This is a genomic window from Scandinavium sp., from assembly GCF_051650185.1.
Taxonomy (GTDB): Bacteria; Pseudomonadota; Gammaproteobacteria; order Enterobacterales; family Enterobacteriaceae; genus Scandinavium.
On the sequence record NZ_JBOFIN010000108.1, the window covers coordinates 51,538 to 104,393 of the forward strand.

Annotated in this window: 60 protein-coding genes, 4 tRNA genes and 1 riboswitch (1 of these 65 running past the window's edge); of the genes, 47 read left to right on the forward strand and 17 right to left on the reverse strand. The window is 54.0% G+C overall.

All coding sequences use genetic code 11. The annotated features are described in order from the left end of the window. The 14 genes from fliF to rcsA all read left to right on the forward strand — a co-directional run. Positions 1-816: the 3' end of a flagellar basal-body MS-ring/collar protein FliF gene (gene fliF / locus ACRCWW_RS14440; RefSeq protein WP_438683029.1), read on the forward strand. It extends 861 nt beyond the left edge of the window; only the last 816 of its 1,677 coding nucleotides appear in the window; the start codon falls outside the window, past its left edge; the stop codon is at positions 814-816. Further along, positions 809-1,810, forward strand: coding sequence for a flagellar motor switch protein FliG (gene fliG / locus ACRCWW_RS14445; protein WP_330984423.1), 1,002 nt, complete (start codon positions 809-811; stop codon positions 1,808-1,810). Before fliF ends, fliG begins: the two co-directional genes overlap by 8 nt. Then, a complete protein-coding gene (fliH, locus tag ACRCWW_RS14450; protein WP_438683030.1) occupies positions 1,803-2,504 on the forward strand; it encodes a flagellar assembly protein FliH in 702 nt (233 codons plus the stop codon). The genes fliG and fliH overlap by 8 nt, the downstream gene beginning before the upstream one ends. Beyond that, entirely contained in the window at positions 2,504-3,874 is a 1,371-nt protein-coding gene (gene fliI, locus ACRCWW_RS14455) for a flagellar protein export ATPase FliI (RefSeq protein ID WP_438683031.1), read from the forward strand. The genes fliH and fliI overlap by 1 nt, the downstream gene beginning before the upstream one ends. Before the next feature lie 18 nt (positions 3,875-3,892). Further along, on the forward strand, positions 3,893-4,336 hold the full coding sequence (fliJ, locus tag ACRCWW_RS14460; RefSeq protein ID WP_438683032.1) for a flagellar export protein FliJ: 444 nt from the start codon (positions 3,893-3,895) through the stop codon (positions 4,334-4,336). Next, positions 4,333-5,568, forward strand: coding sequence for a flagellar hook length control protein FliK (gene fliK / locus ACRCWW_RS14465; protein ID WP_438683033.1), 1,236 nt, complete (start codon positions 4,333-4,335; stop codon positions 5,566-5,568). Before fliJ ends, fliK begins: the two co-directional genes overlap by 4 nt. 103 nt (positions 5,569-5,671) lie before the next feature. Beyond that, positions 5,672-6,139, forward strand: coding sequence for a flagellar basal body-associated protein FliL (fliL, locus tag ACRCWW_RS14470; RefSeq protein ID WP_330984428.1), 468 nt, complete (start codon positions 5,672-5,674; stop codon positions 6,137-6,139). A gap of 4 nt (positions 6,140-6,143) precedes the next feature. After that, complete coding sequence (gene fliM, locus ACRCWW_RS14475; protein ID WP_330984429.1) at positions 6,144-7,148, forward strand: flagellar motor switch protein FliM; 1,005 nt, start codon at positions 6,144-6,146, stop codon at positions 7,146-7,148. Continuing rightward, on the forward strand, positions 7,145-7,558 hold the full coding sequence (gene fliN, locus ACRCWW_RS14480) for a flagellar motor switch protein FliN (RefSeq protein ID WP_330984430.1): 414 nt from the start codon (positions 7,145-7,147) through the stop codon (positions 7,556-7,558). The genes fliM and fliN overlap by 4 nt, the downstream gene beginning before the upstream one ends. A gap of 1 nt (position 7,559) precedes the next feature. After that, complete coding sequence (fliO, locus tag ACRCWW_RS14485) at positions 7,560-7,943, forward strand: flagellar biosynthetic protein FliO (protein WP_438683034.1); 384 nt, start codon at positions 7,560-7,562, stop codon at positions 7,941-7,943. Next, positions 7,943-8,680: a flagellar type III secretion system pore protein FliP gene (gene fliP, locus ACRCWW_RS14490; RefSeq protein WP_438683035.1), complete on the forward strand. Its 738-nt coding sequence runs from the start codon at positions 7,943-7,945 to the stop codon at positions 8,678-8,680. Before fliO ends, fliP begins: the two co-directional genes overlap by 1 nt. Before the next feature lie 9 nt (positions 8,681-8,689). Continuing rightward, a complete protein-coding gene (gene fliQ / locus ACRCWW_RS14495; protein ID WP_154160781.1) occupies positions 8,690-8,959 on the forward strand; it encodes a flagellar biosynthesis protein FliQ in 270 nt (89 codons plus the stop codon). A 5-nt stretch (positions 8,960-8,964) separates the two neighbouring features. Beyond that, a complete protein-coding gene (gene fliR / locus ACRCWW_RS14500) occupies positions 8,965-9,759 on the forward strand; it encodes a flagellar biosynthetic protein FliR (RefSeq protein ID WP_438683036.1) in 795 nt (264 codons plus the stop codon). 284 nt (positions 9,760-10,043) lie between these two features. Continuing rightward, the gene (gene rcsA, locus ACRCWW_RS14505) at positions 10,044-10,667 is read left to right on the forward strand and encodes a transcriptional regulator RcsA (RefSeq protein WP_438683037.1); all 624 of its coding nucleotides are present in this window, start codon (positions 10,044-10,046) and stop codon (positions 10,665-10,667) included. Between the two features lie 43 nt (positions 10,668-10,710). On the opposite strand, the gene dsrB is transcribed toward rcsA, so the two are convergent. After that, the gene (dsrB, locus tag ACRCWW_RS14510) at positions 10,711-10,899 is read right to left on the reverse strand and encodes a protein DsrB (protein ID WP_438683038.1); all 189 of its coding nucleotides are present in this window, start codon (positions 10,897-10,899) and stop codon (positions 10,711-10,713) included. A 130-nt stretch (positions 10,900-11,029) separates the two neighbouring features. Between dsrB and yodD the strand changes: the two genes are divergently transcribed. After that, complete coding sequence (gene yodD, locus ACRCWW_RS14515; RefSeq protein WP_329700695.1) at positions 11,030-11,257, forward strand: YodD family peroxide/acid resistance protein; 228 nt, start codon at positions 11,030-11,032, stop codon at positions 11,255-11,257. A 199-nt stretch (positions 11,258-11,456) separates the two neighbouring features. Continuing rightward, a complete protein-coding gene (locus ACRCWW_RS14520) occupies positions 11,457-12,284 on the forward strand; it encodes a mannosyl-3-phosphoglycerate phosphatase-related protein (RefSeq protein ID WP_438683039.1) in 828 nt (275 codons plus the stop codon). Here ACRCWW_RS14520 and dgcQ read toward each other — a convergent pair. The 3 genes from dgcQ to ACRCWW_RS14535 form a co-directional block, all read right to left on the reverse strand. Continuing rightward, positions 12,248-13,951: a cellulose biosynthesis regulator diguanylate cyclase DgcQ gene (dgcQ, locus tag ACRCWW_RS14525; protein ID WP_438683040.1), complete on the reverse strand. Its 1,704-nt coding sequence runs from the start codon at positions 13,949-13,951 to the stop codon at positions 12,248-12,250. The two genes, ACRCWW_RS14520 and dgcQ, sit on opposite strands and share 37 nt — an antisense overlap. Positions 13,952-14,027: 76 nt before the next feature. Then, on the reverse strand, positions 14,028-14,207 hold the full coding sequence (locus ACRCWW_RS14530; RefSeq protein ID WP_330984437.1) for a YodC family protein: 180 nt from the start codon (positions 14,205-14,207) through the stop codon (positions 14,028-14,030). Positions 14,208-14,284: 77 nt separating this feature from the next. Further along, on the reverse strand, positions 14,285-15,193 hold the full coding sequence (locus tag ACRCWW_RS14535; RefSeq protein WP_438683041.1) for a DUF808 domain-containing protein: 909 nt from the start codon (positions 15,191-15,193) through the stop codon (positions 14,285-14,287). 181 nt (positions 15,194-15,374) lie between these two features. Here ACRCWW_RS14535 and yedA point away from each other — a divergent pair, with 181 nt between their 5' ends. After that, the gene (gene yedA, locus ACRCWW_RS14540; protein ID WP_438683042.1) at positions 15,375-16,286 is read left to right on the forward strand and encodes a drug/metabolite exporter YedA; all 912 of its coding nucleotides are present in this window, start codon (positions 15,375-15,377) and stop codon (positions 16,284-16,286) included. Here the strand turns inward: yedA and ACRCWW_RS14545 are convergent. From ACRCWW_RS14545 to drpB, 4 genes are read right to left on the reverse strand one after another with little or no spacing between them, the layout of a single operon-like run. Next, positions 16,261-16,755: a very short patch repair endonuclease gene (locus tag ACRCWW_RS14545; protein ID WP_438683043.1), complete on the reverse strand. Its 495-nt coding sequence runs from the start codon at positions 16,753-16,755 to the stop codon at positions 16,261-16,263. The genes yedA and ACRCWW_RS14545 overlap by 26 nt on opposite strands. Further along, entirely contained in the window at positions 16,739-18,160 is a 1,422-nt protein-coding gene (locus tag ACRCWW_RS14550; protein WP_438683044.1) for a DNA cytosine methyltransferase, read from the reverse strand. Before ACRCWW_RS14550 ends, ACRCWW_RS14545 begins: the two co-directional genes overlap by 17 nt. A 57-nt stretch (positions 18,161-18,217) precedes the next feature. Further along, entirely contained in the window at positions 18,218-18,913 is a 696-nt protein-coding gene (locus ACRCWW_RS14555; RefSeq protein WP_438683045.1) for a phosphohydrolase, read from the reverse strand. 50 nt (positions 18,914-18,963) lie between these two features. Next, positions 18,964-19,242, reverse strand: coding sequence for a cell division protein DrpB (drpB, locus tag ACRCWW_RS14560; protein WP_438683046.1), 279 nt, complete (start codon positions 19,240-19,242; stop codon positions 18,964-18,966). A 695-nt stretch (positions 19,243-19,937) separates the two neighbouring features. On the opposite strand from drpB, the gene ompC reads away from it, so the two are divergent. After that, on the forward strand, positions 19,938-21,077 hold the full coding sequence (gene ompC / locus ACRCWW_RS14565) for a porin OmpC (RefSeq protein WP_438683047.1): 1,140 nt from the start codon (positions 19,938-19,940) through the stop codon (positions 21,075-21,077). A 218-nt stretch (positions 21,078-21,295) separates the two neighbouring features. Here the strand turns inward: ompC and ACRCWW_RS14570 are convergent. Continuing rightward, positions 21,296-21,383 (reverse strand) — tRNA-Ser (locus ACRCWW_RS14570). Positions 21,384-21,475: 92 nt separating this feature from the next. On the opposite strand from ACRCWW_RS14570, the gene mtfA reads away from it, so the two are divergent. Together mtfA and ACRCWW_RS14580 are read left to right on the forward strand one after the other, a co-directional pair. Next, entirely contained in the window at positions 21,476-22,273 is a 798-nt protein-coding gene (gene mtfA / locus ACRCWW_RS14575) for a DgsA anti-repressor MtfA (protein ID WP_438683048.1), read from the forward strand. Positions 22,274-22,373: 100 nt separating this feature from the next. Continuing rightward, positions 22,374-22,449, forward strand: a tRNA-Asn gene (locus ACRCWW_RS14580). Between the two features lie 40 nt (positions 22,450-22,489). Here ACRCWW_RS14580 and cbl read toward each other — a convergent pair. The 5 genes from cbl to pduF form a co-directional block, all read right to left on the reverse strand. Further along, positions 22,490-23,440 carry an HTH-type transcriptional regulator Cbl gene (gene cbl, locus ACRCWW_RS14585; protein WP_438683049.1) on the reverse strand — a complete coding sequence of 317 codons (951 nt, stop codon included), beginning with the start codon at positions 23,438-23,440 and terminating at the stop codon, positions 22,490-22,492. Between the two features lie 98 nt (positions 23,441-23,538). After that, positions 23,539-24,456 carry a nitrogen assimilation transcriptional regulator NAC gene (nac, locus tag ACRCWW_RS14590; protein WP_404658036.1) on the reverse strand — a complete coding sequence of 306 codons (918 nt, stop codon included), beginning with the start codon at positions 24,454-24,456 and terminating at the stop codon, positions 23,539-23,541. Positions 24,457-24,671: 215 nt separating this feature from the next. Beyond that, positions 24,672-25,373, reverse strand: a complete 702-nt coding sequence (locus ACRCWW_RS14595; RefSeq protein ID WP_438683050.1) for a hypothetical protein — start codon at positions 25,371-25,373, stop codon at positions 24,672-24,674. Continuing rightward, a riboswitch (cobalamin riboswitch) is annotated at positions 25,332-25,505 on the reverse strand. It overlaps the preceding gene by 42 nt. Positions 25,506-25,547: 42 nt before the next feature. After that, a complete protein-coding gene (pocR, locus tag ACRCWW_RS14600; protein WP_438683051.1) occupies positions 25,548-26,465 on the reverse strand; it encodes a transcriptional regulator PocR in 918 nt (305 codons plus the stop codon). 209 nt (positions 26,466-26,674) lie between these two features. Beyond that, positions 26,675-27,472, reverse strand: a complete 798-nt coding sequence (pduF, locus tag ACRCWW_RS14605; protein ID WP_438683052.1) for a propanediol diffusion facilitator PduF — start codon at positions 27,470-27,472, stop codon at positions 26,675-26,677. 574 nt (positions 27,473-28,046) lie between these two features. On the opposite strand from pduF, the gene pduA reads away from it, so the two are divergent. The 25 genes from pduA (at position 28,047) to ACRCWW_RS14730 (ending at position 48,135) form a co-directional block, all read left to right on the forward strand. Next, positions 28,047-28,340 (forward strand): propanediol utilization microcompartment protein PduA, encoded by a 294-nt coding sequence (gene pduA / locus ACRCWW_RS14610; protein ID WP_330985446.1) that lies wholly within the window; start codon positions 28,047-28,049, stop codon positions 28,338-28,340. Further along, entirely contained in the window at positions 28,327-29,121 is a 795-nt protein-coding gene (gene pduB / locus ACRCWW_RS14615) for a propanediol utilization microcompartment protein PduB (protein ID WP_438683053.1), read from the forward strand. The genes pduA and pduB overlap by 14 nt, the downstream gene beginning before the upstream one ends. Positions 29,122-29,138: 17 nt before the next feature. Beyond that, positions 29,139-30,803, forward strand: a complete 1,665-nt coding sequence (pduC, locus tag ACRCWW_RS14620) for a propanediol dehydratase large subunit PduC (RefSeq protein ID WP_438683054.1) — start codon at positions 29,139-29,141, stop codon at positions 30,801-30,803. A 10-nt stretch (positions 30,804-30,813) separates the two neighbouring features. Continuing rightward, entirely contained in the window at positions 30,814-31,485 is a 672-nt protein-coding gene (locus ACRCWW_RS14625; protein ID WP_438683055.1) for a propanediol/glycerol family dehydratase medium subunit, read from the forward strand. 12 nt (positions 31,486-31,497) lie between these two features. Next, positions 31,498-32,016 (forward strand): propanediol dehydratase small subunit PduE, encoded by a 519-nt coding sequence (pduE, locus tag ACRCWW_RS14630; protein ID WP_438683056.1) that lies wholly within the window; start codon positions 31,498-31,500, stop codon positions 32,014-32,016. Positions 32,017-32,031: 15 nt separating this feature from the next. Further along, on the forward strand, positions 32,032-33,861 hold the full coding sequence (locus ACRCWW_RS14635) for a diol dehydratase reactivase subunit alpha (protein ID WP_438683057.1): 1,830 nt from the start codon (positions 32,032-32,034) through the stop codon (positions 33,859-33,861). Beyond that, the gene (locus tag ACRCWW_RS14640; RefSeq protein ID WP_438683058.1) at positions 33,854-34,231 is read left to right on the forward strand and encodes a glycerol dehydratase reactivase beta/small subunit family protein; all 378 of its coding nucleotides are present in this window, start codon (positions 33,854-33,856) and stop codon (positions 34,229-34,231) included. The genes ACRCWW_RS14635 and ACRCWW_RS14640 overlap by 8 nt, the downstream gene beginning before the upstream one ends. Continuing rightward, complete coding sequence (gene pduJ, locus ACRCWW_RS14645; RefSeq protein WP_438683059.1) at positions 34,224-34,499, forward strand: propanediol utilization microcompartment protein PduJ; 276 nt, start codon at positions 34,224-34,226, stop codon at positions 34,497-34,499. The genes ACRCWW_RS14640 and pduJ overlap by 8 nt, the downstream gene beginning before the upstream one ends. 23 nt (positions 34,500-34,522) lie before the next feature. Then, positions 34,523-34,972: a BMC domain-containing protein gene (locus ACRCWW_RS14650; protein ID WP_438683060.1), complete on the forward strand. Its 450-nt coding sequence runs from the start codon at positions 34,523-34,525 to the stop codon at positions 34,970-34,972. 11 nt (positions 34,973-34,983) lie between these two features. Continuing rightward, positions 34,984-35,616: a phosphate propanoyltransferase gene (locus ACRCWW_RS14655; RefSeq protein ID WP_438683061.1), complete on the forward strand. Its 633-nt coding sequence runs from the start codon at positions 34,984-34,986 to the stop codon at positions 35,614-35,616. Next, entirely contained in the window at positions 35,613-36,104 is a 492-nt protein-coding gene (pduM, locus tag ACRCWW_RS14660) for a microcompartment protein PduM (RefSeq protein WP_438683062.1), read from the forward strand. Before ACRCWW_RS14655 ends, pduM begins: the two co-directional genes overlap by 4 nt. A 3-nt stretch (positions 36,105-36,107) precedes the next feature. After that, positions 36,108-36,383 (forward strand): EutN/CcmL family microcompartment protein, encoded by a 276-nt coding sequence (locus tag ACRCWW_RS14665; protein ID WP_438683063.1) that lies wholly within the window; start codon positions 36,108-36,110, stop codon positions 36,381-36,383. Positions 36,384-36,392: 9 nt separating this feature from the next. Then, positions 36,393-37,400 carry a two-domain cob(I)yrinic acid a,c-diamide adenosyltransferase PduO gene (gene pduO, locus ACRCWW_RS14670; RefSeq protein WP_438683064.1) on the forward strand — a complete coding sequence of 336 codons (1,008 nt, stop codon included), beginning with the start codon at positions 36,393-36,395 and terminating at the stop codon, positions 37,398-37,400. Then, the gene (gene pduP, locus ACRCWW_RS14675) at positions 37,397-38,785 is read left to right on the forward strand and encodes a CoA-acylating propionaldehyde dehydrogenase PduP (RefSeq protein WP_438683065.1); all 1,389 of its coding nucleotides are present in this window, start codon (positions 37,397-37,399) and stop codon (positions 38,783-38,785) included. Before pduO ends, pduP begins: the two co-directional genes overlap by 4 nt. A 10-nt stretch (positions 38,786-38,795) precedes the next feature. Further along, the gene (locus ACRCWW_RS14680) at positions 38,796-39,908 is read left to right on the forward strand and encodes a 1-propanol dehydrogenase PduQ (protein ID WP_438683066.1); all 1,113 of its coding nucleotides are present in this window, start codon (positions 38,796-38,798) and stop codon (positions 39,906-39,908) included. Next, entirely contained in the window at positions 39,905-41,245 is a 1,341-nt protein-coding gene (locus tag ACRCWW_RS14685) for a 4Fe-4S dicluster domain-containing protein (protein WP_438683067.1), read from the forward strand. The genes ACRCWW_RS14680 and ACRCWW_RS14685 overlap by 4 nt, the downstream gene beginning before the upstream one ends. A gap of 2 nt (positions 41,246-41,247) precedes the next feature. Next, the gene (locus tag ACRCWW_RS14690; protein ID WP_438683068.1) at positions 41,248-41,802 is read left to right on the forward strand and encodes a BMC domain-containing protein; all 555 of its coding nucleotides are present in this window, start codon (positions 41,248-41,250) and stop codon (positions 41,800-41,802) included. Next, complete coding sequence (pduU, locus tag ACRCWW_RS14695; RefSeq protein WP_438683069.1) at positions 41,802-42,152, forward strand: propanediol utilization microcompartment protein PduU; 351 nt, start codon at positions 41,802-41,804, stop codon at positions 42,150-42,152. The genes ACRCWW_RS14690 and pduU overlap by 1 nt, the downstream gene beginning before the upstream one ends. Before the next feature lie 4 nt (positions 42,153-42,156). Continuing rightward, the gene (gene pduV, locus ACRCWW_RS14700) at positions 42,157-42,603 is read left to right on the forward strand and encodes a propanediol utilization protein PduV (RefSeq protein WP_438683070.1); all 447 of its coding nucleotides are present in this window, start codon (positions 42,157-42,159) and stop codon (positions 42,601-42,603) included. Further along, positions 42,593-43,816 (forward strand): acetate/propionate family kinase, encoded by a 1,224-nt coding sequence (locus ACRCWW_RS14705; protein ID WP_438683071.1) that lies wholly within the window; start codon positions 42,593-42,595, stop codon positions 43,814-43,816. Before pduV ends, ACRCWW_RS14705 begins: the two co-directional genes overlap by 11 nt. Positions 43,817-43,938: 122 nt before the next feature. Then, a tRNA-Asn gene (locus ACRCWW_RS14710) sits at positions 43,939-44,014 on the forward strand. Between the two features lie 151 nt (positions 44,015-44,165). After that, complete coding sequence (locus ACRCWW_RS14715) at positions 44,166-45,620, forward strand: AMP nucleosidase (RefSeq protein ID WP_438683072.1); 1,455 nt, start codon at positions 44,166-44,168, stop codon at positions 45,618-45,620. A 17-nt stretch (positions 45,621-45,637) separates the two neighbouring features. Further along, positions 45,638-47,404, forward strand: coding sequence for an aminopeptidase P family protein (locus ACRCWW_RS14720; protein ID WP_438683073.1), 1,767 nt, complete (start codon positions 45,638-45,640; stop codon positions 47,402-47,404). Positions 47,405-47,602: 198 nt separating this feature from the next. Further along, entirely contained in the window at positions 47,603-47,920 is a 318-nt protein-coding gene (locus ACRCWW_RS14725) for a type II toxin-antitoxin system RelE/ParE family toxin (protein WP_438683074.1), read from the forward strand. Between the two features lie 38 nt (positions 47,921-47,958). Continuing rightward, positions 47,959-48,135 (forward strand): hypothetical protein, encoded by a 177-nt coding sequence (locus tag ACRCWW_RS14730; protein ID WP_438683075.1) that lies wholly within the window; start codon positions 47,959-47,961, stop codon positions 48,133-48,135. A 107-nt stretch (positions 48,136-48,242) separates the two neighbouring features. Here the strand turns inward: ACRCWW_RS14730 and ACRCWW_RS14735 are convergent. The 3 genes from ACRCWW_RS14735 to ACRCWW_RS14745 all read right to left on the reverse strand — a co-directional run bounded on the left by ACRCWW_RS14735 (position 48,243) and on the right by ACRCWW_RS14745 (position 51,648). Continuing rightward, positions 48,243-48,318 (reverse strand) — tRNA-Asn (locus ACRCWW_RS14735). A 104-nt stretch (positions 48,319-48,422) separates the two neighbouring features. Then, the gene (locus ACRCWW_RS14740) at positions 48,423-49,811 is read right to left on the reverse strand and encodes an APC family permease (protein ID WP_438683076.1); all 1,389 of its coding nucleotides are present in this window, start codon (positions 49,809-49,811) and stop codon (positions 48,423-48,425) included. Positions 49,812-50,229: 418 nt separating this feature from the next. Continuing rightward, entirely contained in the window at positions 50,230-51,648 is a 1,419-nt protein-coding gene (locus ACRCWW_RS14745; RefSeq protein ID WP_438683077.1) for a glutamine synthetase family protein, read from the reverse strand. Positions 51,649-51,861: 213 nt separating this feature from the next. On the opposite strand from ACRCWW_RS14745, the gene puuD reads away from it, so the two are divergent. Both puuD and ACRCWW_RS14755 read left to right on the forward strand, forming a co-directional pair. Further along, positions 51,862-52,626, forward strand: coding sequence for a gamma-glutamyl-gamma-aminobutyrate hydrolase (puuD, locus tag ACRCWW_RS14750; RefSeq protein ID WP_404658065.1), 765 nt, complete (start codon positions 51,862-51,864; stop codon positions 52,624-52,626). A gap of 25 nt (positions 52,627-52,651) precedes the next feature. Beyond that, on the forward strand, positions 52,652-52,856 hold a 205-nt coding region (locus tag ACRCWW_RS14755), incomplete at its 3' end, for a helix-turn-helix domain-containing protein (RefSeq protein ID WP_438683078.1).

Genomic DNA, 52,856 nt, shown 5'->3' on the forward strand with positions numbered 1-52,856 from the left:
GCCAGCCAGGCCGTGATGCGCTCCCGTCAGGTGAATGAGAGCGAACAGGTTGGCAGCCCTTATCCGGGCGGCGTACCAGGCGCGTTGTCCAACTCCCCTGCCCCTGCGCCAAATGCGCCAATCTCGACGCCGCCTGCAAACCAGAATGCGGCCCAGGGCCAGCAGCGGACCACCAGCAGCAACAACCAGAGTGGCCCGCGCAACTCCTCGCGTAACGAAACCACCAACTACGAAGTCGACCGCACCATCCTGCACACCAAAATGAACGTCGGTGACGTGCAGCGCCTGTCCGTTGCGGTGGTGGTGAATTACAAAAATCTGCCGGACGGCAAGCCGCTGCCGCTGACCACCGATCAGATGAAACAGATTGAAGACCTGACTCGCGAAGCGATGGGCTACTCCACCACCCGTGGCGACACCCTCAACGTGGTCAACTCGCCGTTTACCGCCGGGGATGAAACCGGAGGCGAACTGCCGTTCTGGCAACAGCAGTCGTTTATCGATCAGCTGATGTCTGCCGGTCGCTGGCTGCTGATTGCGCTCGTGGCCTGGATCCTGTGGCGTAAAGCCGTTCGTCCGCAGTTCACCCGCCGTCAGGAAGTGCTGAAGGCCGCGCAGGAAGAAGCGCGCATTGAACGTGAAATGGCGCAGGCGGTGGAAGTTCACCTCAGCAAAGATGAGCAACAGCAGAGTCGCCGTGCCAACCAGCGCCTGAGCGCCGAGGTGATGAGCCAGCGTATTCGTGAAATGTCAGACAACGATCCGCGCGTCGTCGCGCTGGTCATTCGCCAGTGGATGAGCAACGACCATGAGTAATACAGCCCTTTCCGGTACCGATAAAAGCGTCATCCTGCTGATGACCATTGGCGAAGATCGCGCGGCGGAGGTGTTCAAACACCTCAACACCCGCGAAGTGCAAACCCTGAGTGCGGCGATGGCGAGCGTGCGTCAGATTTCGAACAAACAGCTGACGGAAGTGCTGGCGGAGTTTGAGCATGAGGCTGAGCAGTACGCGGCGCTGAACGTCAACGCCAACGAATATCTGCGTTCCGTGCTGGTGAAAGCGCTGGGCGAAGAACGCGCCGCCAGCCTGCTGGAAGACATTCTCGAAACCCGCGAAACCACCAGCGGCATCGAAACGCTCAACTTTATGGAGCCGCAGAGCGCCGCCGACCTTATTCGCGACGAACACCCGCAGATCATCGCGACCATTTTGGTTCACCTCAAACGCGGTCAGGCGGCGGACATTCTGGCGCTGTTCGACGAACGTCTGCGTCACGACGTAATGCTGCGTATCGCCACCTTCGGCGGTGTTCAGCCTGCGGCGCTGGCCGAGCTGACCGAAGTGCTCAACAACCTGCTCGACGGCCAGAACCTCAAGCGCAGCAAAATGGGCGGCGTGAGAACCGCAGCCGAAATTATCAACCTGATGAAAACGCAGCAGGAAGAAGCGGTTATTACTGCGGTGCGCGAATTCGACGGCGAGCTGGCGCAGAAAATCATCGACGAGATGTTCCTGTTCGAAAACCTCGTCGAAGTGGACGACCGCAGCATCCAGCGCCTGTTGCAGGAAGTGGATTCCGAATCGCTGCTTATCGCCCTCAAAGGGGCCGAACAGCCGCTGCGCGAGAAGTTCCTGCGCAACATGTCGCAGCGTGCGGCGGATATCCTGCGCGACGACCTCGCCAACCGTGGTCCGGTTCGCCTGTCGCAGGTGGAGAACGAACAGAAAGCCATTCTGCTTATTGTGCGTCGTCTGGCCGAAACCGGCGAGATGGTGATTGGCAGCGGAGACGACACCTATGTCTGATTCCACGCCATGGAAAGTCTGGCAGCCTGACGATCTGGCCCCCCCCATGCCCGAATTCGTGGCCGAGTTCAGCGCAGCAGGCGAACAAGCCGAAGCGGAGCCGGAGATCTCTGAAGAGCAGAAGCTGCAACAGCAGCTGGCGCACATTCAGATGCAGGCCCACGAACAGGGCTATAACGCAGGTCTGAATGAAGGCCGCACCGCCGGGCATGCGCAGGGTTATCAGGAAGGATTAGCGCAGGGTCAGGAACAAGGCCTGACTCAGGCGCAACAGCAGCAAGCGCCGCTACATGCGCGGATGCAGCAGCTGGTGAGCGAGTTTCAGCACACGCTGGATGCGCTCGACAGCGTGATTGCCTCGCGCCTGATGCAGATGGCGCTGGAAGCGGCACGCCAGGTGATTGGTCAGGCACCGATTGTTGATAACTCCGCGCTGATCAAACAGATTCAGGCGTTGCTGCAACAGGAGCCGCTGTTCAGCGGCAAACCACAGCTACGTGTGCATCCGGATGATTTGCAACGTGTGGAAGAGATGGTCGGCGCGACCTTAAGCCTCCACGGCTGGCGGCTGCGCGGTGACCCGACGCTGCATCACGGCGGCTGTAAAATCTCCGCTGAGGAAGGCGATCTCGACGCCAGCGTCGCCACACGCTGGCAGGAGCTGTGCCGTCTGGCCGCTCCGGGAGTCATCTGATGACCGCCCGTCTGACTCGCTGGCTGACCACGCTCGATAATTTCGAAGCCAAAATGACGCAGCTTCAGTCCGTGCGTCGCTATGGTCGTTTAACTCGCGCCACGGGCCTGGTGCTGGAAGCCACCGGGCTGCAATTGCCGCTCGGCGCAACCTGCGTGATTGAACGTCAGGAAAATGGTGAAGTACGTGAAGTCGAAAGTGAAGTCGTCGGCTTTAACGGCCAACGCCTGTTCCTGATGCCGCTGGAAGAAGTTGAAGGCATTTTGCCGGGCGCTCGCGTGTATGCGCGTAATGCTTCCGGCGACGGTCTGCAAAGCGGGAAACAGTTGCCGTTGGGCCCTGCCCTGCTTGGGCGCGTGCTCGATGGTGCTGGAAAGCCGCTGGACGGCCTGCCCGCCCCGGACACCACCGAAACCGGCGCGCTGATCACTCAGCCGTTTAACCCGTTGCAGCGAACGCCAATTGAACACGTGCTCGACACCGGCGTTCGCCCGATTAACGCCCTGCTCACCGTCGGACGCGGCCAGCGTATGGGCCTGTTCGCGGGCTCCGGCGTTGGCAAAAGCGTGCTGCTCGGCATGATGGCGCGTTACACCCAGGCCGATGTGATTGTGGTCGGGCTGATTGGCGAGCGTGGCCGTGAAGTAAAAGACTTTATCGAAAACATTCTGGGTGCTGAAGGCCGTGCGCGTTCCGTCGTGATCGCCGCTCCGGCTGACGTTTCACCTCTGCTGCGTATGCAGGGTGCCGCGTATGCCACGCGCATCGCCGAAGATTTTCGTGACCGTGGTCAGCACGTGCTGCTAATCATGGATTCCCTGACCCGTTATGCCATGGCCCAGCGTGAGATTGCGCTCGCCATCGGCGAACCGCCAGCGACCAAAGGCTATCCGCCTTCGGTGTTCGCTAAGCTTCCTGCCCTGGTGGAACGCGCCGGGAACGGCATTACCGGCGGCGGATCGGTCACGGCGTTTTATACCGTGCTGACCGAAGGCGACGATCAACAGGATCCCATCGCCGACTCAGCACGAGCCATTCTTGACGGCCACATTGTGCTGTCCCGCCGTCTGGCGGAAGCGGGCCACTATCCGGCCATCGACATCGAAGCCTCCATCAGCCGCGCCATGACTGCTCTCATCACGGAGAAGCACTACGCGCGGGTGAGGAACTTCAAACAGCTGCTTTCCAGTTTTCAGCGTAACCGTGACCTGGTCAGCGTCGGCGCGTATGCCAAAGGCAGCGATCCGATGCTCGACAAGGCCATTACGTTATGGCCGCAGCTGGAGGGCTTTCTGCAACAGGGCATTTTTGAAAAAGCGGGCTGGGAAGACTCTCTTCAGGCACTTGAGATCATCTTCCCCGCCGCCTGATAGCAGGAGAACACCATCATGGCGCAACACGGTGCATTAGCCACGCTCAAAGAGCTGGCTGAAAAAGAAGTCGATAACGCCGCCCTGCAGTTAGGGGAAATGCGGCGCGGCTGTCAGCAGGCCGAAGAGCAGTTGAAGATGCTGATGGATTACCAGCTGGAATACCAGAATAACCTGAACAGCAACATGTCGCAGGGCATGGCCAGCCTGCGCTGGCAGAACTATCAGCAGTTTATTCAGACGCTGGAAAAAGCCATCGATCAGCACCGCCAGCAGCTGTTGCAGTGGAACCGAAAAGTCGAACAGGCGCTCACCGCCTGGCGCGAGAAAAAACAACGTTTGCAGGCATGGCAGACGCTCCAGGACAGACAAGCCGCCGCCACGCTGCTGGCGGAAAACCGTCTCGATCAGAAGAAAATGGATGAGTTTGCCCAGCGCGCTACCTTAAGGAAACCCGAATGATTACTCTGCCGAAACTTGTCGTCAGCGAGACTGACCTCACCGCCGCCTCCGGTCTGGCAGGCAAAACCAGCGATACCGACGGCGGCACGGCGCAGGACTTTTTCGCCCTGCTGGCAGGCGCGATGTCCGGGAAAAACGCCAAAGACGGCAAAACATCGCTGACGCTGGCCGATTTGCAGGAAGCCAGCCAGAAGCTACCGCAGGGTGATGCGAAAACGACGCTCAGCAATCTGTTGGGCCAGCTTCAGGACGACAACGCAACAAAAGCCGATGTGACCACGCTCAGCGATGCACAGTCTGTCCTTAGCGCGTTAACGCCAGAAGTGAAGAACGATGTGCTGAAGCAGCTCGGCAAAGATATCCAGAAAGACGACGACAAACCGAGCCCGAACGATGAAGAGATGGCCGGGTTAAGCGCGCTGATGGCGATGCTGCCGCATGTCGCCAGCCCAACAACGGCAGTGCCTGCTGGCGAAACGGTGTCCGTCACAGGCGCGGATCGTAAAGACGGCCCGGCAACGCTTGCAGGCCTGATGACGACAAATGCAGACACCTCCAGCCCACGCGGAAAAACCAGCGGTAAAGAGTTTGCTCTGCCTCAGGCTGCACATGGTCAGCCCGTTACCGCCACTGACGACGCGACGCTGAATCAGGCCACACCATTGACGATGGCTGCGGCTGCGAAAGCCGATACCGACAGTAATCTTTCTGCCGCCACGCCAACGGTTAACGTTGCGCCAGTTATCAGTAACGCGACCGCCACCGTCAACACGCACCCTGTGGTGACTGTGAATTCCCAGCTTGGCACGCCGGAGTGGCAGCAAAACGTCAGCCAGCACATCACGCTGTTCACCCGTCAGGGCCAGCAAACCGCCGAGCTGAAGCTGCATCCGGAGAATTTGGGCCAGGTGAATATCACCCTGAAGATTGACGACAACCAGGCGCAGATTCAGATGGTGTCCCCGCACAGCCACGTGCGCGCCGCGCTGGAAGCCGCTATTCCCACGCTGCGCACCCAGTTAGCCGATAACGGCATTCAGCTGGCGCAAAGCAACGTCAGCAGCGAAAGCTTTGCCGGGCAGCAACAGCAGCAGTCCGCTTTTGGTCAGTCATCTTCACAACGTTCTGCTGAAGGTGGCGCGTTTAATGCCGATGATGAAGAGACTCTGGCGGTGCCTGCCAGCCTGCAATCACAGGCGCGTGGCAACGGGATCGTCGACATCTTCGCCTAACGCCAGAGGTAGCATGATTATTCCCGTCTTTTCCGCCCTTTGAGCGTGACTTAAGTCGGGATAATCACCCTTAAAGCTGCATCGAACAGGAAATTTGTATCAGATGACTGACACCGCGATCGCGAAAAAAAGCAAACGCTCAATCTGGATCCCGCTGCTGGTGCTGGTGACGCTCGCAGCCTGCGCTACCGCAGGCTATAGTTACTGGCGACTGCAGCAGCAACCCTCCGCGGATGCAAAAAAAGAGGTTCCGCCACCGCCAGCCCCGGTGTTCTGGGCGCTGGATACGTTCACGGTTAACCTTGGCGATGCCGATCGCGTGCTCTATATCGGGATAACGCTGCGTCTGAAGGATGAGGCGACCCGCTCGCGTCTGAATGAGTATCTGCCGGAAGTTCGCAGCCGCCTGCTGCTGCTGTTCTCCCGCCAGGATGCGGCAAAACTGGCGACCGACACCGGGAAACAAGACCTGGTGAATGCCATCAAACAGACACTTGCTCCACCGTTGGTGGCGGGCCAGCCGAAGCAGGAAGTGACTGACGTGCTGTATACAGCTTTCATTCTGCGGTAATCCCATGGGCGACAGTATTCTTTCTCAGGCCGAAATTGATGCGCTGCTGAACGGCGACAGCGAGAAAAGTGACGAACCGCAACCCGGTGCCACTGGCGACAGTGACATTCGTCCCTACGATCCTAATACCCAGCGTCGCGTGGTGCGCGAGCGTCTGCAGGCGCTGGAAATCATCAACGAGCGTTTTGCTCGCCAGTTCCGTATGGGCCTGTTCAACCTGCTGCGTCGTAGCCCGGATATCACCGTGGGCGCGATCCGCATTCAGCCCTACCACGAATTTGCCCGCAACCTGCCGGTGCCGACCAACCTGAACCTGATCCACCTGAAACCGCTGCGCGGGACCGGGCTGTTCGTGTTCTCGCCAAGCCTGGTGTTTATTGCGGTTGATAACCTGTTTGGCGGCGATGGGCGTTTCCCGACCAAAGTCGAAGGCCGCGAATTTACCCATACCGAACAGCGCGTGATTAACCGCATGCTGAAGCTGGCGCTGGAAGGCTACAGCGATGCGTGGAAAGCGATTAACCCGCTGGAAGTGGAATATGTCCGTTCCGAGATGCAGGTGAAATTTACCAATATCACCACCTCACCGAACGACATCGTGGTCAATACCCCGTTCCATGTTGAGATTGGCAACCTGACAGGTGAATTCAACATCTGTCTGCCGTTCAGCATGATTGAACCCCTGCGCGAGTTGTTGGTGAACCCACCTCTGGAGAACTCCCGCAGTGAAGATCAGAACTGGCGCGAAAACCTGGTACGCCAGGTTCAGCACTCAGAACTGGAGCTGGTAGCGAATTTCGCCGACATCTCCCTGCGTCTTTCCCAAATATTAAAACTACAACCCGGTGACGTGCTGCCGATTGATAAACCGGATCGCATTATTGCCCATGTGGACGGCGTCCCGGTATTGACCAGCCAGTACGGCACGGTGAACGGTCAATACGCACTACGCGTTGAGCACCTGATTAACCCGATTTTGAACTCGCTGAATGAGGAACAGCCCAAATGAGTGATATGAATAATCCGTCCGATGAAAACAGCGGTGCAATGGACGATCTGTGGGCTGAAGCGTTGGGCGAACAGAAATCAGCAAGCGGCAAGAGCGCGGCGGATGCGGTATTCCAGCAGTTAGGCGGCGGCGATGTTAGCGGCACGCTGCAGGATATCGACCTGATCATGGATATCCCGGTCAAACTGACCGTGGAACTGGGCCGCACCCGCATGACCATCAAAGAGCTGCTGCGCCTGACGCAAGGCTCCGTGGTGTCGCTGGACGGGCTGGCGGGCGAACCGCTCGATATTCTGATCAACGGCTACCTGATTGCTCAGGGTGAAGTCGTGGTCGTTGCCGACAAGTACGGCGTACGCATCACCGACATCATCACGCCGTCTGAACGTATGCGTCGCCTGAGCCGCTAAGATGAAAACCCAGGCCAGCGTTTCTCAACCCGCCGTGACCGCGAACCCTTCTTCTCCGCTGATAGACGTCAGCGGCGCGCTACTGGGGATCATCCTGCTGATCCTGGCGGCGGCGTGGCTGGCTAAGCGCTTTGGCGTTAGCGGCGCGAGAAGCTCGGCCAGTAAAGATCTGAAAGTCAGCGCCAGCGCTTCGCTCGGCCAGCGTGAGCGAGTGGTGATTGTCGACGTTGAAGATGCCCGGCTGGTGCTGGGCGTGACGGCCTCTCAGGTGACGTTGCTGCACAAACTGCCTCCAGCGCAGGTTGATCCTGACGCGCCAAAGCCTGAAGTGCCTGATTTTGCCTCACTGATGAAATCTGTTATCAAGCGCCCTGGGAGATCCTGATGCGTCGTGTGCTTTCCCTCTCGCTTGTGGCGCTGTGGCTGCTCTCGCCTGCTGCGTTTGCTCAACTGCCAGGGCTTGTCAGCCAGCCTCTGCCTAACGGGGGCCAGAGCTGGTCTCTGCCGGTGCAGACGCTGGTGTTTATCACCTCCCTGACCTTCCTGCCCGCCATTCTGCTGATGATGACCAGCTTCACGCGCATCATCATTGTGTTTGGTCTTTTGCGCAGCGCACTCGGCACCGCTTCCGCGCCGCCGAATCAGGTGCTGCTCGGGCTGGCGCTGTTTCTGACCTTTTTTATTATGTCGCCGGTTATCGACAAGATTTACAACGACGCTTATCAGCCGTTCAGTGAGGATAAAATCACACTTGAACAGGCGATTGATAAAGGCTCACAGCCGCTGCGTGAATTTATGCTGCGCCAGACCCGCGAGGCCGATTTAGCCCTGTTTGCTCGTCTGGCCAACACCGCGCCTATTCAGGGGCCGGAAGCCGTCCCGATGCGCATTCTGCTGCCTGCTTATGTCACCAGCGAACTCAAAACGGCCTTCCAGATTGGCTTCACCATCTTTATTCCGTTCCTGATTATCGATTTGGTGGTCGCCAGCGTGCTGATGGCGCTGGGGATGATGATGGTACCCCCGGCCACCATTGCGCTGCCTTTCAAGCTGATGCTGTTTGTGCTGGTCGACGGCTGGCAGCTTCTGGTGGGATCGCTCGCCCAAAGTTTTTACAGTTAAGGAACGTCCATGACCCCTGAATCGGTAATGATGCTGGGCACTGAGGCGATGAAAGTCGCGCTGGCGCTGGCTGCCCCACTGCTGCTGGTGGCGTTAATCACCGGCTTGCTTATCAGTATTTTGCAGGCTGCGACGCAGATTAACGAAATGACCCTGTCGTTTATCCCGAAAATCATCGCCGTGTTTATCGCCATCATCGTGGCCGGGCCGTGGATGCTGAATCTGCTGCTGGATTACGTGCGCACGCTGTTCAACAACCTGCCGTACATCATCGGATAAGCCACATGCTGCACGTCACCAGCGACCAATGGCTGCACTGGTTGAGCCTCTATTTTTGGCCGCTGTTGCGCGTGCTGGCGTTGATCTCCACCGCCCCGATCCTGAGCGAGTCCAGCGTGCCCAAGCGGGTGAAGCTGGGCCTTGGCATCATCATTACCTTTATCATCGCCCCATCGCTTCCCGCCACTGACGTGACGCTGTTTTCACCTAACGCGCTGTGGCTGGCGATGCAGCAAATCCTCATTGGCATTGCGCTGGGCTTTACCATGCAGTTTGCCTTTGCCGCCGTACGATTCGCCGGGGAAGTGATTGGCCTGCAAATGGGCTTGTCCTTCGCGACCTTCGTTGACCCGAGCAGCCATCTGAGCATGCCGGTGCTGGCGAGGATCATGGATATGCTGGCGATGCTGCTTTTTCTGGTCTTTAACGGTCACTTATGGCTCATTTCGCTGCTGGTCGATACGTTTCACACCCTGCCGATTGGCGGCAATCCGCTTAACAGCAATGCGTTTATGGCGCTTGCCCGGGCCGGTGGGCTTATCTTCCTTAACGGCCTGATGCTGGCGCTGCCGATAATCACCCTGCTGCTGACCATTAACCTTGCGCTGGGGATGCTCAACAGAATGGCACCGCAGCTTTCCATCTTTGTGATTGGTTTTCCCATTACCCTGACTGTGGGTATTATTTTAATGGCCGCCTTGATGCCATTAATTGCGCCCTTCTGCGAACACTTATTCAGTGAATTATTCGATCTATTGGCGGATATTATCAGTGAATTACCCAGGATAAGTTCTCCTTAGAAATAAAAGGGGGATCCTAAGGATATTCTTAAAATAGTTCTTCAAAAACATCTACCAGCATAACTCCGGTGCGGGTGAATTGTTTTTACTCCTCTCACACATCATAACATTTACTTTACTTTAAGATGTTTCCTGGCAAATTATACGTAACTTTACGGGATAGTTGAGGTCGCCCGATTGTCTTTCCTTTGCTCTTTGTAAGTTCAGGTTAAACGTTCTCTGACAATTAAGAAGCAGTCGGGCTATGGGGTTAATTATCGTTACGCATTGAGTGAGGGTATGCCATGTCAACGATTATTATGGATCTATGCAGTTACACCCGGCTAGGGTTGACCGGGTACCTGACCAGTCGAGGGATCAAGAAGCGCGATATTGGCGATATTGAGACCATCAGTGAGCTTGAAACGGCCTGCGAAGCACTGCAACCGTCTGTCGTGTTCATTAATGAAGACTGCTTTATCCACGATACACAAAGCAGTCAGCATATTAAGCAGATCATTAATCAACACCCCAGGACACTGTTCATCGTATTTATGGCGATTGCCAACGTCCATTTCGATGAGTATTTGCTGGTCAGAGATAATCTGTTAATAAGTTCCAAATCGATTAAACCGGAATCACTGGACGATATTCTGGCTGATTACCTGCAAAAGATAAGCCGTAATGTTAGCAAGATTAACATTCCGACATTATCATTAAGCAGGACTGAATCAAGTATGCTAAAAATGTGGATGTCGGGACAAGGAACGATTCAGATATCCGACCAGATGAATATTAAGGCCAAAACGGTATCGTCACATAAAGGTAATATTAAAAAGAAAATAAAAACGCATAATAAACAGGTTATTTATCATGTTGTCCGATTGACAGATAATGTGACCAGCGGTATTTACGTCAATATGCGCTAATCGTTCGTGACTCACTGGCGGCACACCCGCCAGTGAAAAATTCTTACTCGGCTTTCTCAACGAAAATGCCGTCCGCGTGCCCCACTTCATTAAAGAACCAGATGCCCATCGGGTAATCTTCCAGCGACACCAGGTACATTATTCCTTCATTAAACTGTTCTACAGCCAGTACGACACCTGGCCGACGCGGCCCACCGTCCGTTTTGACCGTCACACGATCGTTCACCTGCATAACTTGTCTCCTGTCTTTTACTTCAGCCAGTGTAGAACAAAACCGCCCTGCTGGCAGCGTCCTGCGCGCCGATTGGTGTTTTTATCGACGGTCTATACTCAAAGGTGGATGACAGCAAGAGGACCCTGTGATGAAAACCGCCAAAGAGTACAGTGACACGGCCAAACGCGAGGTGAATGTGGATGTCGATGCCCTGCTGGATGCCATCAACGAAATCAGTGAGAGCGAGGTTCACCGTGCCGGTGACGACCCTCACCATGTCAGCATTGACGGACGCGAGTACCACACCTGGCGTGAACTGGCCGAAGCGTTTGAGCTCGATATTCACGACTTCAGCATTACCGAAGTGAACCGCTGAACGCAGGCAAAAAAAACCCGACCATGGAAGGGTCGGGTAGAAGCTTGCTGATGCAAGAAGCACTTGAAAATTCGTTACACCAGGAAATCTGATGCGGATAAAACATTATCCTCAATTTTTTTGTAAGACAAGCATTATTCATAAACACCATGAATACATTTAGGATTTTTCCGAACGAATTTCAGTTTAAGGAGAGGCAATGCCCAGTCAGCCACAACGGTGGATTATCTTTACCGACCTTGAGGGCACGCTGCTGGATATCCACACCCAGCAGTGGCAACCTGCCAGCGAATGGCTTACCCGGCTCAAACAGCGGCAGATCCCCGTCATTCTTTGCAGCAGTAAAACCGCGGCTGAGATGATGCTGCTGCAAAAAGAGCTCGGTATTGGTCCGTTGCCCCTGATCGCCGAAAACGGCGCTGTCATTCAAATGGGTGATGACTGGCAGGATGCTGATGGACCCAGGCGCATCATTGGATCGCCCCATGAAGAGATCCAGCATGTCCTCACTCAGTTACGGGAAAATGACGGCTTTAAGTTCACCACGTTTTCCGATGTCCCGGAGCAGACCATCAGTGACTGGACGGGCATGAGCCTGAAACATGCGGCGCTGGCGCGATTACATGAAGCTTCTGAGACGTTAATCTGGCGGGACAGCGATGTACGGATGCGGGCCTTTGATGAAACGCTTGCTTCTCTGGGCTTGCAGTTTGTGCGCGGCGCACGCTTCTGGCATGTGCTTGATCAGCGCGGCGGCAAAGCGCAGGCGGTCAGTTGGCTGCTAAGCCGTTACCAGCAGAAAGAAGGCTTTCGCCGGGTGTCTGTTGGCCTGGGTGATGGCCCAAATGATGCGCCGCTGCTCGACAGCACGGATTATGCGGTGGTGGTCAAAGGTCTTAGTCGCGACGGTATCTTCCTGAAAGACGATTCGCCGGAACGCGTGTATCACACCCGCTCCAGCGGCCCGGAAGGCTGGCGCGAAGGCCTCAATTACTGGCTTTCGTCTTTGTCGCAGCAGCAGACCTGATTGCGCCCATTCTGCTTCGCGTAGTACAGACGCTTATCGGCAACCGATTGCAGATATTCGATATCGTACATCCCTTTATCATCACTGCTGCTTACGCCCAGTGAGGCGCTAATGCGCAGCGTCGTCCCTTTCGCGACAAGAATTTCACGGCTGTTAATACGAGTGCGGATGCGTTCCGCCAGCGCACAGGCATCCTTATGGCTGGCTCCCGGCAGCACAAGACAAAACTCTTCCCCGCCTACGCGCCCCGCAATGTCAATCTCTCGCACTTTAGCGCTGATCATCCCCGCCACGTGAGCCAGCACTTTATCCCCGGCCTGATGACCGAAGCGGTCATTGATGCTTTTGAAGAAATCGAGATCGAGCTGAACCACGGAGATCGGCAAGCCCTGATGCTCGCATCGCCTGGTTGCTTTCGCCGCAAGATCAAACAGCGTGCTGCGGTTGTACAAACGCGTCAGCCCGTCGTGCCAGGCTTGCCACTGCAGAGAATCCTGCAAGGTGCTCATGTTCGTCACCATCCGGCGGATGACAATCCAGGAGAGCAGCAGCATGGAGGTAAACAGCAGCCATAACAGGCCCAGCGCGATGGAAATCGAGCCAAACTCGCCGCGAACCCCTTCATCGATGTGATGAATGCGCAACAACACGCCGTCATAATTTCGCAGCTTTTGCCAGTTGATATAGCTTGTCGAGAAGCGGACACCGCCGCGAGTATCGTGCTCAAAAGCCTGCGCCAATTGCGCTTTTTCCTGCTCGCTGAGCGAGGCGGACGCGCCACCGCCAGGGGTTGATGTCGCAATCAGATTCATTTGGTGGTCGTAAAGACGGTACTCCCCTTCCGTTTCACCTTCGGTTGACTTCGCCAGCAGTTGTTTGATTTGTGCCAGCGAGAATTCAATGGCCAGCACACCATGCCAGATATTCTGACTGTCTACCGGCAACGTTACGGCGACGCGGCGTTGTTCGCCATTGCCGGTGTCAAGCATCCAGCTTAGCCAGCGAATGCCACGCGCCGGGTTACTCCTTTGCGACTGGCTGGCAAACCACGGGCTGGTCACCAGGGTATAATACTGTTCGACAATATCGTTGCTGTTTGCCACAGGGTTACTGGAGATAAAAAATCCGGCGCGGGAGACATACAGCAGTTGCTGAGTTACACGCTTAAGCGAAGTGGAAAGGCGCAGCAAATAGCCGACCTCAAGCGTGGCGGTCAATTCATTACTGAGCAGAGGGTTGTCGCGGGACAGGATCGTTGAGTCATTCACAAACTCATCGGAGACACCGTTTACTGGCAACGTGCGCCGGTTATCCAGAGAAATAGACCACTGATGTTGCCCGCGCTTGCGATCAAACTCCTCGCTGGCGTTGCGCATCACCTCAAAAGCGAGCGGCGTCCTGAGGGCAGCTTCCATCCCCGTGCGGTAAAAAAACAGTCTGTCGACGTTAAGCTGAAACTGATTGTTAAGCTCATGGGCGACGTTCTCCAGGGTGTTGCGCTGGCTCGAGATATACGCCTCTTCCAGCACCACCACTTCACGCCAGGTGAGCAGCGTAGAGAACAACAGGACGACAAAGAAACAGATGTTGACCACCCGCCCAGGGCGGGTATGGCTGCTGAGCTGATTCAGCCAGCGAGGATTTTCCACTCGTGTTACGTGGGGCACACAAACTCCCTGAACATTCCCTGAAACCCATGACAGAACAGCAAAAACGCCCGACACAGAATGCCGGGCGTGGTCGTTATGCCTCTTGCTGCGCCCGTCGGTCACCAGGCATAAGTTCGTCTTCGCGGAACGCTTCCCGCTTCACACCGAACCCATCGTACCAGCGACACTCAACCATTCCGCTGGCATACCCGGTGACCACCATACGTGGCCCGCCACTTTTCGGCTTAACTTCATCACTGACCAAAAAGACCATAACTGCCTCCTGTATCAGGGTGAAACTGTTTCACGATAGCCGAAGTTTTGCGGTTTTGCGTAATGGCTTAACAATATTTACGCAGCAGAGCGAAGCCGCGAAATCAGGCTCACGGCACCGAATACGATGACCCCGACGAGTAAGCCAAAGATAAGATTAAATAAGGTCGGCCCGAGCAACGCAACGAGACCGCCATAACCGGTAACAAAGTTTTCCACTGCATGGTGCAACGGTGCGATGCCGTGAACGACTATGCCGCCGCCCACCAGGAACATCGCCAGCGTCCCGACAATGGTCAGCACCTTCATCAGCCACGGCGCAACAAATAGCAGCGCTTTCCCAACGGCCTGCGCGATCGCACTGGTTTTTTCCACCAGCCAGTAACCCATGTCATCCAGCTTCACAATCACGCCCACCAGGCCGTAAACGCCGATGGTCACCAGAATCGCAATACCGGACAGCACCAGCACCTGGTTCAGCAGGGGCGCTTCGGCGACAATCCCGAGGGTGATAGCCACAATTTCGGCAGAGAGAATAAAATCGGTTCGGATAGCGCCTTTGACTTTATCTCGCTCGAAGGTCTTCGGATCCTGGCTGGCAATCGCTTCCAGACGCTGTTGGCGAGCCGCCGGGTCTTCCTTGTGCTTTCTGGCGTGCAGTGAATGTAGGACTTTTTCAAACCCTTCAAAACACAGAAATGCCCCGCCAATCATCAGCAGTGGCGTAATTGCCCACGGCAAAAATGCGCTGATCAGCAACGCCAGCGGCACGAGGATCACTTTGTTGAGAAATGACCCTTTTGCCACGCTCCAGACCACCGGTAATTCGCGATTGGCACGAACGCCCGACACCTGCTGCGCATTCAACGACAGATCGTCGCCCAGTACGCCAGCGGTTTTCTTTGCGGCGACTTTGCCCATCACCGAGATGTCGTCCAGCAATGTGGCGATATCATCCAGTAAGGTTAAAAGACTGCTCCCGGCCAAATGTGACTCCTTGCTTCTTTATTGATTTCTTAGACATACAGTATGAAGGAAAACTCGCGGCACGCACAGGCACGGCTTGTGTCAATAAAAATAGCGTGCCGTCCCCCTAATTAAAGCACTCGCCAGACGGATAGTTTTCCCGTTAACTATAAGCGCCCTTTTTAACTCGTCATGAGGACGTATGCACGCCAGACAGTTGTTACCGCTTATCGGCGCTTTGTTCGCGCTTTATATCATTTGGGGATCGACCTATTTTGCTATCAGCATCGGCGTGGAGAGCTGGCCACCGATGATGATGGCGGGTGTGCGATTCCTCTCCGCTGGCGTGTTGCTGATGGCGTATTTATTGCTGACCGGGCATAAACTCCCGGCTCGCCGCCCCCTGCTCAATGCTGCGCTGATTGGCGTGTTACTGCTGGCCGTGGGCAACGGCTTTGTCACCATTGCAGAACATCAGCATGTGGCATCTGGTATTGCGGCTGTTGTGGTGGCGACAGTGCCTCTGTTTGCGCTCTGCTTCAGCCGCTTTTTCGGCATTGCGACGCGTAAACTCGAATGGGTTGGCGTGGCTATCGGCCTGGCGGGCATTGTGCTACTGAACAGCGGCGGAAACCTCAGCGGTAACCCCTGGGGAGCCATCCTTATTCTGATTGGTTCATTGAGCTGGGCCTTTGGTTCGGTGTACGGTTCCCGGATCGAATTGCCGACAGGCATGATGGCCGGCGCAGTGGAGATGCTGGCGGCGGGCGTCGTGCTGATGTGCGCCTCGTGGCTGACGGGCGAGCATCTGACGCAAATGCCCACCCTTTCCGGCTTTTTGGCGGTAGGTTATCTGGCCGTTTTCGGTTCGCTGATTGCCATTAATGCTTATATGTATCTGATTCGTAATGTCTCGCCAGCCGTGGCAACCAGCTACGCCTACGTCAACCCGGTGGTTGCGGTGTTACTGGGCACAAGTTTTGGTGGTGAATCGCTGTCACCGGTGGAATGGCTGGCGTTGGGCGTGATTATTTTCGCGGTGGTGCTGGTCACGCTTGGGAAAACGCTTTTCCCGGCTCACAGCAAAATCACTGAGTGCGAGGCGGAGAAGTAACCTTTAAAGGTGATATGCCCTGAGTGTCGATCTGCGCGCTGCCCGATCCCGCGCAGATCCACTCTTCCAGCCTTTCGACCAACACTTCATCCGTCAGTTTTCTTTTCCCTCGCAGCGCACATTCCCACACCACCATCACCCTCCAGCCCCCTTCGACCAATTGAGCAATATCCCGAGCATCCCTGAGTGCGTTTTTACCGATTTTTTCCAGCCAGAATGCCGTTCGGGTGGCCGGAACTTTAAAGAGATAACAGTCGTGATGATGCCAGAAACAGCCGTGGGTAAAGATGATGCAGCGATAATCAGCCAGAACGAAATCAGGACGCCCGGCTAAAGTGGGGTCCTGAACGGTAAAGTTAAAACCAGAAGATGTCAGCAGCGCCGAGAGACGCTTTTCAATCGCGGTATCACGCGTGCCAATGGCACGCATGTTTTTACTGCGGGTCGCGGGATTATGAACGTCCGCCATTCGCTTTTTGCTCCTGGCGCATTTCAACCGCCTGCAAAATACGTGATTTCAGCAATTTAGCGACGGCAGCAAACGCAGGAACGACCACCGAGTTACCAAACTGGCGGTAAGCCTGAGTATCAGAGACGGGAATACGGAACTGGTAACCCTGCGGCGACTCAAAGCCCATCAGACGCGCGCATTCACGCGGCGTTAACCGGCGAGGACAGCGCTGCTGGTTTTGTGGATCGTCAAAATGCTTTTCGCCCAGCGCTTTATCCCAGCCGCGGTCGATAAGGATTTCTGCGCCGTCTTTGTAGTATCTGGCCGAAAGCGTGCGGGCCACACTGTCTGCACGAGTGGGATCGACTAAGCCATAACCAAACCCGTTGCCGCGCGCCTGATGCTTTTTGGCGTAACGATAAAGGTACTTCCACAAAATCGGCGTGAGAATAAATTTGGCATCAACCGTTGGTTCCAGCAGCTCGCCAAACGTCGGGCGACGTTCCGGATAGAGTGCGGGCAAATCACGCAGCGTGAACCCCTGCTGCAAATTCAAATCACGACGGAAACCCACCATCACGATGCGTTCGCGGTGCTGGGGCAAAAAGTGTTGTCCGTCGATGATTTTGGGATCATCAGCGCCCATTTCGGCAGAATCCGCCACGTCATAGCCGAGCGAATCCAGCGTTTGCATGATGATGCGGAAGGTTTTGCCGCCATCGTGGCTCTTGAGATTTTTCACGTTTTCGAGCACGAATACCGCCGGACGGCAGGCATCAATGATGCGCGCCACGTCAAAAAAGAGCGTGCCTTGCGTATCACAGGCAAAACCATGCGCCCGGCCCAACGCATTCTTCTTCGACACGCCAGCCAGTGAGAACGGCTGACAAGGAAAGCCCGCCAGCAGCACGTCGTGTTGTGGAATGATGCTGCGAATGTGTTCCGCGGCTTCGCTGTCGCTCACTTCAGGCTTATGGCTTAGCGTGACATCGCGGATATCTTCATTGAACTGATGTTCTGTCGGGTCGCAATACCAGTTGGCTTTATAAGTTCGAACAGCATGCTTATTCCACTCACTGGTGAAAACGCACTGCCCGCCAATGGCCTCAAAGCCGTTGCGAATTCCACCAATGCCGGCAAACAGATCGATAAAGCGAAATTGCGTTGTACGCCCGGAAGGCTGCGGCAACAGCGCCGCTAATCGAGCGTATTCATTCTCACCCAGACGGCGGTTAATCTTGCCATTTTCGGTGGCTCGCTTGAGGATTGCCGGGCTCCAGTGCTGTTCACCCACAGCATTCAGCGTGGCGACCAGCGTTTTGACGTCATAAATGGTCATCAGCTGGTTCAGTAATGCCTGTGCGTCTGGCCCGGAGGCTCCCGCGAAAGGAGAAGAGTGAGTGCGTGTAAGTGTGTGCTGCATATCAGTAACCGGACAGACTATTTGCCGTGAGAGTATCACAAATTTTGCGCACTGAACTCAGGACTCCGGCTCAAAACGCGCGAGAATGGCCTCATCGCAATGGAGATAATCCCCTTTCAGCTCCGCTCCCATTTTGGCCATAAACTGCACCAGATAACGCGCATTGTGAACGGCGAGCGCTTTGCCCTGCTCGGTTTGCATGGTTTGCGGTAAGCGCAGCAGCTTGTTCTGGAAATGATCGAGCGCGTAACGCTGATCGTTGAGCCCGCGATGGTCGGCGAACGGGTCATTTGCATCAAATAAGGAGAAATTCAGTTTCCCCGCAACAGCAAACACTCGAGCAAGCCCTATTGCGCCCAGAGATTCGAGTCTGTCGGCATCCTGCACAATCTTTGCCTCCAGCGTCAGCGGTGTGATATTGGCGCTGTGGCTGTGCGCTTCAATTGCATGTGCGACTGACGCGTACAAGTCTTCAGGAAAATCGGGGAAATCTGCTCGCAATACAGACAGCGTTTTTTGTGCCGCAAGTTGAGATGAGCGGCTACGGTCAGGGTGATTTTTGGGCAGGCTGACAATGTCATGAAAATAACAGGCACACAGAACCACAAGCTCATCAACCTTTTCACTCGCTGCCAGCTGCTGGGCGGTGGCCCAGACACGCCGAAAATGAGAGAGGTCGTGGGCCGCGTCGTCGCTGTCGTGATGGTCATGAAGCCAGGTTTCAAAGCGTTGCTGCCAGAGATGCAAAGTCATTCAGTGCTCATCCTTATCAGAAAGAGCAATGAGAATAGCAGCTTTTTATGTCAGCTTTCTGAATACGATGACCCGCGTGGTCGAGTGTACCAGGCAATGCCGCCGAGGATCGAACCGACTATGCCTAACACTAAAAAGCCTAACAATGCCCCAATTAACTTGCCGGATGTTGAGCCCATCGTGCCGTCAAGCGTTGTCCCTGGAATCGGGTCAAACTGAATGACGACCCAAACATAGCGCAGCATTGCCCAGATAAAATAGCCGCAGTAAGCATAAAAAACCCACAGCGCCAGCGTGCCGCCGGGACCACGGGTGGCTCTTTCTTCCATAAAGAGAGTTCCTTCCTGTTCGTACAGAAATGTTTCGTTTTTCACTTTCGCAGGTCATAAATGTGACATTCATCACATTATAACGTCTTCCGGCGCACCGCAAAGGACTCAGACGTTTCTCGCTCGCATCAGTTGCAGTTACCTTGATCTTCGGCAAATTTCGTTCATTAAAAGCAAATACCCAGACAAGCTGCATTTCTTAGTTAAAAACCTGAATACTTTCTGAGAATTTCTTCACCGGGCAACATTCGCCTGTAAATGTATTTTTCCAGACTTCTTTTTCGTATTAATTCATGGAATCATTTCGTGCCTTTTGTTGTTTTTACACTGCACTCATTTGTTATAAATTTCTAATCACGCCTGATTGCTGATTGCAATCAGGTTTTTTTCCGCCTTTTTACAGAGCATATCTCCTCCACTTCCCCCTCCACACCACTCTGTAAAAAACATTTCATAAATCAAAATTATGTCGTTAAAAATACAATAAAAAAATCATATAAATCACCACAATAAATGGGCATCACATCACCATTGACAAAATACACATATACGCACCTTAGATACAAATAGAAATATTTAAAATAATTTATTTACATATTAATTTTAAATAAAAATGAACTTAATCGATAGTATTTGTTTGCAATTTAGCATTAACCGCATTTATTCATGTAATTAATAATTCAAAGGATTGTATAATGAAAAGAAAAGTACTGGCGATGATCGTTCCTGCTTTATTGATGGCAGGCGCGACAAATGCAGCAGAAATCTATAATAAAGACGGTAATAAACTTGACCTGTATGGCAAGGTCGATGCTCGTCACCAGTTCTCTGACAATACTGGCGACGATGGCGATGAAACCTACGTGCGTCTTGGCTTCAAAGGCGAAACCCAGATTAACAGTGAACTGATTGGTTACGGTCAGTGGGAATACAACATCCAGGCGAACAATACTGAAGGAAGCAGCAATCAGTCAGCCACGCGTCTGGGCTTTGCCGGCCTGAAATTCGGCGATTACGGTTCATTTGATTATGGCCGTAACTACGGTGTCGTTTATGACATCGAAGCCTGGACCGACATGCTGCCAGTGTTTGGTGGCGACTCCTACACCTACACCGAAAACTTTATGGTTGGTCGCGGTAACGGTATGGCGACTTACCGCAACAGCGATTTCTTCGGCCTGGTGGATGGCTGGAACTTCGCACTGCAGTATCAGGGTGCCAACGAAGGCTCCAACGGTCTGTTTGATCAGGAAGGCACCAACAACCGCGGCGACTCTTCCATCCGTAAAGACAACGGCGACGGTTTCGGTATGTCGACCACCTACGACTTTGGTATGGGCTTCAACGCAGGCGCAGCATACGCCTCTTCTGATCGTACAAACGAACAGCAGACTGGCAGCCTCGCTGGCGGCGAAAACGCCGACGTATGGACTGTGGGTCTGAAGTATGACGCAAACAACGTTTATCTCGCGACCATGTACGCGGAAACCCGCAACATGACTCCGTTTGGTGATAAATCAGGTGCTATTGCCAACAAAACTCAGAACGTTGAAGTGACAGCACAGTACCAGTTCGACTTCGGCCTGCGTCCAGAGATCTCTTACCTGCAGTCTAAAGGTAAGGATCTGGCGAAAGATAATGCCCTTCGCAGCGACTGGAACAACAAAGACCTCGTGAAATACGTCTCTGTTGGCGCTAACTACTACTTCAACAAAAACTTCTCAACCTATGTTGATTACAAGATCAACCTGCTGGATAACGACGATAAATTCTATGCAGCGGCAGGCATCAGCACTGATGACATCGTTGGCGTAGGGATGGTTTACCAGTTCTAAGTTCATTTTTGCTGACAAGCCCGCTTCGAGCGGGCTTTTTTGTGCCTGCAAAATGGATTGGGAATGCCATCCGAGCTTTTACGGGCAACTCTGATGGATAATTTCCCAATAGCAACTTAAATCAATAATGAAAGGGCGACCCTTCTCTCAAGTTGTAAAAAACATCAATGACTTGAACGAAACGGCAGACTATCATGCCGACGTCTGACTGAAGGAAGTGGCGCAGAGAGGGAGTTGAACCCTCGGTAGAGTGACCCCTGCTCCGGTTTTCGAGACCGGTCCGTTCAGCCGCTCCGGCATCTCTCCGCTGAGGTGGTTGCCATCATGCCTCTCTCTTTGGCATTTTAATACCCCTGACCTTTTCATTGAGTTCAAGTGACGAGTTTGCGAGCAAAGCGATGATTAAATGGCCCTGGAAAGCACATGACGCCCCCCAAAACGCGGATATTCCGTGGGAACAGGCACTTGCCATTCCCATTCTGGCTACGCTCACAAAGGCCGAGCAGGAAAAGCTGATCCGACTTGCAGACCGCTTCTTGCAGCAAAAACGCCTCGTTCCTTTGCAAGGGCTGGAAATGTCGCACATCAGCTCTGCACGTATTGCCATGCTCTTTTGTTTGCCCGTGCTTGAACTTGGCATCGAGTGGCTCGACGGCTTTCATGAAGTCCTCATCTACCCTGCGCCGTTCGTCGTGGACGATGAGTGGGAAGACGACATCGGCCTAGTCCACAGCCAGCGGGTTGTCCAGTCTGGACAAAGCTGGCAGCAAGGGCCGATTGTCCTGAACTGGCTGGATATTCAGGACTCCTTCGACGCGTCAGGTTTCAACCTGATCGTTCATGAAGTGGCGCATAAGCTGGACACCCGCAACGGTGACCGCGCAAATGGCATACCCCTCATCCACCTACGTGAAGTCGCGGGTTGGGAACACGATCTCCACGCCGCCATGGATAACATTCAGGATGAAATCGATTTAGTGGGCGAAAGTGCCGCAAGCATCGATGCTTACGCCGCGACCGATCCTGCTGAATGTTTCGCCGTGCTTTCAGAATACTTCTTTAGCGCACCCGAACTCTTCGCCCCCCGCTTCCCCGCGCTGTGGCAGCGTTTCTGTCATTTTTATCAGCAGGACCCGCTGCAGAGAATTCGTGAAAATGGCGGAGATGAAAGCTCAAACTTGCGTGTAGTTCACTAAAAGCACGCATTGCCGAGATTTCATGCAATTGAATCAGGCAGTTAATTTTAGTGTTGACACAAAAAACGAGGCCCATTAATATGCGCCTCGTTCACACGATTCCTCTGTAGTTCAGTCGGTAGAACGGCGGACTGTTAATCCGTATGTCACTGGTTCGAGTCCAGTCAGAGGAGCCAAATTTAGAAAAGCCTGCTTTCGAGCAGGCTTTTTGCTTTTCTAGATTTGGTAGTCAATCGCCGCTTCTTCAGGCTCCATCACCTGCCGTTTGATCTCGTCGACGGAAAGCCCTGCGTTGCAGAGTTCAAGGAAACGCCACACGTAGTTTCGCTGAAGCTGGCCTCGCTTCAGGCCCAGCCAGACTGTATTGGCATCGAACAGATGATGCGTATCGAGGCGGGTGAAACGCCCTGTTTCCTGATTATCTCCCGACTGCTCCGCCACCAGCCCCACACCCAGCCCTAACTCAACGTAGGTTTTGATCACATCAGAATCCTGCGCGCTCAGCACAATATCCGGGACTAAACCCTTGCGATTGAAGGCTTCATCAATGCGAGAACGGCCAGTAATTCCCTGTCGATAGGTGATGAGCGGCCAGCGAGCGATGGCTTCCAGCGTTAACGGCGATGTTTGTGTCAAAGGGTGGCCTTCGGGGACTAACAGGTTGTGATGCCAACGAAACCACGGGAAGGCTGCCAGCGTGCTGTCATTACTCAGGCGTTCACTGGCAATACCGATATCTGCTCCACCGTTATGCAGCAGTGCCTCAATTTCCTGCGGCGTACCCTGGATAAGCTCCAGGCGAACATCCTTGAACAGTTCACGGAAGGCTTTGATCACCGGCGGCAAGCTATAGCGCGCCTGAGTGTGAGTGGTGGCGATAGTCAGTACGCCCGAGGCGTCATTGGTGAATAAATCCGCCAGGCGGCGCACATTGCTCGCTTCATTCAGGATTCGTTCAGCGATAACAAGAAGCGCTTTACCGGGTTCCGTCATGCCTAACAGACGTTTGCCGCGGCGGATGAAAATCTCAATTCCGAGTTCTTCCTCCAACTCGCGAATATGGCGGCTAACGCCAGATTGAGAGGTATAAAGCATATTGGCGACTTCGGTCAGGTTGTAATCCTGCCGTGCCGCCTCGCGAATGATTTTTAATTGCTGGAAATTCACCCTTTCCTCCAGGGACCTTCAGACATAACGCTATTGTTAGAGTCTGCGGCCCTGGCGAACAAATAATAAAAACCAGCAACTTATTCCATTCCGCTATATCAACTGACCAGCTGCAGCTCGCGATTTTCCAGCGACGGACGGCTGACCAGTGACATCAGGATCTCTTTTACCGCCTGAGCCTGCGGCGACAGCGAACCACGAGCGGACATATTGAGCGATAACGGCAAGCTCATCGACGGCGTGGTGATTCGCGCCATCCAGCCATTTGCGGAAGCGCAGAGGGTACGGGCCGCCGATTCAGGCAGTACCGTCACGCCCATTCCGCTGGCAATGGCCGCCGTCAGCGTAGAAATAGATTCAATTTCCCCAATAATTTTTGCCGTCAATCGGCGCAGGGAAAACGCTTCATCCACGCGTGCCCGCACGGCGCTGTAGTCACGAGGCAGGAACAAATTCATCTCAGCGATAGCCAGCAGATCAACACTCTGCCCCGGGCAGTCACGGGTGCCCACCAGCCACAAATCCTCTTTCAGTAGTTGTTGACTGGTCAGCCCGGCAACCGGAGAACGTTCATACAGCACGGCCATATCCAGTTGGCCATTCAGCAATTTATCGTTCAGGACATTCCCACTGTTCTCATGCAAATAGACCATCACTTCAGGCAGTTCATTGCGCACAGCCTGGAGCAGCGGCATGGTCACAGAGGACGCCGCAGTTCCAGGTGCCAGGCCAATGGACACCTGGCCGCTGAGCGTCTGACCGATATTGTTGACCGCAAGCTGAGCCTGTTCGCACTGACGCAAAATGGTCCGCGCATGGGTGTAGAGAATTTTTCCGGCTTCTGTTGGCGTCACTCCCCGCTTGGTGCGAATCAGGAGTTGCTGATCCATCTCACCTTCGAGCGTAGCCACCTGCTGGCTCAATGCGGGCTGAGCGATATGCAACACCTCAGCAGCCTGAGTCAGGCTGCCGATATCGACGATTTTCACGAAGTATTTCAGTCGTCTTAAGTTCATTTTGCCTCCAGTTTGGGGATGCCAGTACCAGGCCGGCGATTCAGTTGTCGGAGGAGTTGCAATATGCTTGCCAGTTTTTGAACACCCGCGCGAAGCGTGCCTAACCGACCGCAAAATAAGAGATTCTGATAATATTCGCCGTATCAGTAGCCAGCCAACAGATTGCGCTATGCCCCATACGGGGACGATCTGCACCAATGCGGTGCGCATAGTGCTTATTTTCTGCGACGGAACTGGCTCGTTGACACTTCGCATTTCAAAAAACCAGACACAAAATGCATCAATGCACTCGCCTGTTTACCCTCTGGAAAAAGTGAGTGAATTACGGGCTGAGGCTTGGCGTGGATAAGCAACAAGACGGGCATTGACGGTATTTCACAAGCCAGAGCCGATAGTGATTCAGACAACGCAAGCGACGCATCAAGAACGATGATCACCGAGAAGTGGGTGAATGCCTCCTGAAAAGCGCTCAACAACTTTTCCGGTGGAACAAAAATGTCACCGACACCTTGATGAGTGCTAAAGCAAGACAAAGGCAGGGCTTCAGCCAGACGTGAAGCCATCGCCTCTTTGTCTCGATCCAGAGTAAAAAGCGCAATTGACTCAGGCTGGACTGTCGCCCCAGAGGGGTTTTCTTTTACAGAAGGCGACAGCTCGTGAACATCTTTTAAGACGAGTAATGGCGTGGGCCGCAAAGGGTTTGCCACAGACGGCTGTGCTGTCACGCTTTTCAGAATACGTTCGACATGAACATTCAGATACTGTTTTGCTACCATCCCCTGATTCCTCTTCAGGGTGGTAAGGGTCATGTTAAGTGACGTGCAGCGACATTGACTCGCCACGCGTCTCTGAGCAACCCACTTCCCACCGAAGTTGTTGGTCATCGCCAGCAGGCAGGTCTTCTGGCTGAGCGTCATCCTCCCCCGCCCTTCCCAATCTTACGATCAGTGGTTCTACGGGTTCGTCGGCATCACAGCAGCGGGGGCTGCGGGGGATTTTCACCCCCTTCCCTGCCACAAACGTGGCTAACCTGTTGGCTTATCGGGCGGCTTTCGCCGCATTTACGTTAACACTGTCCCACAACGTACCCACTAACTGATTTCATAGGCAGGTACAGGCGTGGCTGTGTCTTTCCTTTGCTGACGAAAAACCTGCGGCGTCACCTGGTAGGTTTGACGAAAGACTTTGCAAAAATAGCTGGGTTGAGAAAAGCCCAAATTACGTGCAATGCTGGCGATACTCCAGTCACTATGACAAAGCAGCTCTTTGGCATTCACCATACGTTGCTGAGTCACCCAGGCATTGAAGCCAATCCCCTGATATTTTTTGAATAATTTGCTGAAATAGTACGGGCTGAGATAGACGTGTGAGGCCACCTCTTCGAGCCGGAGATCTTCTGAGAGGTGTGCCTCAATGTAGCGCAAGGCCTTTTTCATTTTGCTGTCATGCGGTAAAGGCGGCTTGCGGCTCACCGCAACGGGGGTGGGATTATCCTTGATCATCACAAAGCTGAGCTGCTTTTTGAGATAGTTCTCGACAATCAGCTTCAGCAGTTCCGCCGAGGCGATCACCCGGGCATAGTCTACCTCAGGGACATTAAGAAACTCATTGAGCAAATCGGGATCCGCACGCCAGCATTCATCCACCCGAAGAATATCAACCAGTTCGACATCATGGCTCAGCCTTACCTGACCGCAGAGCACAAAGCCCACCAAATGCCCGGCGATCACCAAAGGAATGGAAAAATCTGTGAGCCCGGCATGACAACGATAGATACAAGGCTCATCGGATTTCGACGCCTCCAGCCCGCCACAACGATCGCTTAGTCGGCAGCGAGAACTGTGCTGAGGATGCTGACGCATCAGTTGGCAAAACGGCGTGAAATTGAATAACTCAGAAATTTCGTCGCCATGAATGTTGACGACCACAACCGCCAGACCGGTGGCTTTAGCAAAATCTTGGGCAATTTTATTAATAAGTTCTGAGTTAAGGGTACTTGCAGATATCATGAATTCCCTCCTCAGTTAATTTATTGTTGAAAGGTTAAGCCATGCTGCGTATTTCCGATCAACACCTGGCACAGCGTAAATAAAGAATTAAGGGACAATATCAAAAGTCCCCTGTTGCCAGGAAACTTTTCCGCCATTAGTGAAAGCAGATCACGAAAAGATTTTCTGTGTTTCATCAATCTGTGATCTGCGGCGATCCAGTTCGCACTTTATTCAATAGCACAGGCATTACAAGGCAGATTCTTGCCAATGAAAAAGCGATAGATAGCTGCACCAATACAAGCACCAATAACAGGCGCTACTATCGGCACCACAAAATAAGGCATATCCCGTCCGCCCGTCATCGCAATATCACCCCATCCGGCAAACCAGGTGAAAAGTTTCGGCCCAAAGTCACGCGCCGGGTTCATAGCAAAACCGGTTAACGGTGCCGTGGCAGCCCCAAGCACCGCGACTAAAAGCCCAATCAGCAACGGGGCCAGCGCACCTTTTGGCACACCATTGCCGTCGTCCGTCAACGCCATGATCATTCCCATCAGCATTGAGGTGATAACCACTTCAACCAACGCGGCCTGCCACACACTGATGGCTGCGGCGGGATAAGTGCTGAAAATGCTGGCCAGTTGCAGGCTCTCGACGCTGCCACGTAACAGTTGATGCGCAGACTCATATTCTGTAAACAACGTTTGATAAAGAAACCAGGCTAACAATGCCCCGCCAAAAGCACCGAGGAACTGCGACAACGCGTATGGCACCACCTTTCGGCCCGGGAAGCAGGCGAACAGCCATAAGGCAATCGTCACCGCAGGGTTAAGATGCGCCCCGGAAATCCCGGCGGTCAAATACACAGCCAGAGAAATCCCCAGCCCCCAAACGATGCATATCTCCCACAGTCCAAAATCTGCACCGGCCAGTTTCGCTGCGCTAAGGCAGCCAATGCCCAGGAATAGAAACAGTCCAGTCCCCAAAAACTCGGCAACGCATTGTGCTTTTAATGAATCATTCATCGTGACACCTTCTGATAAGAAATTGTGCCTATAGCCACCGACTCCCTGACTGGCGGTAACGGACAGGAGGTTCACCGGGATGATGCGCCCGTTCGCAATTCACCCGATGTTGATTACAAACTCTCACTATAAAAACAAACCGATGGAAATTGTTGGCAACCTCTTGAGTCGCTCAAGAAAATAAATCAGAAGCTATAGCAAATTATTGCTCTCAATAAATGGCTAATGGCATAGCTGTCAGCTACTGAAGCCAGGAAAATAATTCTGTTTGAATAATAAAGTTATGCTTATTTTAGTTTTTATTATACCGGCATTAGTCACAATCCACTCGGCCCCTAACAAATAACCACAACTCTGTCATTATAAATAATGTAAAACTGATGTGAGCAAAACAAAATAGTCACACCCAAGCTGGATTTATTTCCATTCAAATACAATGGCTTCAAAATTCATACGCCAATTAAGTCACATAACCCCACTATTCTTTTTTTCACCCTGAACCTCAGGTCAGCCATTCTTTTTCTTTTCTTCTTTTTATAGTCGTGCTCATCAAGGCAACTCAGTTGAGGTTTTTATGCAACAAGAAGCACTGGGCATGGTGGAAACCAAAGGGCTAACCGCGGCAATCGAAGCGGCTGATGCCATGGTGAAGTCTGCCAATGTAGGGCTGGTGGGTTACGAGAAAATTGGCTCCGGGCTGGTCACCGTGATTGTCCGCGGCGATGTCGGTGCAGTGAAAGCCGCGACCGATGCAGGCGCAGCGGCTGCCCGCAATGTAGGGGAAGTGAAAGCCGTTCACGTCATTCCTCGCCCTCACAGCGATGTCGAGAAAATTTTACCCAAAGGAATAACCCATGAGCAGCAATGAACTGGTCGAACAGATCATGGCTCAGGTGATGGCCCGCGTGGCAACGCCCGATAGCTCTCCTACGACGCGAGAATCAGTGATGGCAGAGAAAAATTGCAGTTTAACGGAATTTGTCGGTACCGCGATCGGTGACACCGTCGGTCTGGTCATTGCTAATGTGGACAGCGCCCTTCTGGAAGCCATGAAGTTAGAAAAGCACTATCGCTCAATTGGCATTTTAGGCGCCCGCACCGGGGCGGGGCCGCACATTATGGCCGCCGATGAAGCGGTAAAAGCCACCAACACCGAAGTTGTCTGCATTGAATTGCCTCGTGACACCAAAGGCGGCGCGGGCCACGGCTCGCTGATCATTCTTGGCGGCAACGACGTATCTGATGTGAAACGTGGCATCGAAGTGGCGCTGAAGGAGCTTGATCGCACGTTTGGCGATGTCTATGGCAACGAAGCCGGGCATATCGAGCTGCAATACACCGCACGAGCCAGCCACGCGCTGGAAAAAGCCTTTGGTGCCCAGCTCGGGCGAGCCTGCGGGGTCATCGTGGGAGCGCCTGCTGCTGTGGGCGTGCTGATGGCAGACACCGCGCTAAAAGCAGCCAACGTAGATGTTGTCGCCTACAGCTCACCAGCTCACGGAACCAGCTTCAGCAACGAAGCCATTTTGGTGATTTCCGGGGATTCCGGTGCCGTGCGCCAGGCCGTCATTTCAGCCCGAGAAATCGGCAAAACGGTGCTGGCAACGCTGGGCAGCGAACCGCAAAACGATCGCCCCTCCTACATCTGACAGCGTGAGGCTGACGCATGAAATCGAAAAGATTTGAAGCACTGGCGAAGCGTCCCGTGAACCAGGATGGTTTCGTTAACGAATGGATCGAAGAAGGCTTTATCGCCATGGAGAGCCCCAATGATCCAAAGCCTTCCATCAAAATCATCAATGGCGTTGTTACTGAACTGGACAGCAAACCCGCCAGTGAATTTGACCTGATTGACCATTTTATCGCTCGTTACGGCATCAACCTGGCGCGTGCGGAAGAAGTGATGGCGATGGACTCCATCAAACTGGCCAATATGCTGTGCGATCCGAACGTAAAACGCAGCGACATCGTCCCGCTTACCACCGCGATGACACCAGCAAAAATTGTCGACGTCATGTCGCAAATGAACGTGGTTGAAATGATGATGGCGATGCAGAAAATGCGCGCGCGCCGCACACCGTCACAACAGGCCCACGTCACTAACGTCAAAGATAATCCAGTACAAATCGCTGCCGATGCGGCAGAAGGTGCGTGGCGTGGGTTTGATGAGCAAGAGACAACGGTCGCTGTCGCCCGTTACGCCCCCTTCAATGCTATTGCTCTGTTGGTCGGTTCCCAGGTCGGGCGGCCTGGCGTATTAACCCAATGTTCGCTTGAAGAAGCGACAGAGTTGAAGCTCGGCATGTTGGGCCACACTTGCTACGCCGAAACGATTTCCGTTTATGGCACTGAACCGGTCTTCACTGACGGTGATGATACGCCATGGTCGAAAGGCTTTCTCGCCTCTTCTTATGCTTCCCGCGGTCTGAAAATGCGCTTTACTTCTGGCTCAGGCTCAGAAGTGCAGATGGGCTATGCGGAAGGGAAATCGATGCTTTATCTGGAAGCTCGCTGCATCTACATCACCAAAGCAGCCGGCGTTCAAGGTTTGCAGAATGGTTCCGTCAGCTGTATCGGCGTGCCTTCTGCGGTGCCTTCCGGAATACGTGCCGTTCTGGCCGAAAACCTGATCTGCTCTTCACTGGATTTGGAATGTGCCTCCAGTAATGACCAAACCTTTACGCATTCCGATATGCGGCGTACCGCACGTTTGCTCATGCAGTTCTTGCCCGGCACTGACTTTATTTCATCGGGATATTCCGCCGTACCGAACTACGACAACATGTTTGCCGGTTCCAATGAAGATGCGGAAGACTTTGACGACTACAACGTTCTTCAGCGCGACCTGAAAGTTGACGGCGGTTTGCGTCCGGTTCGTGAAGAAGATGTCATCGCCATTCGCAATAAAGCGGCTCGCGCCTTACAGGCCGTGTTTGCCGGAATGGGCCTGCCGCCGATTACCGACGAAGAAGTTGAAGCCGCCACCTATGCCCACGGCTCGAAAGATATGCCAGAACGCAACATTGTCGAAGACATTAAATTTGCCCAGGAGATCATCAGCAAGAACCGCCACGGATTAGAAGTGGTAAAAGCGCTGGCTCAGGGCGGATTTATGGATGTGGCACAGGACATGCTCGACATCCAGAAAGCCAAGCTCACCGGAGATTACCTTCACACCTCCGCCATCATCGTCGGTCAGGGGCAAGTACTCTCGGCTGTCAATGACATCAATGATTATGCCGGTCCGGCAACGGGCTATCGTCTGCAGGGCGAACGCTGGGAAGAGATTAAAAACATCCCTGGCGCACTCGACCCCAATCAGTTGGGTTAAGGGGTGAACAATGGAAATCAATGAAAAACTGCTCCGTCAGATAATCGAGGATGTGCTGAAAGAGATGCAGGGGAGCGACAAACCCGTCTCTTTTATCTCTGACCAAGTGTCGACGCCTCAGGCTACTCCAGCGCAGGGTCAAAGTTTTCTAAGCGAAATTGGCGAGGCCCGTCAGGGCACTCAGCAGGACGAGGTCGTTATTGCTGTTGGCCCTGCGTTTGGTTTGTCGCAAACCACCAACATTATTGGCGTTCCTCATAAAAGCATTTTGCGTGAAGTGATTGCGGGGATTGAAGAAGAAGGCATCAAAGCACGAGTCATTCGCTGCTTTAAATCTTCGGATGTGGCCTTCGTCGCTGTGGAAGGCAATCGCCTGAGCGGGTCTGGGATCGCCATCGGTATTCAGTCGAAAGGTACCACGGTTATCCATCAGCAAGGATTACCGCCACTTTCGAACCTGGAGCTGTTTCCTCAGGCTCCGCTGCTGACGCTGGAAACCTACCGTCAGATTGGGAAAAACGCTGCGCGTTATGCCAAGCGGGAATCGCCACAGCCCGTGCCCACACTGAATGACCAAATGGCACGCCCAAAATATCAGGCGAAATCAGCCATTTTGCACATCAAAGAGACGAAGTACGTCGTCACTGGCAAAAACCCACAGGAACTGCGCGTGGCGCTCTAACAAGGATATTCCATGAAAACCGAAGCAATTGAATCGATGGTTCGGGATGTGCTAAGTCGCATGAACAGCCTGCAGAGTGAAACCCCGGTCTCACCTGTTGTGAGGGGTTCCGCTCACGCGGCAAAAGTCTCCGACTATCCGCTGGCGAACAAGCATCCGGAGTGGGTCAAAACCGCGACCAATAAGACCCTGGATGACTTCACCCTGGAAAATGTACTGAACAATCAGGTCACCGCCCAGGATATGCGAATCACGCCCGAAACGTTGCGTATTCAGGCGGCGATTGCCCGTGATGCAGGGCGTGAACGCCTCGCCATTAACTTTGAGCGCGCCGCCGAACTGACTGCCGTGCCGGACGATCGCATCCTGGAAATCTACAACGCATTGCGCCCGTTCCGTTCGACCAAAGAAGAGCTGCAGGCAATAGCGGACGACCTTGAGCAACGTTATCAGGCCACTCTTTGCGCCGGATTCGTTCGTGAAGCCGCGGAGTTGTATGTGGCGCGTAAAAAACTCAAAGGCGACGATTAAGCGCAGGGACGGGATATGCACTATATCGCTGGCATTGATATTGGTAACTCCTCTACCGAAGTTGCTTTGGCAAGGGTTGATGAGCATGGCGCATTGAGCATTGTAGGCAGTGCGCTCACGGAAACCACCGGGGTCAAAGGCACATTGCGTAATGTGTTCGGCATCCAGGAGGCACTCTCACTTGCGGCTAACCATGCCGGTATCGCTGTCAGCGATATTTCGCTCATTCGCATTAACGAAGCCACGCCGGTGATTGGCGATGTCGCAATGGAAACCATCACCGAAACCATTATCACCGAATCGACCATGATTGGTCACAACCCGAAAACACCCGGGGGTGTCGGCTTAGGCACGGGCATCACCATCACGCCGGAAGAGTTATTAACCCGTACAACAGAGTCACCGTACATTCTGGTGGTGTCCTCAGCATTTGATTTTGCCGATGTGGCGAACATGATTAACGCCGCTGTACGCGTCGGCTATCGGCTGACCGGCGTTATCCTTCAGCAAGATGATGGCGTACTGGTCAGTAACCGACTGGATCATCCTTTGCCGGTAGTCGATGAAGTGCGTTATATCGACAGAATCCCTTTGGGGATGCTTGCCGCCATCGAAGTCGCCGTTCCGGGCAAAGTGATTGAAACCCTCTCGAACCCTTACGGTATCGCCACGGTTTTCAAACTCAATGCCGAAGAAACCAAAAACATTGTGCCCATTGCCAGAGCGCTGATAGGCAACCGCTCTGCCGTAGTGGTAAAAACACCAGCCGGAGACGTCAAAGCCAGAGCCATTCCTGCCGGAAATATTGAGTTGTTCTCACAAGGCAGAACATTACGAGTTGATGTTGCGACGGGTGCAGATGCCATCATGAAAGTCGTCGGCGAGTGTCGAACTCTCGATAACGTGACCGGCGAAGCAGGCACCAATATTGGTGGCATGCTGGAAAACGTCCGGCAAAAGATGGCCGAACTGACCAACAAGCCCAGCAGTGAGATTTATATCCAGGATTTGCTGGCCGTTGATACTTCCGTGCCAGTGAGCGTCACTGGCGGTGTCGCAGGTGAATTCTCGCTGGAACAAGCCGTTGGTATTGCCTCAATGGTGAAGTCTGACCGTCTGCAAATGGCGATGATCGCTAATGAGATCAAACAAAAACTCACTATTGATGTGCAGGTCGGTGGCGCGGAAGCTGAAGCCGCAATTCTTGGCGCATTGACGACCCCAGGCACAACTCGCCCCCTGGCCATCCTCGATCTCGGTGCGGGATCGACCGATGCCTCCATTATCAATCCTCAGGGCGACATCATTGCCACTCATCTTGCCGGTGCTGGCGATATGGTTACGATGATCATCGCCCGTGAACTGGGTCTCGAAGACCGCTACCTCGCGGAAGAAATCAAAAAGCATCCGTTAGCCAAAGTGGAAAGCCTGTTCCATCTGCGTCATGAAGACGGCAGCGTTCAGTTCTTCCCAGCCCCGCTTCCTCCAGGCGTCTTTGCTCGTGTTTGTGTTGTGAAGGCCGACGGTTTGCTCCCCCTCCCCGGTGACCTGCCACTGGAGAAAGTTCGCGCCGTTCGTCGCCGTGCGAAGGAGCGAGTGTTTGTGACCAACGCGCTGCGAGCACTCCGCCAGGTCAGCCCAACGGGCAATATCCGGGACATTCCTTTTGTGGTGCTCGTCGGCGGTTCCGCCCTCGATTTTGAAGTACCGCAGCTGGTCACCGACGCCCTTGCTCATTACCGGTTGGTTGCAGGTCGCGGCAATATTCGCGGTACAGAAGGTCCTCGAAATGCCGTTGCTACAGGCCTGATTCTGTCATGGCAAAAGGAGGCGGCGCATGGCTAACAGCAAACAGCTTCCGGCCATTGTGATAACCGTGCTGAACAACTCTCTCGCCCTTTGGCAAGAAGTCCTGTTTGGCATTGAAGAAGAAGGCATCCCCTTTACCCTTCGCGAACAGCCCATGGATGACCTCTTTCAATGCGCATGGCAGGCCGCTCAACACTCGCCCTTGCTGGTCGGTATTGCCTGCGACGAAAGCACGCTTGTTGTGCACTACAAAAATCTACCTGTGTCAGCCCCGCTCTATACGCTGGCACAGAACCAAAGTCACCTCGCCCACCGACACACTGGAAACAACGCGGCGCGGTTAGTTAAGGGCCTTCCCTTCAGGGAAGCTCATTCGTTATCCACAGGAGAATTGCAATATGAATAATGCACTGGGAATGGTTGAAACAAAGGGCCTGGTCGCTGCCATTGAAGCCGCTGATGCCATGGTGAAATCGGCCAATGTGCAGTTGGTTGGCTACGAAAAAATTGGCTCTGGTCTGGTCACCGTCATGGTTCGTGGCGACGTGGGCGCAGTGAAAGCGGCTGTCGATGCAGGCAGTGCAGCAGCCAGCGCAGTCGGTGAAGTGAAATCCTGCCATGTTATTCCACGTCCACACAGTGACGTTGAGGCCATTTTACCTAAGTCAGCCTGACGCTTACGGGCAAGGAGCACAGCGTGAAGCAATCACTGGGGTTACTGGAAGTAAGTGGGCTGGCACTGGCAATCACCTGCGCTGATCTCATGGCGAAAGCCGCTGCTATTACGATATCAGGATTCGAAAGAACCAATGGCTCAGGCTGGACGCTGATCAAAATCGCCGGAGATGTTGCCTCGGTGCAGGCTGCCGTTATCACCGGTGCCAGCCTCGCGGAACAGCAACAAGGTTTGGTCGCGCACAAAGTCATTGCTCGCCCAGCTACCGGTATTTTGCAACCCCCTAAGGTGGTTAGCATTTTTCCAGAATCTGCCGGGGTGAATGAAGAAAAATCTCCTGAGGACGCAGCAATACAGGAATCAGTTCAGAGGGCGGCTCTCGATCCCGCCCTCTGTAATCTTTGCCAGGACCCTGCTTGCCAGCGCCAGAAAGGGGAACCCCGAACCCTTTGCCTGCATGCGGGTAAGTGAGGGAATACGCCATGGATAAAGACTCTCTACACGCTCTTGTCTGCAATGTGCTGGATGAAATGCGGGAGCGACCCATTCCGCTGGGTATTTCCAGCCGCCACCTCCATCTGTGCGCTGAAGATTATGCTCACCTTTTTCCAGGGCGACCTATTGGCAAGAAAAAGGCTTTGCACCAGCCAGGACATTACGCGGCTGATCAAACAGTCACTCTGGTCGGGCCTAAAGGTCAGATAGCCAATGTCCGGTTACTGGGGCCATTACGCGGCGCAAGTCAGGTCGAAATATCCCGAAGCGATGCGAGAGCATTGGGGGTAGCGGCTCCTTTACGCCGTTCTGGCGATCTGAAAGGCACTCCAGGCCTCCGTCTGGTTAGCCCTTTTGCTGAGCTGGAACTGGCTTCAGGTGTCATTGTCGCCCGTCGGCATATCCATATGTCGCCTCTGGACGCTCTGATTTTACGCGTGTCACACGGCGACACCGTGGCAGTTGCCATCAAAGGTGATGATCGCCAACTGGTTTTCGACAACGTCGATATTCGGGTTTCGCCGGACATGCGCCTTGAAATGCACATTGATACCGATGAAGCCAACGCGGCGGGTGCAGATAACCCGCACGCTTTTGCAACGTTGGTGAGCCGCTCATGAACAACGTGTTGATACAGCACGTTATTGATGAAGTCGTCGCGCGTCTGCAACGACGAGCCGGGCAAGCCAAAACCTTAAGCGCCGCGCAATTTCAGGACATCGACAGCCGGGCATTAAGCAGCCAACACGAAGCGCTGAATCTGATTCAGATCAGCCTTCCGCAGCTTAGGCAACTCGCAGAACATCAGGAGGAGGATCGCACAGTGAAAAAACTCTTTGAGGTTCTCAGCCTGGGCCTGCGGGTGCGAATAACGATTCCCGTGCACTTATTGCCAGCGATACCAGTACACAAACTGTCGGGTTTGCCTCTGAAGTGGTGTGACGAACATGAACGCACCATCGTTCTGCATCCAACAAAGCTTTTAAGTTATGCCGACCTGGCTTGCCTTAACGAAAATTGGCTGGTGCTGCGTCGTCAGTGTGTCATTACCGCCCTCGCGCTTGACGCTGCGCGGGCACGCAACATTCACCTCATTAAGCAGGAGTGAACCATGCAACTGGCTCGAGTGACTGGCTCTGTGGTGTCGACACAAAAATCGTCTTCGCTGGTTGGCAAAAAACTGCTGCTGGTTCGGCGTGTGAGCGCCAGCGGCGATCTTCCGAACCCACCAACCCAGGGTGACGAAGTGGCTGTGGATTCCGTCGGAGCAGGCATCGGAGAACTGGTGTTGTTATCCAGCGGCTCCAGCGCACGGCATGTATTTTCCGGCCCCAATGAAGCTATCGATCTTGCCATCGTTGGCATTGTCGACACCCTTTCCCATTAAGGAGAGCGTATGGCGATTTATACCCGCACTGGCGACTCAGGCACCACTACATTATTCACCGGGGAACGGGTCAGCAAAACACATCCGCGAGTAGAGACTTACGGCACGCTGGATGAGCTGAATTCAGCGGTTAGCCTTTGTATTTGCGCCAGCACCTGTGCGGAACACCGTGAGCTGCTTGAATCTGTTCAGCATCACCTTTTCTGGCTGAGTGCCGAACTTGCCAGCGAGGGGGGCGCAGCCAGTGCAAAGCGCCATGACATCAGCATTGAAGACATTTCTGCACTCGAAGCCGCCATTGATACAGCAATGGGTCGTGTTACCCCGCTTAAGCAATTTATTTTGCCAGGACGCTGCGAGGCGGCAAGTCGTCTGCATTTTGCCAGAACGCTTGCTCGTCGGGCAGAAAGGCGTCTGGTGGAGTTATCCGCCACAGCAATCGTCAGAAGCGAACTGCTGCGCTACCTCAATCGCCTCTCAGATTGCTTATACGCCCTGGCTCGCGCGGAAGATCATGACGCTCATCAGCAAGCCCTTATTCAGGAAGTGACTCGCCGCTATCTCTCAGCCAGCCCTACCGCCACGAGCAGGAAATCCGCTATGTCGCTCTCGTTCAAAGACCTTCATCAATTAACTCAGGCAGCGGTGAGGCATGCCGAAGCGCTGGGGGTGCCTGTTGTCGTCAGCATCGTGGATGCGTATGGCACGCAAACCGTAACCTGGCGAATGCCAGATGCCCTGCTGGTCAGCAGTGAACTGGCACCTAAAAAAGCATGGACTGCGGTCGCGATGAAAACCGCGACTCATGAGCTTTCTGCAGCAGTCCAGCCCGGTGCTGAACTGTACGGGCTGGAAAGCCAAATGCAGGGAAAAGTCGTGACCTTTGGGGGAGGATTCCCTCTCTGGCGAGAAAGCATTCTCATCGGCGGTTTAGGGATCAGCGGAGGCAGCGTGGAACAGGACATGGACATTGCCCGGGCGGCGATACTGGCATTAGAGACAAGGATACCATCATGAATACACAAGAGCTTGAAACCTTGATTCGCACCATTTTGCGCGAAAAAATGCCTGCGACAGAAACGCGACCTGAGACAGCACAAGGGATTTTTACCTCTGTGGATGAGGCGATTAGCGCCGCGCATCAAGCCTTTTTGCGTTATCAGCAATGTCCATTAAAAACACGCAGCGCTATCATTAACACGCTGCGACAAGAGCTGACCCCGCATCTGCCAGAGCTTGCCGAAGAGAGCATGCGCGAAACCGGCATGGGCAACAAAGAAGATAAATTTCTCAAGAACAAAGCCGCGCTGGATAACACGCCCGGCGTGGAAGACCTCACCACGACCGCACTTACCGGCGATGGCGGGATGGTGCTGTTTGAATACTCCCCGTTTGGCGTGATTGGTTCCGTCGCGCCCAGCACCAACCCGACAGAAACCATCATCAATAACAGCATCAGCATGCTGGCCGCAGGCAACAGTGTTTACTTCAGCCCGCATCCGGCGGCAAAAAATATTTCCCTCAGGCTGATTGCCATGATTGAAGAGATTGCCTTTCGCTGTTGCGGCATTCGCAATCTGGTCGTCACCGTCGCCGAACCCACATTTGAAGCCACTCAGCAGATGATGGCACATGAAAAAATTGCCATTCTTGCCATTACCGGCGGGCCGGGGATCGTGGCGATGGGAATGAAAAGTGGCAAGAAAGTGATTGGTGCCGGAGCCGGAAATCCTCCGTGTATCGTGGATGAAACCGCCGATCTGGTCAAAGCGGCCGAAGACATCATCAATGGCGCTTCCTTTGACTACAACCTGCCCTGCATTGCAGAGAAAAGCCTGATTGTCGTCGAATCCGTTGCCGATCGTTTGATTCAACAACTGCAAGCCTTCAGGGCTCTGTTACTCAGTGCGCAAGACACCGACAAGTTACGCGCAGTCTGCCTGCCGGAAGGTCAGGTGAACAAGAAACTGGTCGGCAAAAGCCCTTCAGAGATGCTTAGTGCCGCCGGATTACCGGTTCCGGCAAAGGCTCCCCGCCTGCTGATTGGCGTTGTCGATGCTCGCGACCCTTGGGTCACCTGCGAACAGCTGATGCCAATGCTACCCATTGTCAAAGTGAAGGATTTTTCCAGCGCTCTTGAGTTAGCACTTATCGTTGAAGAAGGATTGCACCACACCGCCGTCATGCATTCGCAAAACGTTTCGCGATTAAACCAGGCTGCACGCGCCCTGCAGACCTCTATTTTTGTTAAAAATGGACCGTCTTATGCCGGGATTGGTGTTGGGGGCGAAGGCTTCACCACCTTTACCATCGCCACCCCAACAGGTGAAGGGACAACCTCAGCGCGCACGTTTGCTCGCTCCCGTCGCTGCGTGCTGACGAACGGCTTTTCTATCCGCTAACGAGGCTGTGATGAATACCTTTTCACTTAGGACCACGTTGTACAGCGGCCAGGGCAGCCTGAATGTTTTACGGCGGTTTGAGAATAAACACATCTGGATAATCTGTGATGGTTTTCTTGCCCGTTCGCCGATGTTTGATGCGCTTAAGCAGATATTGCCTGCCAGTAATCAGATCAGCGTTTTTAGTGACATTACACCAGACCCCACTATCAGCACGGTGGTTCAAGGCATCACACAGATGCAGCAACTGAAACCACAGGTGGTGATTGGATTTGGTGGCGGCTCAGCACTTGATGCCGCAAAAGCCATTGTCTGGTTTAGCCGCCAGGCCGAAACAGAGATTGAAACCTGTGTGGCCATTCCCACCACCAGCGGCACCGGCTCGGAAGTGACCTGTGCTTGTGTTATCACTGACCCGGACAAAGGGATTAAATACCCCTTATTCGACAAGGCGTTATACCCGGATATCGCCATCCTTGATCCCGCATTGGTGGTCAGTGTGCCAGCTCACATCACGGCCAATACCGGCCTGGATGTGTTGACTCACGCTATTGAGGCTTATGTTTCCCCTAAAGCCAGTGACTTCACCGATGCGCTGGCAGAAAAAGCCGCGCAGCTGGTTTTTCGCTACCTCCCTGTTGCAGTCAGAAAAGGTGATTGCCTGGCCACTCGCGGTAAAATGCACAATGCCTCTACGCTTGCTGGCATGGCGTTCAGCCAGGCCGGGCTTGGGCTGAACCATGCCATCGCCCATCAACTGGGCGGGCAATTTCATTTGCCACATGGGCTGGCAAATGCCCTGTTACTCACTGCTGTTATTCGCTTTAATGCTACAGACTCACGTGCCATGAAACGCTATGCGCGGCTGGCAAAAGCCTGCCGCCTCTGCCATGAAACAGCCAACGACACCGCCAGCCTGAATGCCCTGCTTCAACATATCGCCCAGTTGCTAAAACAATGTGAGATACCCCGCTTTGCTGACGCTCTGGGTGAGCACAAAACCGGCTATGCAAACCGCATTCCAGTGATGGTTCAGGCCGCACTTGTTGATGTCACGCTAGCGACCAATCCGCGCAACGCAGGTGCCAGCGCTATCAGGGAGCTTCTGGAGGAATTGCTATGACAACGCTTCTGGATGTTGATGCGCAAACCATTCGCCATCATGTCAAAGCTGCTGGCGTGGTTGGCGCTGGAGGAGCAGGCTTTCCAACCCACGTGAAACTTCAGGCTCAGGTCGATACCTTTTTAGTGAATGCCGCCGAATGTGAACCACTGTTGAAGGTGGATCAACAACTGATGGCCAGGCAAGCTGCACGGCTGATTCGCGGCCTGCGCTATGCCATGACCACCACTGGCGCAAGTACAGGCATCATTGCGTTAAAAGAGAAATATCACGAGGCGATAAACGCCTTAACACCGCTGCTGGCTGAAGGTATTCGCCTGCACATTCTGCCGGACGTCTATCCGGCAGGCGACGAAGTGTTAACCATTTGGATGGCCACCGGTCGACGTGTGCCCCCTGCCGCGCTGCCTGTCAGCGTGGGGGTTGTCGTCAATAACGTGCAGACTGTGCTGAACATCGCCAGAGCCGTCGAACAACACTACCCGGTGACGCGCAGAACCCTGACCGTTAATGGCGCAGTGACGACTCCCCTGACTGTCACGGTGCCCATTGGTACTTCTCTGCGTGACGTTCTGGCTCTGGCGGGGGGTGCATCCGTCCCCGATCCGGGCTTTATTAACGGCGGCCCCATGATGGGCAGCCTGATTTCTTCCCTTGATTCGCCTGTCACCAAAACAACTGGCGGATTGCTGGTGCTTCCCAAAACACACTCGCTCATTCAGCGACGCTTACAGGATGACAAAACGGTGCTGGCACTGGCGAAAACGGTGTGTGAACAGTGCCGCTTATGCACCGATCTCTGTCCGAGGCATGTGATGGGTCATCCGCTCTCACCTCATCTTCTGGTGCGCGCGGTGAACTATCAGCAAACCGCCACACCGCAGATCCTGCTGAGTGCCCTCACCTGCTCAGAGTGCAATGTGTGTGAAAGCGTGGCGTGTCCAGTCGGCATTTCGCCGATGCGAATTAACAGAATGCTCAAACGTGAACTTCGGGCGCAGAACCAGCGCTATGAAGGGCCCCTGCTTGCCGCCGATGAGATGGCTAAGCACCGTCTGGTCCCGATTAAACGGCTCATTGCCCGGCTTGGCCTGAATGACTGGTATCACGATGCGCCGTTCACCGAAACAGACTATCAGCCACAACAAGTCACTTTACTGCTACGCCAACACATCGGAGCGAGTGCTACGCCTTGCGTGAAAATAGGGGAACGAGTTACGCGCGGGCAATGCGTCGCGGATGTCCCTGAAGAAGCGTTAGGTGCTGCGATCCACGCCAGCATCGACGGCATCGTCAGCGACATAACGGAACAAGCCATTACGGTGATAAGAGGATAACCATGTCTCAGGCTATTGGAATTTTAGAGCTCACCAGTATTGCGAAGGGAATGGAAGCAGGTGACATCATGCTGAAAAGCGCCAACGTAACGCTGCTCGCCAGCAAAACCACCTGCCCCGGAAAGTATCTGCTTATGTTGGGCGGTGATGTCGGTGCAGTGCAACAGGCTGTTGCTGCAGGCGAAGCACTTGCTGGCGAAATGCTCGTTGACAGCCTGGTGCTGCCAAACCTTCATCACAGTATTCTGCCTGCGATTAGCGGCCTGAACGCTGTAGAAAGTAAACAGGCGGTTGGGGTAGTTGAAACGTGGAGTATCGCGGCCTGCCTTGGCGCCGCCGACCGTGCCGTCAAAGCGTCAAACGTCACGCTTGTTCGCGTACATATGGCCTACGGCATTGGCGGCAAATGCTACATGGTGTTGGTGGGCGAAGTTTCAGATGTAAACAATGCCGTTACGGTTGCGGCTGAGGCTGCTGGTGAAAAAGGGCTGCTGGTTTCTCGCGTGGTGCTTCCTCGCCCTCACGATGCCATGTGGCGACAGATAGTGGAGGCATAATGAAAAACTCACCAACAACCGATCGCATGATTCAGGAATATGTGCCGGGCAAACAAGTCACGCTGGCCCATTTGATTGCCAATCCAGGAAAAGATTTATTTAAAAAACTGGGGCTGAAAGATACCGTGTCAGCGATTGGCATTCTGACCATTACGCCCAGCGAAGCCTCAATTATCGCCTGCGATATTGCGACAAAATCAGGCGCAGTGGACATCGGCTTTCTCGACCGGTTTACCGGTTCAGTGGTGCTGACGGGCGATGTCTCCGCCATCGAATATGCCTTAACTCAGGTCACCCGAACGCTGGGCGAAGTGCTGCATTTTACCGCCTGTTCTCTCACCCGGACGTAGCGCAATGAAACGCATCATGCTTATTGGCCCCAGCCAGTGCGGCAAAACCTCACTCACCCAGTGTTTTCGCGGGGAAGCACTGCATTATCAAAAAACCCAGGCGATTGCCTGGAGCCCGGAAAGCATCGACACCCCCGGCGAATACCTGGAAAACCGGCGTCTGTACAGTGCGCTGTTGGCGAGCGCCTGTGAGGCCGATGTCATCGCGTTGGTGTTGAATGCAGATGCGGTGAGTTCACCGTTTTCTCCGGGGTTCATCGAACCGATGAACCGTCCTGCTATCGGGATTGTCACTAAAGCAGACATTGCCGCCCCACAGCAAATAGCAAAGGTAGAAGACTGGCTGAAACAGGCCGGCGCGCAAACGGTGTTCATTACCAGCGCCGCGACCCACGCAGGACTGAAGGAAATCAGCGCCTTTTTGAATCAGAGGAATGTTCATGTCGTATAACATTATGGCGATCAACGCCGGGAGTTCATCCCTGAAGTTTCAGCTGCTGAGCCTGCCACAGGGCGAGGTTCGCTGTCAGGGGATCATTGAACGAATCGGCAAAGCAGATGCGAGCTTTACGCTAAAAGTGATAGCGGAGAAATGGCAGGAAACGCTGCCCGTCAACGATCATCATCATGCCGTCACTTTGTTGCTGGATAAACTGATCGCGCTGAGGATCATCAACTCGTTGCAGGATATTGATGGCGTCGGGCATCGCGTCGCGCACGGTGGGGAATTCTTTAAAGACTCGGTGAACATCACCGACGATACGCTGGCAAAAATAGAACAACTGGCGGAACTGGCGCCGCTGCACAATCCCGTTAACGTATTGGGTATTAAAGTGTTTCGTCAGCTTTTACCCACCATACCTGCCGTGGCGGTGTTTGATACAGCCTTCCATCAAACGCTGGAAGCCTCCGCTTTTCTTTACCCTCTGCCGTTCCGGTATTACCAGGAGCTGGGCGTGCGCCGCTATGGTTTTCACGGAACGAGCCATAAATTTGTCAGCCAGACGTTAGCCGAAAAAACGGGTATTCCGTTGAGCGCGCTTCGCGTGGTCAGCTGTCATCTTGGCAATGGGTGCAGCATTTGCGCCATTCAGGGCGGGAAATCGGTGAATACGTCGATGGGCTTTACCCCGCAATCCGGCGTGATGATGGGCACCCGCAGTGGCGATATCGACCCTTCTATTCTGCCGTGGGTTGCGCAGCGTGAGAACAAAACCCCGCAGCAGCTCAATCTGTTGATCAACAATGAGTCCGGGCTTTTGGGCGTATCCGGTGTGTCCAACGATTATCGGGATGTGGAACAGGCTGCGGATGCGGGTCATCAACAAGCTGCCCTCGCCCTCACGCTTTTCGCAGAAAGAATCAGGGCAACAATCGGGAGCTACGTCCTGCAAATGGGCGGCATTGATGCACTCATTTTCACCGGGGGCATCGGCGAAAACGCTGTTCGAGCCAGAGCAACCATCTGCAAAAATTTGGGATTTTTGGGTCTGACGGTGGATGACCAGAAGAACGCTGAGAATGCGACGTTTATTCACTCTGACAGTTCAGTGGTAAAAGTGGCCGTCATCAACACCAATGAAGAGATGATGATCGCTCAGGATGTGATGCGTATTGGATTGAGCGCTTCGCATCCGCAAAATGTGTGTCTCAGTGAAGCATGATTCGGCATTTTTTCGGCCATTCCTCGCTTTTTGCTGAAATAGTCAGCAATCAGCACGACTGAACGCACGGAGCCTTTGACATGCTGCGCGGGCATCGCTACTATTCGCCCCGTTCACACGATTCCTCTGTAGTTCAGTCGGTAGAACGGCGGACTGTTAATCCGTATGTCACTGGTTCGAGTCCAGTCAGAGGAGCCAAATTTAGAAAAGCCTGCTTTCGAGCGGGCTTTTTGCTTTTCTGCATTCCCTTCGCATTCCCTTCATTGTTCGGCATTTTCCGCTGGCTTTTGTGTCACATTCCTGTGACATTTTATCGGGTAAAACCGAGAGCAGACACATGGAGCGAATGATGAATAATAAGGCTACCGGCCTCACCCCGGAACAGGCGCTGGAACGACTTGACGCGCTCTATAATCAATCGGTCGCGGCTTTGCGAGAAGCGATTGGTCGTTACATCAACGACAACACCCTGCCAGGTCCAGAAGAACGTGCAAAAGGATTGTTCGTTTACCCTTCTCTTTCCGTCTCCTGGGACGGTGAAGCGCACAATGCCCTTAAGACCCTAGCCTGGGGCCGCTTCACGCATGCGGGTTGCTACACAACGACCATTACGCAACCCACGCTTTTCCGCCCCTATTTGCTTGAGCAGCTCACGTCGCTGTATCAGGATTACGGTGCCAACATCACCGTCGAACTGTCTGAGCATGAAATTCCCTATCCGTACGTGATTGATGGCTCCACGTTAACCCTGGATCGCTCCATGAGCGCGGGGCTAACACGCCACTTCCCGACCACCGATTTAGCGCAGATTGGTGACGAAACTGCCGATGGCTTGTTCCACCCTACCGAGCTTTACCCACTGTCGCACTTTGATGCTCGCCGCGTGGATTTCTCCCTCGCTCGCCTGCGTCACTACACCGGCACGCCCGTTGAACACTTCCAGCCGTTTGTGCTGTTCACCAACTACACCCGCTATGTGGACGAGTTTGTGCGCTGGGGATGCAGCCAGATTCTTGATCCGGATAGCCCGTATATCGCGCTGTCTTGCGCAGGTGGCGTGTGGATCACCGCCGATACTGAAGCACCGGAAACCGCCATTTCCGATCTGGCCTGGAAAAAACACCAGATGCCTGCCTGGCACCTGATCACCAAGGACGGACAGGGCATTACGCTGATCAACATCGGCGTGGGCCCGGCTAACGCTAAAAATATTTGCGATCATCTGGCCGTGTTACGCCCGGATGTGTGGATGATGATTGGTCACTGCGGCGGGCTGCGCGAAAGCCAGACCATTGGCGATTACGTGCTGGCGCACGCTTATCTGCGCGACGACCACGTGCTGGATGCGGTTCTGCCGCCGGATATCCCAATCCCAAGCATCGCCGAAGTTCAGCGCGCGCTGTATGACGCCACCAAGCAGGTCAGCGGGATGCCTGGCGAAGAGGTCAAACATCGCCTGCGAACCGGGACTGTCGTCACCACCGATGACCGTAACTGGGAGCTGCGTTATTCCGCCTCTGCGCTGCGTTTCAACCTGAGCCGCGCGGTCGCCATTGATATGGAAAGCGCCACCATCGCCGCTCAGGGTTACCGCTTCCGCGTGCCTTACGGCACGCTGCTTTGCGTGTCTGATAAGCCGCTTCACGGCGAAATTAAGCTGCCGGGCCAGGCGAACCGCTTCTATGAAGGTGCCATTTCTGAGCATTTGCAGATTGGGATCCGCGCCATCGACTTGCTGCGAGCTGAGGGCGATAAACTGCACTCACGCAAACTGCGCACCTTTAACGAACCGCCGTTCCGCTAATGAACAGGACAAGTACAATGCAAACGACCTCCCCACTTTCTGCCCTTCGGCGCTACCTGGCTGAACACTGCCTGGATGGCATGATTGTGCCCCGTGCCGATGCCTGGCAGAGCGAATATGCCGCCCCGCACGATAATAAACTCGAATGGGTTTCCGGGTTTTCTGGCTCCGCCGGGGTCGCGCTGGTCCTTCAGGATCGCGCCCTGATTTTTGTTGATGGGCGCTATCAGGTTCAGGTTCGTAATGAAGTGGATCTTCAGTCCTGGGACATTCATCACTTGCATAACGATCCGCTGGAGAACCATCTCCCGGCAGGCAGCCGCATCGCTTTCGATCCTATGCTGATGGTCAACAGCCAGTACGAAGTATTGAAGAATACCGATTGCACGCTGACGCCACTCACTGAAGATCTTTTCAATACTCTCTGGCACGATCGCCCTGCCGCGCCCTGTGGCGCGATCCGTGAAATGCCGCTGAGCATTGCAGGAGAAAGCAGTGAAGCAAAACGCCAGCGCATCGCAGCCGTGCTTGATGCCCACGGCGCCGATTACCTTGCCATTACCCAGCCGGATAACATCGCGTGGCTACTCAACGTGCGCGGTGCGGATATCGCCACCAGCCCGGTGCCGCTTTCGTTCGTCCTGTTAAGCCGCAAAGGCGATGTGGAATGGTTTGTCGACAGCGCCAAAACAGCGAATCTGCCGCAGGCGCTGCTTTCCGGTTTAACGCTGTCGCCGATGGATCAACTGGTGCCACGCTGCCAGCAAATTGCATCAGGCAAGCGTATTCAGCTGGATGCAGACAGTGCCCCTGTCGTGCTGCGTTTTGCCACAGAGCAGCACGGCGGCGAAGTCTACTGGAACGCAGATCCCATCACCTTAATTAAAGCCTCCAAGAATGATGCTGAACTTGCAGGCTATCGCGACAGCCACCAGAAAGACGGTGCCGCATGGGTGAACTTCCTCGCCTGGCTGGCGCATGAGGTTCCGGCCAGGCTTGCCGCAGGGGATCCACTGACTGAGCTGGAGGCACAAGCTAAACAGCTCGCATTCCGCGAACAGCAAGACAGCTTTATCGAGATGAGTTTCGGGACGATTTCTGCGGCTTCAGCCAACGCCGCGATGTGCCATTATCACTCAAGCGAGGAAACCAACGCCGCCATCACGGCGGAAAGTTTCTACCTGAATGATTCTGGCGGCCAGTACAGCAACGGCACCACCGACGCCACACGAACGCTGGCGTTTGGCCCATTGGATCAACAGCGAAAACTGCATTACACCGCAGTGCTGAAAGGCTTTCTGTCGCTGATAACCCTGCAATTCCCGTCGGGCAGCTTCGGACACCAACTGGATGCCTTTGCCCGCCGCTCTCTGTGGGAGCTCGGCGTTGATTTTGATCACGGCACCGGACACGGCGTGGGTCATCAGTTGTTGATCCACGAAGCACCACACCGCATCGCGAAAAAGGTGAATCCATGGCCGTTGGCGGCAGGCAATATCATCACCATCGAGCCGGGTTACTATCTGGAAGGGGAATACGGGATCCGTATCGAAAACCAGGTCGAAGTCGTCGATTCCCTGCCTGGCTTCTGTAAGTTCGCTTCACTGACGCTGATCCCCATCGATCTGAGCCAGGTGGAAATCGCTCTGCTAAGTGAGCAAGAAAAACAGTGGCTGGATGACTACCACCAGCAGGTACGCGAAACCTTATCGCCACGGGTTGATAGCGATGCGCGGCCATGGCTGTTTAGCGCAACGGCACCTGTTCGGGTGCAGCGCAGTTAGTCATAACAGGCGGGCTCAGTGCCCGCTTTTTGCGGCCTGCACCGCATATTTTCTACATCCGCTGTATGACCTGTCTTTTCATCTGAATCCTCCTTCCAGTTCTCCAATCGGGCGCTTTTCTGAAAACGCTATTTTCACCACACTCCTCCACTGGCTGGTCCTGAACAGATTTCAATCAACCACCTCAAGGAGTAGCATGTGTGGGTCATTAAAACGACGGATACGTTTGACGAGTGGTTTATCCCTCTGCCGAAAAATGAAAAGCGCAATGTCACTACCTCAATGCTGATACTCAGTGTAAAAGGGCCAAATCTGTCACGGCCCTATGCCGATACAGTACAAGGCTCGCGCTTTCACAATCTGAAGGAGTTGCGTATTCAGAGTCATGGCGATCCATTAAGAGCTTTTTACGCTTTCACCCCCGACCGTTGCGGGCTGATGCTCTGTGCTGAGCGAAAAGTCGGGCACGAGAAACGTTTTTACAAAAAGATGCTCCCACTCGCGGAGCATAGTTAACGAAATATCTGAACAAGTATGTTGAGACGAGGTAAATCATGGGAAGAACACTGGAGCAAATTCTGGCACAGGAAGATCCGCAAATGGTCGAAGAAGCGAGAGCTGCTGCGGCTAAAACGCTGTTGAAGATTGAACAAGCGGAACAACTGCGGCGGAAACACAAAAGAGCAGAAAAGGAGGGGTTGCCCCTGAGCAGGCCGCAAGCTGCTGACTGAAATTATCTGTCGCCAACGCGCTCACTGAAGCGCTGTGAAAGAAAGAAGTGTCACCTTACAAACCCACAAAAGCAAAAAGCCTGCTCGTAAGCAGGCTTTTCTAAATATGGCTCCTCTGACTGGACTCGAACCAGTGACATACGGATTAACAGTCCGCCGTTCTACCGACTGAACTACAGAGGAATCGTGTGAACGGGGCGCATATTAGCGATGCGCCCCCGGCTTGTCAAAGCCTGTTTTTCACTATCTTGTTCGTTTGCTGATTTCTTCTCCAGAGCGGATAAAAATCACTCCCAGGCCTGTTCCGCTTTGGCGGCATCGAACTGCGGTGGCGGCTTACGGAAGCGGCCAGTCAGGTAGGTCAGATACAAGATCCCTACAGCAGCCCACACCAGGCCCAATGTTAACGACGTCATTTCGAGGTTAACCCACAGCACAGCGACCGTGGCTGCGCCCATTAATGGCAGGATCAAATAGTGCAGCTTGTCTTTCCAGGTTTTGTTCCGCCCTTCACGACGCCAGAAGTGGTTGAACACAGACAGGTTCACGAAGGTAAAGGCCACCAGCGCACCGAAGTTGATCAACGCGGTTGCCGTGACCAGGTCGAAGAACAGCGCCGAAAGCGCCACCACGCCGACCATCAGCACGTTCAGTGCCGGGGTGCGCCATTTCGGGTGCACATAGCCGAAGTATTTCTCCGGGAACACGTTATCGCGTCCCATCACATACAGCAGTCGTGAGACGCTGGCGTGTGAGGCCAGGCCTGAGGCCAGCGTGTTCACAAACGTGGTGCACAGGAAAATCGACTGGAACAGTTTCCCGCCCACGTACAGCGCGATTTCCGGCAATGCGGCGTCCGGGTTCTTGAAGCGGCTGATGTCCGGGAAGAACAGCTGCATAAAGAAGGAGGCCACGATAAAGATAATGCCGCCGTACACCGCCGTCAGGAAGATAGCTTTGGGGATGGTCTTCGCCGCATCCGGGGTCTCTTCCGACAGCGTGGTCACCGCATCAAAGCCAAGGAACGAGAAGCAGACGATTGTCGCGCCGGTGATTATCGGAATCAGGTGCGCATTCTGGCTGATGAAAGGCTGCAGCGACCAGACAGTCCCTACCCCTTCGCCTTTGTGCAAGCCTTGTACCACGAGGAAGATAAACACTACCATGATAGCCACCTGCACCAGCACGAACAGCGTGTTGAAGTTGGCGACCAGGTTAACGCTTTTCAGGTTTGCGGCGGTCAGGATGCAGACAAAGCCCACCACCCAAATCCATGGCGCAACGCCCGGGAACAGCGCAGAAAGATAGATTTTCGCCAGCAGGACGTTAATCATCGGCAGGAACAGATAGTCCAGCAGTGATGACCAGCCGACCATAAAGCCAACGTGCGGGCTAATGGCTTTTTGAGCATAGGTATAAGCAGAACCGGCCTGCGGGAACTGACGCACCAGTTTGCCGTAGCTGATGGCGGTAAACAGCACCCCCGCCAGCGCAAGAATATAGGATGCAGGGACGTGGCCGTCGCTAATGCCGGACACGATCCCGAAAGTGTCAAACACCGACATCGGCGTGAGGTAGGCAAGCCCCATCACCACCACCTGCCAGAGTTTTAAAGATTTACGCAGCTGCGGTTTTTCCGCCTGCGATGGAAGATCGAGTGATGAGTTAGTCGCCATGACGAAGTCCCCCCAAGGACGTACGGGTTTGCGATGAAATCGTTGTCGTTATTGCAAACCTGCTAAGCCTGGGGGTAAGTCGTGAATGTGATGGAGTTAACGTCGGGCAATGACCTTGTACTGGTCCGTCATAATCAATACGGCAGCGGCATTCGCCTTCGCCGTGTGGGTACTTGAACATCTGCATCATCTCATTTCCTCGTCATACAATTTGTTATTAACTGAAGACCCTTTGTCGCCTGCGCTCCGTTACGCGACGCCGGAAAATGGCAGGTTGCCCTGCTAAAACGTCCGGTCTGGCTCCGCTCAGACCGTATGATGCTGCCTTTTATTTTTTCTTGCCGGTCGGCGAGATGCTTGCCCGGCCTACATCCTCACGGTAGGCCCGGTAAGCGAAGCGCCACCGGGCAACTCGCGATTATGCGTTTTTCAGCATCCACTCAATTTCAGTTTCTGTGATCAGACGTTCAAACTGAATTAACTCGTCGTTCTTACAGGCATGGAACACATGGCTGAAACGTTCGCCCATCAGCTCACGCAGGTGGTCGTTCTGAGTGAACTCCCACAGCGCATCACTTTGACGGATAGGGAACGGCAAGCCTTCCTGCTCCAGACCATTCCCTTCGACTTCTTCCTGCAGCGGCAGCTCGTTATCCAGGCCGTGCAGAATCCCGGCGAGAATGGACGCCATCACCAGATAAGGGTTGGCATCAGCACCCGCTACGCGGTACTCGACACGGTGGTTGTCACGATCGCCACAAGGGATACGCAGCGCGACGGTACGGTTGTTGTGCCCCCATGAAGCCTGCGTTGGCACATACATACCTGGCTGGAAACGACGGTAGGAGTTTACGTTCGGCGCTAACAGTGCCATAGATGCAGGCATTAAATCTATCATTCCCGCAAGGGCACGCTTGAGGATGGCGGAATCTTCGCCATCGGCGTCGGCCAGCACGTTTTCGCCTTTACTGTTCAGCATGCTGATATGGATGTGCATCCCGCTGCCGGCGTGCTCTTCATACGGTTTCGCCATAAAGGTGGCGTGCATTTTGTGCTTCTCGGCCACGGTGCGAACCAGGCGTTTCAGGGCCAGCGCATCGTCACAGGCATCCAGCACGTTATCGGTGTGATGAAGGTTGATTTCGAACTGGCCAGGAGAGGCTTCTGCCACTGCGCCATCAGCCGGGATCAGCTGCAGACGCGCCAAATCATCGATATCTTCCAGAATGGTGGCAAAGTGGTTCAGGTTATCAACGGAGTAAACCTGGCTCTGGGTATTACGGTCGTTGGTGCCCGGGGCGCATGGCGGTTGCAGGTAACCTTCAGTATCGCGCTGACGATCGAGTAAATAGAACTCCAGCTCTACCGCTACCACGGGGAACAGGCCGCGCTGGCGCAGCTTCTGCCAGAGTCGGTTAAGCACGTTCCGCGGCTCAACGTCAAAGGGAGCGCCATCTTCATCCAGCATTGTCAGCTGTAGCTGACCGATATATTCCGGGTCGGCGGCTGACGGGGTTAACGTCCCCAGCACAGGCACACAATTGCGATCCGGTTCACCTAACTCTTGCCCTAACCCGGCTTCTTCTACCACGTTGCCCAGAATATCCATCGCGAAGACAGACGCCGGGAAGTAGCAGCCTTTCTCAATCTTACGCAGGCTGGAAACCGGGATACGTTTTCCACGGAAGCAGCCGTTCAGGTCGGTTAGCAGAACATCAACATATTGGGTATTCGGGTAACGTTCGAGGTAGGTCTTTACTTCGCGTGCGAACGCGCTACTTCGTCTCTCTTCGGAATGCTGAACAAAGTTCTCAACTTCTACGATATTGGTTTCCATGATTCACCGCCGTTGCTTTGGATGCCGGTCGCTGATTCCCGACCGTTAAATATAATGTCCACTTTTCGACAATGATACCAATCCAAATGTTTGTCAAATGTTAAATTGAGTTTGCAAATAGGTTATCTCGCTGCTAGATTGAGAAAATATTGAACGGAACAGGTCAACATGGATAAGTTTGGCAATAATTTAGTCCAGAATGTGAGGTCGATCATGGTCGATATATTTGACAAACCAGTTATTGGTGTCGTGATGTGCAGGAACAGGCTTAAGGGTCACCAGACCCAGACATTGCAAGAAAAGTACCTGAATGCGGTACTGAACGCTGGCGGACTCCCGATCGCCCTGCCTCATGCGCTGGCTGAGCCAGAGCTGCTGAAGGCGCTGCTGCCAAAACTCGACGGCATTTTCCTGCCAGGCAGCCCCAGCAACGTGCAGCCGCACCTCTATGGTGAAAACGGCGATGAGCCTGACGCCGATCCCGGGCGTGATGAATTGAGCATGGCGCTGATTACCGCCGGGCTTGAAAGGCGCATTCCCATTTTCGCCATCTGCCGGGGTTTGCAGGAACTTGTTGTCGCCACAGGCGGGACTCTGTATCGTCGCCTGTGCGATCAGCCTCAGTTCCTTGAGCACCGTGAAGATCCGGAACTCCCGGTGGAGCAACAATATGCGCCATCTCACGAAGTCCAGGTTCAACAGGGAGGATTGCTTTCAACATTAATACCGGGTTGCAACACGTTCTGGGTGAACTCGTTACACGGACAAGGCGCGAAAACGCTGGGCCCGCTGCTGCGTGTGGAAGCACGTTCGCAGGATGGTCTGGTCGAAGCGGCAAGCGTTCACGATCACCCGTTTGCTCTGGGCGTGCAGTGGCATCCGGAATGGAACAGTAGCGAATACGCCTTATCGCGTATGTTGCTGGAAGGTTTTATCACCGCTTGTCAGAACCACCTCGCTGAAAAACAGCGACTCTGACCCCTACTGTTAAGGAAATGCCAATATGAGCGATGACGGCCTGGCGCCGGGTAAACGTTTGTCAGAGATTCGCCAACAACTGGGTCTTTCGCAACGTCGTGCCGCCGAACTGTCTGGATTAACGCATAGCGCCATCAGCACCATAGAACAGGACAAAGTCAGTCCTGCCATCAGTACGCTGCAAAAGCTGCTGAAAGTCTACGGGCTGTCGCTCTCCGAGTTCTTCGCGG

Bases quoted from the DNA above. Each gene is read 5' to 3' on its own strand.
- fliG (WP_330984423.1), top strand. From the start codon at position 809: ATGAGTAATACAGCCCTTTCCGGTACCGATAAAAGCGTCATCCTGCTG.
- puuD (WP_404658065.1), top strand. From the start codon at position 51,862: ATGGTCGATATATTTGACAAACCAGTTATTGGTGTCGTGATGTGCAGG.
- yodD (WP_329700695.1), top strand. From the start codon at position 11,030: ATGAAAACCGCCAAAGAGTACAGTGACACGGCCAAACGCGAGGTGAAT.
- ACRCWW_RS14665 (WP_438683063.1), top strand. From the start codon at position 36,108: ATGCAACTGGCTCGAGTGACTGGCTCTGTGGTGTCGACACAAAAATCG.
- rcsA (WP_438683037.1), top strand. From the start codon at position 10,044: ATGTCAACGATTATTATGGATCTATGCAGTTACACCCGGCTAGGGTTG.
- pduV (WP_438683070.1), top strand. From the start codon at position 42,157: ATGAAACGCATCATGCTTATTGGCCCCAGCCAGTGCGGCAAAACCTCA.
- pduC (WP_438683054.1), top strand. From the start codon at position 29,139: ATGAAATCGAAAAGATTTGAAGCACTGGCGAAGCGTCCCGTGAACCAG.
- ACRCWW_RS14715 (WP_438683072.1), top strand. From the start codon at position 44,166: ATGAATAATAAGGCTACCGGCCTCACCCCGGAACAGGCGCTGGAACGA.
- drpB (WP_438683046.1), bottom strand. From the start codon at position 19,242: ATGGAAGAAAGAGCCACCCGTGGTCCCGGCGGCACGCTGGCGCTGTGG.
- pduF (WP_438683052.1), bottom strand. From the start codon at position 27,472: ATGAATGATTCATTAAAAGCACAATGCGTTGCCGAGTTTTTGGGGACT.
- fliP (WP_438683035.1), top strand. From the start codon at position 7,943: ATGCGTCGTGTGCTTTCCCTCTCGCTTGTGGCGCTGTGGCTGCTCTCG.
- ACRCWW_RS14640 (WP_438683058.1), top strand. From the start codon at position 33,854: ATGGCTAACAGCAAACAGCTTCCGGCCATTGTGATAACCGTGCTGAAC.
- fliM (WP_330984429.1), top strand. From the start codon at position 6,144: ATGGGCGACAGTATTCTTTCTCAGGCCGAAATTGATGCGCTGCTGAAC.
- ACRCWW_RS14720 (WP_438683073.1), top strand. From the start codon at position 45,638: ATGCAAACGACCTCCCCACTTTCTGCCCTTCGGCGCTACCTGGCTGAA.
- dsrB (WP_438683038.1), bottom strand. From the start codon at position 10,899: ATGCAGGTGAACGATCGTGTGACGGTCAAAACGGACGGTGGGCCGCGT.
- pduU (WP_438683069.1), top strand. From the start codon at position 41,802: ATGAAAAACTCACCAACAACCGATCGCATGATTCAGGAATATGTGCCG.
- nac (WP_404658036.1), bottom strand. From the start codon at position 24,456: ATGAACTTAAGACGACTGAAATACTTCGTGAAAATCGTCGATATCGGC.
- yedA (WP_438683042.1), top strand. From the start codon at position 15,375: ATGCACGCCAGACAGTTGTTACCGCTTATCGGCGCTTTGTTCGCGCTT.
- pocR (WP_438683051.1), bottom strand. From the start codon at position 26,465: ATGATATCTGCAAGTACCCTTAACTCAGAACTTATTAATAAAATTGCC.
- pduA (WP_330985446.1), top strand. From the start codon at position 28,047: ATGCAACAAGAAGCACTGGGCATGGTGGAAACCAAAGGGCTAACCGCG.
- fliO (WP_438683034.1), top strand. From the start codon at position 7,560: ATGAAAACCCAGGCCAGCGTTTCTCAACCCGCCGTGACCGCGAACCCT.
- ACRCWW_RS14530 (WP_330984437.1), bottom strand. From the start codon at position 14,207: ATGGTCTTTTTGGTCAGTGATGAAGTTAAGCCGAAAAGTGGCGGGCCA.
- ACRCWW_RS14555 (WP_438683045.1), bottom strand. From the start codon at position 18,913: ATGACTTTGCATCTCTGGCAGCAACGCTTTGAAACCTGGCTTCATGAC.
- ACRCWW_RS14635 (WP_438683057.1), top strand. From the start codon at position 32,032: ATGCACTATATCGCTGGCATTGATATTGGTAACTCCTCTACCGAAGTT.
- ACRCWW_RS14655 (WP_438683061.1), top strand. From the start codon at position 34,984: ATGGATAAAGACTCTCTACACGCTCTTGTCTGCAATGTGCTGGATGAA.
- mtfA (WP_438683048.1), top strand. From the start codon at position 21,476: ATGATTAAATGGCCCTGGAAAGCACATGACGCCCCCCAAAACGCGGAT.
- pduO (WP_438683064.1), top strand. From the start codon at position 36,393: ATGGCGATTTATACCCGCACTGGCGACTCAGGCACCACTACATTATTC.
- ACRCWW_RS14520 (WP_438683039.1), top strand. From the start codon at position 11,457: ATGCCCAGTCAGCCACAACGGTGGATTATCTTTACCGACCTTGAGGGC.
- pduP (WP_438683065.1), top strand. From the start codon at position 37,397: ATGAATACACAAGAGCTTGAAACCTTGATTCGCACCATTTTGCGCGAA.
- fliL (WP_330984428.1), top strand. From the start codon at position 5,672: ATGACTGACACCGCGATCGCGAAAAAAAGCAAACGCTCAATCTGGATC.
- ACRCWW_RS14745 (WP_438683077.1), bottom strand. From the start codon at position 51,648: ATGGAAACCAATATCGTAGAAGTTGAGAACTTTGTTCAGCATTCCGAA.
- ACRCWW_RS14740 (WP_438683076.1), bottom strand. From the start codon at position 49,811: ATGGCGACTAACTCATCACTCGATCTTCCATCGCAGGCGGAAAAACCG.
- ACRCWW_RS14550 (WP_438683044.1), bottom strand. From the start codon at position 18,160: ATGCAGCACACACTTACACGCACTCACTCTTCTCCTTTCGCGGGAGCC.
- fliJ (WP_438683032.1), top strand. From the start codon at position 3,893: ATGGCGCAACACGGTGCATTAGCCACGCTCAAAGAGCTGGCTGAAAAA.
- fliR (WP_438683036.1), top strand. From the start codon at position 8,965: ATGCTGCACGTCACCAGCGACCAATGGCTGCACTGGTTGAGCCTCTAT.
- ACRCWW_RS14680 (WP_438683066.1), top strand. From the start codon at position 38,796: ATGAATACCTTTTCACTTAGGACCACGTTGTACAGCGGCCAGGGCAGC.
- pduB (WP_438683053.1), top strand. From the start codon at position 28,327: ATGAGCAGCAATGAACTGGTCGAACAGATCATGGCTCAGGTGATGGCC.
- ACRCWW_RS14705 (WP_438683071.1), top strand. From the start codon at position 42,593: ATGTCGTATAACATTATGGCGATCAACGCCGGGAGTTCATCCCTGAAG.
- fliH (WP_438683030.1), top strand. From the start codon at position 1,803: ATGTCTGATTCCACGCCATGGAAAGTCTGGCAGCCTGACGATCTGGCC.
- ACRCWW_RS14625 (WP_438683055.1), top strand. From the start codon at position 30,814: ATGGAAATCAATGAAAAACTGCTCCGTCAGATAATCGAGGATGTGCTG.
- fliI (WP_438683031.1), top strand. From the start codon at position 2,504: ATGACCGCCCGTCTGACTCGCTGGCTGACCACGCTCGATAATTTCGAA.
- fliK (WP_438683033.1), top strand. From the start codon at position 4,333: ATGATTACTCTGCCGAAACTTGTCGTCAGCGAGACTGACCTCACCGCC.
- fliN (WP_330984430.1), top strand. From the start codon at position 7,145: ATGAGTGATATGAATAATCCGTCCGATGAAAACAGCGGTGCAATGGAC.
- ACRCWW_RS14545 (WP_438683043.1), bottom strand. From the start codon at position 16,755: ATGGCGGACGTTCATAATCCCGCGACCCGCAGTAAAAACATGCGTGCC.
- ompC (WP_438683047.1), top strand. From the start codon at position 19,938: ATGAAAAGAAAAGTACTGGCGATGATCGTTCCTGCTTTATTGATGGCA.
- ACRCWW_RS14690 (WP_438683068.1), top strand. From the start codon at position 41,248: ATGTCTCAGGCTATTGGAATTTTAGAGCTCACCAGTATTGCGAAGGGA.
- ACRCWW_RS14595 (WP_438683050.1), bottom strand. From the start codon at position 25,373: ATGACGCTCAGCCAGAAGACCTGCCTGCTGGCGATGACCAACAACTTC.
- pduE (WP_438683056.1), top strand. From the start codon at position 31,498: ATGAAAACCGAAGCAATTGAATCGATGGTTCGGGATGTGCTAAGTCGC.
- fliQ (WP_154160781.1), top strand. From the start codon at position 8,690: ATGACCCCTGAATCGGTAATGATGCTGGGCACTGAGGCGATGAAAGTC.
- ACRCWW_RS14730 (WP_438683075.1), top strand. From the start codon at position 47,959: ATGGGAAGAACACTGGAGCAAATTCTGGCACAGGAAGATCCGCAAATG.
- pduJ (WP_438683059.1), top strand. From the start codon at position 34,224: ATGAATAATGCACTGGGAATGGTTGAAACAAAGGGCCTGGTCGCTGCC.
- ACRCWW_RS14685 (WP_438683067.1), top strand. From the start codon at position 39,905: ATGACAACGCTTCTGGATGTTGATGCGCAAACCATTCGCCATCATGTC.
- pduM (WP_438683062.1), top strand. From the start codon at position 35,613: ATGAACAACGTGTTGATACAGCACGTTATTGATGAAGTCGTCGCGCGT.